The sequence below is a fragment of the Pseudomonas sp. 14P_5.3_Bac1 genome (assembly GCF_025466135.1).
Classification (GTDB): Bacteria; Pseudomonadota; Gammaproteobacteria; order Pseudomonadales; family Pseudomonadaceae; genus Aquipseudomonas.
In genome coordinates, this window is record NZ_JANLOF010000076.1 from 1 (window position 1) to 57307 (window position 57307).

Annotated in this window: 53 protein-coding genes (1 of these 53 cut by a window edge); 25 read left to right on the plus strand and 28 right to left on the minus strand. The window is 61.0% G+C overall.

Annotated elements, in window-relative coordinates; translation table 11 throughout:
* Positions 1-328 precede the first annotated feature (328 nt).
* Entirely contained in the window at positions 329-793 is a 465-nt protein-coding gene (locus NTD89_RS19800; RefSeq protein ID WP_262209239.1) for a CopD family protein, read from the minus strand.
* 99 nt (positions 794-892) lie between these two features.
* Between NTD89_RS19800 and dinG the strand changes: the two genes are divergently transcribed.
* The 6 genes from dinG (at position 893) to NTD89_RS19830 (ending at position 9371) form a co-directional block, all read left to right on the plus strand.
* A complete protein-coding gene (dinG, locus tag NTD89_RS19805; RefSeq protein WP_119738807.1) occupies positions 893-3037 on the plus strand; it encodes an ATP-dependent DNA helicase DinG in 2145 nt (714 codons plus the stop codon).
* Positions 3038-3135: 98 nt separating this feature from the next.
* Complete coding sequence (locus tag NTD89_RS19810) at positions 3136-5433, plus strand: beta-galactosidase (RefSeq protein ID WP_262209242.1); 2298 nt, start codon at positions 3136-3138, stop codon at positions 5431-5433.
* A gap of 82 nt (positions 5434-5515) precedes the next feature.
* On the plus strand, positions 5516-6661 hold the full coding sequence (locus NTD89_RS19815) for a serine hydrolase domain-containing protein (protein WP_145161967.1): 1146 nt from the start codon (positions 5516-5518) through the stop codon (positions 6659-6661).
* Positions 6662-6804: 143 nt separating this feature from the next.
* A complete protein-coding gene (locus NTD89_RS19820; RefSeq protein ID WP_242194247.1) occupies positions 6805-7965 on the plus strand; it encodes an OmpA family protein in 1161 nt (386 codons plus the stop codon).
* 27 nt (positions 7966-7992) lie between these two features.
* Positions 7993-8640: a pyridoxamine 5'-phosphate oxidase gene (pdxH, locus tag NTD89_RS19825; protein WP_106577117.1), complete on the plus strand. Its 648-nt coding sequence runs from the start codon at positions 7993-7995 to the stop codon at positions 8638-8640.
* 266 nt (positions 8641-8906) lie between these two features.
* Positions 8907-9371, plus strand: coding sequence for a glycine zipper 2TM domain-containing protein (locus tag NTD89_RS19830; RefSeq protein ID WP_003189251.1), 465 nt, complete (start codon positions 8907-8909; stop codon positions 9369-9371).
* Positions 9372-9459: 88 nt separating this feature from the next.
* On the opposite strand, the gene NTD89_RS19835 is transcribed toward NTD89_RS19830, so the two are convergent.
* Together NTD89_RS19835 and nhaA are read right to left on the minus strand one after the other, a co-directional pair.
* Positions 9460-11082 carry a methyl-accepting chemotaxis protein gene (locus NTD89_RS19835; protein WP_242194245.1) on the minus strand — a complete coding sequence of 541 codons (1623 nt, stop codon included), beginning with the start codon at positions 11080-11082 and terminating at the stop codon, positions 9460-9462.
* Positions 11083-11279: 197 nt separating this feature from the next.
* The gene (gene nhaA / locus NTD89_RS19840; RefSeq protein ID WP_145161981.1) at positions 11280-12455 is read right to left on the minus strand and encodes a Na+/H+ antiporter NhaA; all 1176 of its coding nucleotides are present in this window, start codon (positions 12453-12455) and stop codon (positions 11280-11282) included.
* Between the two features lie 216 nt (positions 12456-12671).
* Between nhaA and NTD89_RS19845 the strand changes: the two genes are divergently transcribed.
* Entirely contained in the window at positions 12672-13766 is a 1095-nt protein-coding gene (locus tag NTD89_RS19845) for a PLP-dependent cysteine synthase family protein (protein WP_262209246.1), read from the plus strand.
* A 136-nt stretch (positions 13767-13902) separates the two neighbouring features.
* On the opposite strand, the gene NTD89_RS19850 is transcribed toward NTD89_RS19845, so the two are convergent.
* From NTD89_RS19850 to NTD89_RS19860, 3 genes are all read right to left on the minus strand, one after another.
* Positions 13903-15516 carry an NAD(P)/FAD-dependent oxidoreductase gene (locus NTD89_RS19850; protein WP_179606714.1) on the minus strand — a complete coding sequence of 538 codons (1614 nt, stop codon included), beginning with the start codon at positions 15514-15516 and terminating at the stop codon, positions 13903-13905.
* Positions 15517-15622: 106 nt separating this feature from the next.
* Positions 15623-16294, minus strand: a complete 672-nt coding sequence (locus NTD89_RS19855; RefSeq protein ID WP_106577112.1) for a COG3650 family protein — start codon at positions 16292-16294, stop codon at positions 15623-15625.
* A gap of 97 nt (positions 16295-16391) precedes the next feature.
* A complete protein-coding gene (locus NTD89_RS19860; RefSeq protein WP_262209249.1) occupies positions 16392-16991 on the minus strand; it encodes a short chain dehydrogenase in 600 nt (199 codons plus the stop codon).
* Between the two features lie 103 nt (positions 16992-17094).
* Between NTD89_RS19860 and NTD89_RS19865 the strand changes: the two genes are divergently transcribed.
* Positions 17095-18009: a LysR family transcriptional regulator gene (locus NTD89_RS19865; RefSeq protein WP_262209251.1), complete on the plus strand. Its 915-nt coding sequence runs from the start codon at positions 17095-17097 to the stop codon at positions 18007-18009.
* Here the strand turns inward: NTD89_RS19865 and NTD89_RS19870 are convergent.
* From NTD89_RS19870 to NTD89_RS19910, 9 genes are all read right to left on the minus strand, one after another.
* Positions 18000-18485, minus strand: a complete 486-nt coding sequence (locus tag NTD89_RS19870) for a DoxX family protein (protein WP_262209252.1) — start codon at positions 18483-18485, stop codon at positions 18000-18002. The genes NTD89_RS19865 and NTD89_RS19870 overlap by 10 nt on opposite strands.
* Entirely contained in the window at positions 18482-19258 is a 777-nt protein-coding gene (locus tag NTD89_RS19875) for a DNA-binding domain-containing protein (RefSeq protein WP_262209254.1), read from the minus strand. Before NTD89_RS19875 ends, NTD89_RS19870 begins: the two co-directional genes overlap by 4 nt.
* Positions 19255-20133: a DUF692 domain-containing protein gene (locus NTD89_RS19880; protein ID WP_262209255.1), complete on the minus strand. Its 879-nt coding sequence runs from the start codon at positions 20131-20133 to the stop codon at positions 19255-19257. The genes NTD89_RS19875 and NTD89_RS19880 overlap by 4 nt, the downstream gene beginning before the upstream one ends.
* 23 nt (positions 20134-20156) lie before the next feature.
* A complete protein-coding gene (locus tag NTD89_RS19885) occupies positions 20157-20456 on the minus strand; it encodes a DUF2282 domain-containing protein (protein WP_145162006.1) in 300 nt (99 codons plus the stop codon).
* A gap of 260 nt (positions 20457-20716) precedes the next feature.
* Complete coding sequence (locus NTD89_RS19890; protein ID WP_010212366.1) at positions 20717-21418, minus strand: ABC transporter ATP-binding protein; 702 nt, start codon at positions 21416-21418, stop codon at positions 20717-20719.
* A 1-nt stretch (position 21419) separates the two neighbouring features.
* Positions 21420-22187, minus strand: a complete 768-nt coding sequence (gene livG, locus NTD89_RS19895) for a high-affinity branched-chain amino acid ABC transporter ATP-binding protein LivG (RefSeq protein WP_016975067.1) — start codon at positions 22185-22187, stop codon at positions 21420-21422.
* Positions 22184-23437: a high-affinity branched-chain amino acid ABC transporter permease LivM gene (locus tag NTD89_RS19900; RefSeq protein WP_064451210.1), complete on the minus strand. Its 1254-nt coding sequence runs from the start codon at positions 23435-23437 to the stop codon at positions 22184-22186. Before NTD89_RS19900 ends, livG begins: the two co-directional genes overlap by 4 nt.
* Positions 23434-24357: a high-affinity branched-chain amino acid ABC transporter permease LivH gene (gene livH, locus NTD89_RS19905; protein WP_106577104.1), complete on the minus strand. Its 924-nt coding sequence runs from the start codon at positions 24355-24357 to the stop codon at positions 23434-23436. The genes NTD89_RS19900 and livH overlap by 4 nt, the downstream gene beginning before the upstream one ends.
* Before the next feature lie 228 nt (positions 24358-24585).
* Positions 24586-25713, minus strand: coding sequence for a branched-chain amino acid ABC transporter substrate-binding protein (locus tag NTD89_RS19910; protein WP_145162009.1), 1128 nt, complete (start codon positions 25711-25713; stop codon positions 24586-24588).
* Between the two features lie 138 nt (positions 25714-25851).
* Here NTD89_RS19910 and NTD89_RS19915 point away from each other — a divergent pair, with 138 nt between their 5' ends.
* Positions 25852-26058 carry a hypothetical protein gene (locus NTD89_RS19915; RefSeq protein ID WP_262209258.1) on the plus strand — a complete coding sequence of 69 codons (207 nt, stop codon included), beginning with the start codon at positions 25852-25854 and terminating at the stop codon, positions 26056-26058.
* The gene (locus tag NTD89_RS19920; RefSeq protein WP_017530446.1) at positions 26055-26357 is read left to right on the plus strand and encodes a DUF2288 domain-containing protein; all 303 of its coding nucleotides are present in this window, start codon (positions 26055-26057) and stop codon (positions 26355-26357) included. The genes NTD89_RS19915 and NTD89_RS19920 overlap by 4 nt, the downstream gene beginning before the upstream one ends.
* A 435-nt stretch (positions 26358-26792) precedes the next feature.
* Here NTD89_RS19920 and NTD89_RS19925 read toward each other — a convergent pair whose 3' ends face one another.
* On the minus strand, positions 26793-29057 hold the full coding sequence (locus NTD89_RS19925; RefSeq protein ID WP_262209259.1) for a putative bifunctional diguanylate cyclase/phosphodiesterase: 2265 nt from the start codon (positions 29055-29057) through the stop codon (positions 26793-26795).
* 139 nt (positions 29058-29196) lie between these two features.
* Positions 29197-29562, minus strand: a complete 366-nt coding sequence (locus NTD89_RS19930) for a YkgJ family cysteine cluster protein (protein WP_242194219.1) — start codon at positions 29560-29562, stop codon at positions 29197-29199.
* Between the two features lie 251 nt (positions 29563-29813).
* Here NTD89_RS19930 and NTD89_RS19935 point away from each other — a divergent pair, with 251 nt between their 5' ends.
* Positions 29814-31160 (plus strand): spinster family MFS transporter, encoded by a 1347-nt coding sequence (locus NTD89_RS19935; RefSeq protein WP_145162019.1) that lies wholly within the window; start codon positions 29814-29816, stop codon positions 31158-31160.
* A 157-nt stretch (positions 31161-31317) separates the two neighbouring features.
* Here the strand turns inward: NTD89_RS19935 and rapA are convergent, their stop codons facing one another.
* Positions 31318-34164 carry an RNA polymerase-associated protein RapA gene (rapA, locus tag NTD89_RS19940; protein WP_145162022.1) on the minus strand — a complete coding sequence of 949 codons (2847 nt, stop codon included), beginning with the start codon at positions 34162-34164 and terminating at the stop codon, positions 31318-31320.
* Between the two features lie 219 nt (positions 34165-34383).
* Here rapA and NTD89_RS19945 point away from each other — a divergent pair, with 219 nt between their 5' ends.
* Positions 34384-34725 carry an aspartate-semialdehyde dehydrogenase gene (locus NTD89_RS19945; RefSeq protein WP_145162025.1) on the plus strand — a complete coding sequence of 114 codons (342 nt, stop codon included), beginning with the start codon at positions 34384-34386 and terminating at the stop codon, positions 34723-34725.
* On the opposite strand, the gene NTD89_RS19950 is transcribed toward NTD89_RS19945, so the two are convergent.
* The 3 genes from NTD89_RS19950 to NTD89_RS19960 form a co-directional block, all read right to left on the minus strand.
* On the minus strand, positions 34722-35903 hold the full coding sequence (locus NTD89_RS19950) for an aminotransferase class V-fold PLP-dependent enzyme (protein WP_262209261.1): 1182 nt from the start codon (positions 35901-35903) through the stop codon (positions 34722-34724). The two genes, NTD89_RS19945 and NTD89_RS19950, sit on opposite strands and share 4 nt — an antisense overlap.
* Positions 35900-36370, minus strand: coding sequence for a RidA family protein (locus tag NTD89_RS19955; RefSeq protein ID WP_145162032.1), 471 nt, complete (start codon positions 36368-36370; stop codon positions 35900-35902). The genes NTD89_RS19950 and NTD89_RS19955 overlap by 4 nt, the downstream gene beginning before the upstream one ends.
* 91 nt (positions 36371-36461) lie before the next feature.
* Complete coding sequence (locus NTD89_RS19960; protein ID WP_262209262.1) at positions 36462-37334, minus strand: LysR substrate-binding domain-containing protein; 873 nt, start codon at positions 37332-37334, stop codon at positions 36462-36464.
* Between the two features lie 100 nt (positions 37335-37434).
* Here NTD89_RS19960 and NTD89_RS19965 point away from each other — a divergent pair, with 100 nt between their 5' ends.
* Both NTD89_RS19965 and ccoM read left to right on the plus strand, forming a co-directional pair.
* Positions 37435-37629 (plus strand): hypothetical protein, encoded by a 195-nt coding sequence (locus NTD89_RS19965; RefSeq protein WP_262209294.1) that lies wholly within the window; start codon positions 37435-37437, stop codon positions 37627-37629.
* A 143-nt stretch (positions 37630-37772) separates the two neighbouring features.
* The gene (ccoM, locus tag NTD89_RS29405) at positions 37773-37889 is read left to right on the plus strand and encodes a cytochrome c oxidase subunit CcoM (protein WP_311197153.1); all 117 of its coding nucleotides are present in this window, start codon (positions 37773-37775) and stop codon (positions 37887-37889) included.
* 722 nt (positions 37890-38611) lie between these two features.
* Here the strand turns inward: ccoM and NTD89_RS19970 are convergent.
* The 3 genes from NTD89_RS19970 to NTD89_RS19980 all read right to left on the minus strand — a co-directional run bounded on the left by NTD89_RS19970 (position 38612) and on the right by NTD89_RS19980 (position 41190).
* Positions 38612-40087, minus strand: coding sequence for an inorganic phosphate transporter (locus NTD89_RS19970; RefSeq protein ID WP_200623568.1), 1476 nt, complete (start codon positions 40085-40087; stop codon positions 38612-38614).
* A gap of 322 nt (positions 40088-40409) precedes the next feature.
* Positions 40410-40610 (minus strand): hypothetical protein, encoded by a 201-nt coding sequence (locus tag NTD89_RS19975; protein ID WP_057701255.1) that lies wholly within the window; start codon positions 40608-40610, stop codon positions 40410-40412.
* Positions 40611-40902: 292 nt separating this feature from the next.
* Positions 40903-41190 (minus strand): hypothetical protein, encoded by a 288-nt coding sequence (locus NTD89_RS19980; RefSeq protein WP_262209263.1) that lies wholly within the window; start codon positions 41188-41190, stop codon positions 40903-40905.
* Here NTD89_RS19980 and pcaR point away from each other — a divergent pair.
* The 11 genes from pcaR to pcaC all read left to right on the plus strand — a co-directional run bounded on the left by pcaR (position 41179) and on the right by pcaC (position 52061).
* Positions 41179-42021, plus strand: coding sequence for a pca regulon transcriptional regulator PcaR (pcaR, locus tag NTD89_RS19985; protein ID WP_145162733.1), 843 nt, complete (start codon positions 41179-41181; stop codon positions 42019-42021). The two genes, NTD89_RS19980 and pcaR, sit on opposite strands and share 12 nt — an antisense overlap.
* Positions 42022-42166: 145 nt before the next feature.
* Positions 42167-43507: an MFS transporter gene (locus tag NTD89_RS19990; RefSeq protein ID WP_145162736.1), complete on the plus strand. Its 1341-nt coding sequence runs from the start codon at positions 42167-42169 to the stop codon at positions 43505-43507.
* A 300-nt stretch (positions 43508-43807) separates the two neighbouring features.
* Positions 43808-44665 (plus strand): CoA transferase subunit A, encoded by an 858-nt coding sequence (locus tag NTD89_RS19995; RefSeq protein ID WP_145162739.1) that lies wholly within the window; start codon positions 43808-43810, stop codon positions 44663-44665.
* Positions 44662-45444 carry a CoA-transferase subunit beta gene (locus tag NTD89_RS20000; RefSeq protein ID WP_242194199.1) on the plus strand — a complete coding sequence of 261 codons (783 nt, stop codon included), beginning with the start codon at positions 44662-44664 and terminating at the stop codon, positions 45442-45444. Before NTD89_RS19995 ends, NTD89_RS20000 begins: the two co-directional genes overlap by 4 nt.
* Entirely contained in the window at positions 45441-46643 is a 1203-nt protein-coding gene (pcaF, locus tag NTD89_RS20005) for a 3-oxoadipyl-CoA thiolase (RefSeq protein WP_262209292.1), read from the plus strand. Before NTD89_RS20000 ends, pcaF begins: the two co-directional genes overlap by 4 nt.
* Positions 46644-46660: 17 nt before the next feature.
* Complete coding sequence (pcaH, locus tag NTD89_RS20010; protein ID WP_145162748.1) at positions 46661-47365, plus strand: protocatechuate 3,4-dioxygenase subunit beta; 705 nt, start codon at positions 46661-46663, stop codon at positions 47363-47365.
* A 1-nt stretch (position 47366) separates the two neighbouring features.
* Positions 47367-47933 (plus strand): protocatechuate 3,4-dioxygenase subunit alpha, encoded by a 567-nt coding sequence (gene pcaG, locus NTD89_RS20015; RefSeq protein ID WP_145162751.1) that lies wholly within the window; start codon positions 47367-47369, stop codon positions 47931-47933.
* 185 nt (positions 47934-48118) lie between these two features.
* Entirely contained in the window at positions 48119-49414 is a 1296-nt protein-coding gene (locus NTD89_RS20020; RefSeq protein WP_262209265.1) for an MFS family transporter, read from the plus strand.
* Between the two features lie 9 nt (positions 49415-49423).
* Positions 49424-50788, plus strand: a complete 1365-nt coding sequence (locus tag NTD89_RS20025; protein WP_262209267.1) for a 3-carboxy-cis,cis-muconate cycloisomerase — start codon at positions 49424-49426, stop codon at positions 50786-50788.
* A gap of 10 nt (positions 50789-50798) precedes the next feature.
* Complete coding sequence (gene pcaD, locus NTD89_RS20030) at positions 50799-51590, plus strand: 3-oxoadipate enol-lactonase (protein WP_262209268.1); 792 nt, start codon at positions 50799-50801, stop codon at positions 51588-51590.
* Between the two features lie 72 nt (positions 51591-51662).
* Complete coding sequence (pcaC, locus tag NTD89_RS20035) at positions 51663-52061, plus strand: 4-carboxymuconolactone decarboxylase (RefSeq protein ID WP_262209270.1); 399 nt, start codon at positions 51663-51665, stop codon at positions 52059-52061.
* A gap of 112 nt (positions 52062-52173) precedes the next feature.
* Here pcaC and NTD89_RS20040 read toward each other — a convergent pair whose 3' ends face one another.
* The 4 genes from NTD89_RS20040 to NTD89_RS20055 form a co-directional block, all read right to left on the minus strand.
* On the minus strand, positions 52174-53058 hold the full coding sequence (locus NTD89_RS20040; RefSeq protein ID WP_262209272.1) for a polysaccharide deacetylase family protein: 885 nt from the start codon (positions 53056-53058) through the stop codon (positions 52174-52176).
* A 333-nt stretch (positions 53059-53391) separates the two neighbouring features.
* Complete coding sequence (locus tag NTD89_RS20045; protein ID WP_242194192.1) at positions 53392-54642, minus strand: OprD family porin; 1251 nt, start codon at positions 54640-54642, stop codon at positions 53392-53394.
* Positions 54643-54794: 152 nt separating this feature from the next.
* Positions 54795-56414 (minus strand): J domain-containing protein, encoded by a 1620-nt coding sequence (locus tag NTD89_RS20050; protein WP_262209275.1) that lies wholly within the window; start codon positions 56412-56414, stop codon positions 54795-54797.
* An 11-nt stretch (positions 56415-56425) separates the two neighbouring features.
* Positions 56426-57307 carry the 3' portion of a molecular chaperone HscC gene (locus NTD89_RS20055; RefSeq protein ID WP_242194187.1) on the minus strand. Its footprint extends 816 nt past the window's final position, so the window shows 882 of its 1698 coding nt (coding positions 817-1698); its start codon lies beyond the right edge, outside the window — the gene reads right to left on this strand; the stop codon is at positions 56426-56428.

Consider the following 57307-nt stretch of genomic DNA (forward strand, 5'->3'; position numbering starts at 1 on the left):
CAGGGCTGCTTCGCAGCCCAACGCGGGGCAAGCCCGCTCGCCACTGTCGTCGGCAGCTTCAGAACACCGGCCGAGCCGAAGCAATCGCTACCACCACCAGCCCGATAATCAAGTTAATCCCCACCAGCTTGCGATGGTGACCAGAAGGGCATGGGACTATCCAAAGGCTCTAACGCCTCACTGTGGCGAGCGGGCTTGCCCCGCGTTGGGCTGCAAAGCAGCCCCAATAAGGCCACCGCGTTTTTACAGATGTTATGCGCCGTCTGGTTTCAGGGCTGCTTCGCAGCCCAACGCGGGGCAAGCCCGCTCGCCACAGTAATCGGCAGTTTCAGAACATCGGCCGAGCTGAAGCAATCGCCACCACCACCAGGCCGATAATCAGGTTAATCCCCACCAGCTTGCGAATCTGCCCCAGCGCAGCCGCACCCGCCGGCCAGTCCTCGGCCGCTACCGCTGTGCGCAGTTCCGGGAATTTCAACGCCTGGATACGGATAAACAGCGCAGTCATCGCCAGATACAAGCCCATCATCACCTGCACATAGCGCGGTGCGGTCTCAAAACCACTGAAGCGCAGTTGCAGCAGGCCGATGCCGCTGATCGGCAAAACCAGCACCGCCACCCAGACCCACACGAAAAAACGTTGAAACACATTCGCCCACAGCTTGAGCCGGGCAGGGCCCTCAAGTGCCGCCATGGCGGCGGGGCGCAGGATCATCCAGGCGAAAAACATACCGCCGACCCACACCAGGGCGGCCAATACATGCAGGGTGTAAGCGAGGCTAAACGCGGTCATTGTGGTACTCCGTTCTGCGCGGGATTAATTAGCGGGGTATGATAGCGGCCGATCCGAACCACTGAAAATTTATCCAGCGTTTTTTGCGCCCGACTATCCATGATCAGCACTGAACTCAAAACCACGATCCAGGGCGCCTATTCGCGTTTTCTCGAAGCCAAGAGCTTGAAACCGCGCTACGGCCAACGCCTGATGATCGCCGAAGTGGCCAAAGTCCTCGGGGATATCGACACCGACGACGAAGGTCGGCGCAGTGGCGACCCCGCGGTCGTGGCCGTCGAGGCCGGCACCGGTACCGGCAAGACCGTGGCCTACAGCCTGGCCGCGATTCCTACCGCCAAGGCCGCTGGCAAGCGCCTGGTGATCGCCACCGCCACCGTCGCCCTGCAGGAGCAGATCGTCTACAAAGACCTGCCCGACCTGATGCGCAACAGCGGCCTGAACTTCACCTTCGCCCTGGCCAAGGGCCGTGGGCGCTACATGTGCCTGTCCAAGCTCGACGTATTGCTGCAGGAAGGTCACGCCCAGACCGCCACGGCATCGCTGTTCGAAGAGGAAGGCTTCAAGATCGAGGTTGATGAAGTCAGCCAGAAGCTGTTTACCAGCATGATCGAGAAACTTGCCGGCAACAAATGGGATGGCGACCGCGACAGCTGGCCCACCGCCCTGGAAGACGCCGACTGGGCGCGCCTGACCACCGACCACAGCCAGTGCACCAACCGGCATTGCCCCAACTTCGGCCAGTGCGCCTTCTACAAGGCCCGCGAGGGCATGGGCAAGGTCGACGTGATTGTCACCAACCACGACATGGTCCTGGCTGACCTGGCCCTGGGCGGCGGCGCTGTATTGCCGGACCCGCGCGACACCCTTTACGTATTCGACGAAGGGCACCACTTGCCCGATAAGGCCATCGGCCATTTCGCCCACTACACCCGTTTGCGTTCCACCGCCGACTGGCTCGAAACCACCGCCAAGAACCTGACCAAATTGCTCGCCCAGCACCCGTTGCCCGGCGATCTGGGCAAGCTGATCGAGCAGGTGCCGGAGCTGGCGCGCGAGATCAAGACCCAGCAGCAATTCATGTTCAGCGCCTGCGAGCAGGTCGCCGACTTCAAACCCGGCGAAGACGTTGAAGGCCGCGAACGGCCGCGTCATCGCTTCGTCGGCGGCTTGATCCCCGAGCACATGCGTGAAATGGGTATCGAGCTGAAGAAAGGCTTCTCACGGCTGACCGACCTGTTCACCCGCCTGACCGACCTGCTCAAGGAAGGCATGGACGGCGAGGTCAACATCGGTATCGCCAGCAACCAGGCCGAGGAATGGTACCCCCTGTTCGGCAGTCTGCTGTCGCGCGCCCAGGGTAATTGGGAGCTGTGGACCGCCTTTACCGTCGAAGACCCGGAAGACAACCCGCCCATGGCGCGCTGGCTGACCTTGTCCGAAAGCGGTGCGCTGTTTGATATCGAGGTCAACGCCAGCCCGATCCTCGCCGCCGAAATGCTGCGCCGCAACCTGTGGAACGTGGCCTACGGCTGCCTGGTGACCTCGGCCACGCTGACCGCGCTGGGCACTTTCGACCGCTTCCGCATGCGTGCCGGCCTGCCGAAAAAGGCCGTCACCGCCGTGGTGCCGAGCCCGTTTCACCATGCCGATGCCGGTGTGCTGCGAGTGCCGGACCTCAAGGCCGACCCTCGCGACGCGGCCGCGCACACCGCCGCGATCATCCGCGACTTGCCGGACCTGGTGGAAGGTTCACGCGGCACCCTGGTGCTGTTCTCCTCGCGTAAACAGATGCAGGACGTGTTCGACGGCCTTGACCGCGACTGGCGCAAGCAGGTGTTCATCCAGGGCAACCTGTCCAAGCAGGAAACCTTGAACAAGCACAAAGCGCGTGTTGATGGCGGTGATTCCAGCGTGTTGTTCGGCCTGGCCAGTTTCGCCGAAGGCGTGGACTTGCCCGGCGCCTACTGTGAACACGTGGTGATCGCCAAGATCCCGTTCTCGGTACCGGATGACCCGGTCGAGGCGGCCTTGGCCGAATGGATCGAAGCCCGTGGCGGTAACCCGTTCATGGAAATCTCGGTGCCGGATGCTTCCTTGAAGCTGGTCCAGGCCTGCGGGCGCTTGCTGCGTACCGAGGAAGACCGGGGCACCATCACCTTGCTCGACCGCCGTTTGGTCACGCAACGCTATGGCAAGGCTATCCTCAATGCTTTGCCGCCTTTCAGGCGCGAAATTTCTTAAGCCACTGTGGGCGAATTCGCCCACTTCGTGGTCTATCTCACTGCCAACGCTTTACGTCATCAGGCCATTCACCGGCCGTTTGGGAGAACCTTGTTCGTATGATTCGCACGCTGCCCGCTCTGTTTGCCTTGTTGTTCGCCGCGCCCTTGATGGCCGCGCCTGCCGGGCAACAAACGCTGTTCAATTTCGTCCGGCCTGCCGATGTGGTCAAGGTCGCGACCCAGGACGCGAGCCTGCCGCAATACAACGCCGAACAAACCGCTGAGGGCGAGGTGCTGCGCCGCATCACCTTCAACCCGGCGGCCGAACCGAGCCTGGTGCTCAGCCCGCAGGCCGGCGTGTGGGACTGGTCGCAGTCCGGCGCCATGAGCCTGCGTATCCAAAGCGCCATGGACTGGGCGCTGACCCTCTACGTCAAGGTGCAGAGCACCGACGGCCAGACGCTAGTCAGCCGCATCGACCTGCCGGCCGGCCCCGCCCAAACCCTGCTGATTCCGCTGCAGGCCAACTCGCCGCTGAGCCAGGGCATGAAGGCCGGGCCGCCGATGCCGATTACCTTGGAGGGCCAGCGTGTGCTGTTGACCAGCAGCGCCGGGGCAATCGATCGTAGCCAGGTGGCGTCGGTCACCCTGTCGATGATCAAGCCCAACGCAGCCCAAAGCATCCTGCTGGAACGCTTTGGCGTGCAGGACAGCGAGCCGGTGCTGAAGGCTGCCTACAGCGCGCTGGTGGATGCGTATGGTCAGTCCACGCGCGCGCGTTGGCCGGAAAAAGTCAGCAGCGACGAACAACTCAAAGCCGCAGCGGCCAAGGAGCAGCAACAGCTCAAGGGCTGGCTGGCTGAGCGCGACAAGTCTGCCCTGGACCAATATGGCGGCTGGAACAAAGGCCCGGCGTTCGAAGCAAGCGGCTTTTTCCGCACCGAGAAGCGCGACGGGCGCTGGTACCTGGTGACGCCGGAAGGCCATCCGTTCTACTCCCTGGGCGTCAATACGGTTGCTCCGGACGATAACCAAACCTACGTGGCCGGCCGCGAATGGATGTTTGCCGCGCTGCCCAAGTCCGGTGAGCCGTTCGACAAGTATTACGGCAGTGCGGATAACCGTGGCGGCAACGGCGCCGACCAGGGCCGGGGCTTTAATGTGGGGCGTTGGTACGACTTCTATGGCGCCAACCTGCAGCGCACCTATGACACGCAGGGTTTTGACCACAAGCGCTGGGTCACCCACACGCTGGACCGCCTGCAAGCCTGGGGTTTCAACACCGTGGGCAACTGGAGCGACGAGGATTTGGCCAGCGCCGACCGCGTGCCCTACACCTTGCCGCTGTCGATTGTCGGTGACTACGCCAGCATCAGCACCGGCACTGACTGGTGGGGCGGCATGCCCGACCCGTTCGACCCGCGTTTCGCCATGGCCACCGAGCGCGCGGTGGCGATCGCGGCCCGCGATCATCGCGACGACCCGTGGCTGATCGGCTTTTTTGCCGACAACGAGCTGGCCTGGGCCGGCCCTGGCGACGATCCAAAATCGCGTTACGCCCTGGCCTACGGGACCTTGCGCATGACCACCGACGTGCCGGCCAAACGTGCGTTCCTCAAACAACTGCGTGACAAATACCGCAATGAAGAAGGCCTCTCCAAAGCCTGGGGCATTCACCTGTCGGGCTGGGAGCTGATGGAAGACCCCGGCTTCGAGCCACCGATGCCGAGCCCTGAGCACCCGGAAATCGAAGCGGACTTCAAGTACTTCCAGAAGACCTTCGCCGATGCCTATTTCAAGACCATCTCCGATTCGTTGAAGTGGCACGCGCCCAACCAGCTCCTGCTGGGTGGCCGCTACGCCGTCAGCACCCCGGAAGCCGTGGCGTCCTGCGCCCAGTATTGCGATGTGCTGAGCTTCAACATGTACACCCTCAAGCCTCAGGACGGTTACGACTTCGCCGCCCTGCGTGCGTTGGATAAGCCGGTACTGATCACCGAATTCAACTTCGGCTCGGCGGATCGCGGTCCGTTCTGGGGCGGCGTGACTCAGTTGGCCAAGGAAGAAGACCGTGGCGTGGCGTACAGCAACTTCCTCAAGCAAGCCATGGCTGAGCCGTCGATCGTCGGCGTGCATTGGTTCCAATACCTGGATCAACCGGTGACGGGGCGTCTGCTGGACGGTGAAAACGGCCACTTTGGCCTTGTAGGCATCACGGATGTGCCGTTCCAGGGCTTTGTCGACAGCGTGCGCAAGAGCAACCTGGCGGCCGTCGACCAACTGGGCAAGGAGGCCGAAAAAGCCAAGGCCGCCAGCGGGGTGCGCGAGAGCGAAGCCGGCAAGTCGGGGCACGACGGCAGAGGCGCGGGGCAGGGCGCCGGGCATGCTGGCGGTCACTCTGGAAATGGCCATTGATTCATATTTGACGGGTTCACAAAACCGCCAATGACTGGAACAATGTCGGCCACTTATTACGGTGTTTTCCGAGGCGGCTTAGGTGCAGATTCAGGGTCATTACGAGCTCCAGTTCGAAGCGGTACGTGAGGCATTCGCCGCGTTGTTCGATGACCCGCAGGAGCGTGGTGCCGGGCTGTGTATCCAGATCGGCGGCGAAACCGTCGTCGACCTGTGGGCCGGCACCGCCGACAAGGACGGTGCCGAGGCCTGGCACAGCGACACCATCGTCAATCTGTTTTCTTGCACCAAGACCTTCACCGCCGTGACGGCCCTGCAATTGGTGGCCGAGGGCAAGTTGCAACTCGACGCCCCTGTCGCCAACTACTGGCCCGAGTTTGCCGCAGCCGGTAAAGAAGCCATCACCCTGCGCCAGCTGCTCTGCCACCAGGCCGGGTTGCCGGCGATTCGCGACATGCTCCCCGCCGAAGCCCTCTATGACTGGCAACTGATGGTCGACACCCTGGCGGCCGAAGCCCCATGGTGGACGCCCGGCCAAGGCCACGGCTACGAGGCCATCACGTATGGGTGGCTGGTCGGTGAATTGTTGCGTCGCGCCGACGGGCGTGGGCCCGGTGAATCAATTGTTGCGCGGGTTGCGCGGCCATTGGGGCTGGACTTTCATGTTGGCCTGGCGGACGAAGAGTTTTATCGCGTTGCGCATATAGCGCGCAGCAAAGGCAATATGGGCGATGAAGCCGCTCAACGATTATTGCAAGTTATGATGCGCGAACCTGCGGCCATGACAACGCGTGCATTTGCCAACCCACCGTCTATTCTGACAAGCACTAATAAGCCCGAATGGCGGCGCATGCAGCAGCCGGCGGCAAATGGTCACGGTAATGCGCGTAGCCTGGCGGGGTTTTATAGCGGATTGTTGGACGGTAGTTTGCTCGAAGCGGACATGCTCGAACAATTGACCCGCGAACACAGTATCGGGCCGGATAAAACTTTATTGACACAAACCCGTTTCGGCTTGGGCTGCATGTTGGATCAACCGCACTTGCCCAATGCGACGTTCGGCCTTGGCCCACGTGCGTTTGGGCATCCGGGGGCGGGTGGTTCGGTCGGTTTTGCCGATCCGGAACATGATGTAGCATTTGGTTTCGTGACTAATACACTGGGGCCTTATGTACTTATGGACCCGCGTGCACAGAAGTTGGTCGGAATATTGGCCGGTTGTCTGTAAAGAGCTTGCTGTTTCACGTTTTTTTGTTACAAAGGCAACTATAAGAAGGCGCTGAACGAAATTTTGTAACTTTAATGTTCTGTAAGCGTCTGTTTAACGGGTCAACCAGACCCTCCGGTTTTTTCTCATTTTGTGGATATCTCATGTTATCGAACAAGTCCTTGGCACTGGCGCTGTGCCTCACAATTACGGGTTGCGCACAAACTCCACAAAATGATGCCGAAGGTGGGCATTGGTGGTCATTTGGATCAGACAAGGCTGCTACCAAGGACGCAGTAACCAAAACCGACGCCATGCCGGATGCAAAACCAGCCGCTGGCGCCAAGCCTGCAGCCCCGGTTGCCGCCGCCGCTGCTCCAGCGCCTGCCGCTGCTGCCGCCCCTGCGCCCGTAGCCAAGGCCGAGACCGGCTCCAGCTGGTGGCCGTTCGCCTCTAAAAGCGCCGATGAAAAAGCGGCTGATGCCAAAGCCGATCTGAAAGCCGACCTCAAGGCTGCAGACCCGACGACCCCGGCAGTCGCCAAGACCGACACCGACACCAAGTGGTGGTGGCCTTTCGAAAGCAAGCCAAAACCATTGGCCAAGGTCGACGTGACCAACGTGCCGATGCCTGACCCGAAAATCACTCAAGCCTGGCTGGACGACTATGAGCCGCGCCTGCGTGCGGCCATCAAGGACAGCAACCTGCAATTGGAGCGTCGCGAGAACGTATTGGTCGTGATCGCCCCGGTTGATGGCTCTTACAACCCGAAACGCCCGGCAATGCTGCTGCCGGTTACGTTGGGCCCGTTCACTCGCGTGGCCAAGGCGGTTGAAGGCGATCCGAAAACCGCTGTGTTGGTCTTAGGCCACGTCGACACCAATGGTGCCGAGCCCGCGAGCCAGGCGTTGACCCGCGAGCGCGCGCAGTCCATCGCTTCGATTTTCAGCCTCAGCGGCTTGAAGCAGGATCGCCTGATGATGCGTGGCATGGGCGACCTTATGCCGCGGGCTGCCAACGATAGCAATCAGGGGCGTGCGCTGAACCGTCGCATGGAAATCATGTTCACTCAGCGTACAACGATGTTGGCGTTGTTGAGCAAGTACAACTCGGGCAAGCCACCGGTTGCGGAAATGGTTGCCGTGCAGACCGCACCCGCTCCCGTACCGGCGCCTGCTGCGAAAAAAGCCGCCCCGGCGAAAAAGGCTCCGGTCAAGAAAGCCGCTGCCAAGCCCGTTGCGAAAAAAGCGGCCGCCAAGCCGGCCGCGAAAAAAGCCGCACCCAAGGCCGACGCTCCAGCGACAAACGACCAGGCGAAAAACTGATCTGCTGAACCAGAAGGATAAAGCCGCATGACCCAGGCACTGGCCGATATGCGCCGTGACTACACACGGGACGGTTTGAGCGAGGCCCAGGCCCCGGGCGAGCCGTTTGCATTGTTCCACCAGTGGTTTGCCGATGCGGTGAAAACCGAGCAGCCACCGGTGGAAGCCAATGCCATGACTCTGGCCACGGTCGACCAGGACGGTCGTCCGCACTGTCGTATCCTGTTGCTCAAGGGCCTGGATACACAGGGTTTTACCTTCTTCACCAATTATCAGAGTGCCAAAGGCGAACAGCTTGCGGCACAGCCGTTTGCAGCCATGACCTTCTTCTGGCCCACCCTGGAGCGCCAAGTGCGCATCGAAGGGCGGGTGGTCAAGGTCACGCCCGAAGAGTCGGATGCTTATTTTCAGGTCCGCCCGTTGGGCAGCCGTCTTGGGGCTTGGGCGTCGCCGCAGAGCCGGGTCATCCGTGATCGCGAAGAGCTGCAAGACTTGCTCAAGGCTACCGAGCAGCGTTTCAGCGACATCCAACCCGATTGCCCTGAGCATTGGGGCGGGTATCGCCTGCTGCCCGAGCGCATCGAGTTCTGGCAGGGTCGCGCCAGTCGCCTGCATGATCGCCTCAACTACCGCCTGCAAGCCGGCGAGTGGACTCGTGAGCGCCTCGCGCCCTGAGTTTCACCTTTCGTCACCTCGTTCGAATGTTGCCCGCCACGGCGAAGTCTTTATCCATAAGTCTTCGGCGTGTGCTGCTGCGCGACTACAATAATGATGAACGCGTCCATGACATTCTTCGGAACAGTTGAGTGCAACCGTTCGTCTATTTTTCTGGTGCTGGCAGTCTGTACTAAGGCTGAATGAAAGCAATTTTCTGCGGTGCTCGCCGTGACAGGCGCCAAGCCGCAGCGTCTAATGAATACCTGTCCTTTGGAGTTGATGCTATGCGTAAGTCCGTTTTACTAGTTGCCTGCTTTACCACCCTGTCGTTGCTGTTGGGTGGCTGCGCCTCGAGTCTGACCGGCGACTCGTACTCCCGTGACGAGGCGCGTCGTGTACAGACCGTTCGCATGGGCACCATTGAATCCCTGCGTCCAGTGAAAATCGAAGGCACCAAGACCCCAATTGGCGGCGCTGCTGGCGCAGTCATCGGCGGCGTTGGCGGCAGCGCCATCGGCGGCGGCCGTGGCAGCATTGTTACCGCTGTGATCGGCGCCGTAGCCGGCGGCCTGCTGGGCTCGGCCACCGAAGAAGGCCTGACCCGCACCCAAGGCGTGGAAATCACCGTTCGCGAAGACGACGGCAGCATGCGTGCCTACGTCCAAGCCGTGCAGGAAAATGAAATCTTCCGCATCGGCGACCGTGTACGCATCATGACCGTTGACGGTACCAGCCGCGTTACTCGCTAAACGCCGGCCCTGAAATACAAAACCCCAACCGAGTGATCGGTTGGGGTTTTTTATTGCAAGCGCGGTGTGCCGCGCACGCTGCGTGACGTCAAACCTGGAAGTGCTTGACCATCGTGTTCAACTCATGCGCCAGGCTGGCGAGGGATTGCGAGGCTGCAGTCGTTTGAGTCGAGCCCTCTGCCGACTGAATCGACAGCTGCTGAATGTTCAGCAAGTTGCGATCGACTGCTCGAGCAACGTCGGCTTGTTCCGCCGCCGCCGTGGTAATCACCAGATTGCGGTCATTGATCTCATCGTTGGCAGCCAGAATGTCAGCCAGCGCTTGTTGCGCCAGCTCCGCCAGCCCCAAGGTTTGCTGAGTCATGGCGCTGCTGTCGAGCATGGTGTTGACGGTGCTGGCCGTGTTGGCCTGAATGCTGCCGATCATCTGCTCGATTTCCTGGGTCGATTGGGCGGTGCGATGGGCCAGTGCACGAACCTCGTCGGCGACCACGGCGAAACCACGTCCGGCCTCACCGGCACGCGCAGCTTCGATGGCGGCGTTAAGCGCCAGCAGGTTGGTTTGCTCGGCAATGGTGCGGATCACATCGAGTACTTTGCCGATGCCTTTAGCCTGTTCGGCGAGGCCGCCAACTTGCCCTGAGCTGACCTCGACCCCACGGGTCAGCGCCTGGATCGAATTCAATGCCTCGCCCATGCGCTGTTGGCCCTTCAACGCAATGCTGCGCGATTCCTGGGACAGGTCGGAGGTCGATGCCGCGTTTCGCGCAACCTCCTCAATCGCGGTGGTCATCTGAGTGACAGCCGTGGCTGCCTGCTCGATTTCGCCATGTTGCTGTTGCAGGTCGCGGCTACCCTCGGCGGTGACGGCATTCAACTCTTCGGCCGCAGCGGCTAGCTGGCTGGATGAGCCGGTGATTTGCCGCAAGGTCTGCACCAGGTTGTTTCGCATGGTTTCTTGCGCCCGCAGCAGGCGGGTGGCTTCGTCATTGCCCGTAGGGTTTATGGGATGGGTGAGGTCGCCCTTGGCGATGGTTTCGGCCACCTGCACCGCTTCAATGATGGGGCCGGTAATGCTGCGGGTCAGTAACCAGGCCACCAGCACTGTGCCGGCACTGACCAGCAAAATGACGATGGTGATGCCGCTCACCGCATGTTGGTAAGCGCCTACGGAGGTTTGGCCGGCCTGTTCGGCGCCTTTGTTGGCGAGGTCGATCAACTGGTCGAAGTTCTTGGTCATCTGCTCGTAGCTTTCTCGAATGCTGTTGAGAAAGTCGCGGGCGCCGGCTTTGTCGCCCGAGCGCGAGCGCTTGAGCATTTCGGTATGGTTCTTCGCGTAGGCATCCAGGCTTTGGTTAAACACATCCAGTCGCGATTTTTCCTCGGATGTGCGTAGCAGCGCGGCATATTGGGTCAGCTGTTCCTTGACGCTTTTCAGGCGGCCAGCGGATTTGTCTTCATAGGTCTGCATCTCCGCATCGCTTGCCGACAGGATGTGCGCCATTTCGCCCAAGCGAAAACGGTCGAGCGACGCGTTGGCCAGGGCCAGAATCCTGACACGCTGCATCCAGTTGTTCTGAATGTCGGCAGCCTGGGACTGGACTTCGCCAATCTGCTTGAGGGCGAACAGACCGAGAAACACACTCAGCGACGCAATAGCTGCGAAGCCAATGAAGGCTCTGGCAGCGATTCTTATATTTCTCAGGAACATGGGATTTTCGCTCGGGCTGGATACGCGTTGGAGAGCTGTGTCGGGCGGGTGTCCCTGGCAGGAACAGTGCTAGCGACACAATCACTAATCGGCGGCGCGCGCAAAGTCTTTAGGCGTTTGAGGCAAGTGTCCTCTTCAGAAAGAGAAAAACCCCAATCGGGCTCACCGATTGGGGCTTTTGGTTGCCTTCAGAACCCTCAGGCTTTCTTGCGACTCGCCATCGCGGTCACGGCATAACCCATACACGCGGCCAGGATCGACCCGGTCAGAATGCCCATTCGATCCTCCCCGGCGAATTCGCTGGCACCCGGCACGAACGCCAGTGAGCCGACAAACAGGCTCATGGTAAAGCCGATACCGCACAGGATCGCCACCCCGAACACCTGGCCCCAGTTCGCGCCGCTGGGCAGCGCGGCAAGGCCGGTCTTGATGGCGAGCCAAGTGAGGCCGAATACGCCGATGGTCTTGCCGATCAACAGGCCGGCGGCGATGCCCATGGGCACATGGTGAGTGAAGCTTTCCAGGCTCACGCCGGCCAGGGAAACGCCCGCGTTGGCGAAGGCAAACAGCGGCAGGATGGCGTAGGCCACCCAGGGGTGCAGGGCGTGTTCCAGTGTCTTCAGGGGCGAGGGCTCGGCATTTTTGGTGCGCAGCGGGATGCAGAAGGCCAGGGTCACGCCGGCCAGCGTGGCGTGCACGCCACTTTTGAGCACACACACCCACAGGATCAGACCGATGATCAGGTAGGGCCCGAGTTTGATCACGCCCAGGCGGTTCATCGCGATCAAGGCAATCAGGCATGCGCCCGCACCCGCCAGAGCAGCACCGGACAGGTCCGCGGAGTAGAACACGGCGATGACGATGATTGCGCCGAGGTCATCAATGATGGCCAGGGTCATCAGGAACAGTTTCAGCGACACCGGCACGCGCTTGCCCAGCAGGGCCAGCACGCCCAGTGCAAAAGCGATGTCGGTGGCCATGGGGATCGCCCAGCCGGAGAGTGCGGCGGGGTAGTCCTTGTTGATCGCCCAGTAGATCAGCGCCGGCACCACCATGCCGCCAATGGCTGCGGCGCCCGGCAGTACCACTTGCGAGGGTTTGGACAGGTGGCCATCGAGCAGCTCGCGCTTTACCTCCAGGCCGATCAGCAGGAAGAACAGGGCCATCAGGCCGTCGTTGATCCACAGCAGGGCAGGCTTGGCGATTTTCAGCGCGCCAATCTGTGCCACCACTGGTACGTCGAGAAAGGCGTTGTAGAGGTGCGACAACGGTGAATTGTTGATGATCAGCGCCAAGGCCGCAGCGGCGATCAACAACAGACCGCTGGCGGCTTCCAGCTGGAAGAAACGGGTGAAAGTGCTACGCAGAGGCAAGGGATGCTCTCCAATCCAGGTTCAATAGGTGGGTACCCTAACCCGTACCGTTAGTTGTTAAAACAAAAGTTATATTCTTATTTGTTATAAGGGGCGGGCAGAGTCGGCGTTGCGCCAGAGCCTAGCAATTGTGTGTCTATTTGAGTCGCCACTGTATCTGTGTGCAGTGTAGGAAACTCCCTAAAATTGGCGCTGAAATCTTTAGAGACGCACCTTATGAGCGACCACCGTACCTGGGCCCGCGAAGCCATTCGCATCATTGAAGCGGACTTCCAGCGCAGCGCCGACACGCACCTGATCCCTTTGCCGTTGCCGGGGTTGCCGGGTATCGAGTTGTACTTCAAGGACGAATCCAGCCACCCCACCGGCAGCTTGAAGCATCGGCTGGCCCGTTCACTGTTTCTGTACGCGCTGTGTAATGGCTGGCTCAAGCCGGGCGCGCCGGTGATTGAGGCCTCCAGTGGGTCGACGGCCATTTCGGAAGCGTATTTCGCGCGCCTGCTTGGCCTGCCGTTCATTGCGGTGATGCCGGCCACCACGTCTCAGGAGAAGATCGCCCAGATCGCTTTCTACGGCGGCAAGAGCCATCTGGTGAAGGATCCGACGCAGATCTACGCCGAGTCCGAGCGGTTGGCGCAGGAAAGTGGCGGTCACTTCATGGACCAATTCACCTATGCCGAGCGCGCGACGGACTGGCGGGCGAACAACAATATCGCCGAGTCGATCTTTCAACAGATGCGCTTTGAGCATTACCCCGAGCCGAGCTGGTTGATTTCCAGCCCTGGCACCGGCGGCACCACCGCGACCCTGGGGCGTTACGTGCGCTATCGCCAGCATTGCACCCGCGTGCTGTGCGCCGACGCCGAACGCTCGGTGTTCTTTGACTATTACCAGACGGGCGACGCCAGCTTGCGCCTGGATTGCGGTTCGCGGATCGAAGGGATCGGTCGCCCACGCGTCGAGGCGTCGTTTTTGCCCAAGGTGATTGATGCGATGGTCAAGGTGCCGGATGCGTTGTCACTGGCGGCCATGCATTACCTGGCCGAGCGTCTGGGGCGGCGGGTCGGTGGTTCCAGCGGGACTAACCTGATCGGTGCCTTGGTGGCGGCCCAGCAGATGCAAGCGGCGGGGGAGTCTGGGTCGATCGTGGCGATTTTGTGTGACGGGGGAGAGCGGTACGCCACTACTTACTACGATCAGGCGTGGCTCGCCGGGCAAGGGTATGCGTTGGGCGGGCTGATTGCGGCTGTTGCGGCCAGTGTTGAACGCGGTGAGCCGTTGCCGGAGACAATCCTGCGCGCAAACATCTGAACACCGGCAAAAACCAATGTGGGAGCTGGCTTGCCTGCGATGGCAGAGTCTCAGTCGCCGAACTTATCGACTGAACCACCGCCATCGCAGGCAAGCCAGCTCCCACCTTTGATCGGGGTTGGCTGTAACAGAGTGCTTAGGCCTCGATGCCCAACATATCCCGCGCCAGCGCCTCGGCAATCCGAATCCCGTCAACGCCCGCCGACAGAATCCCACCGGCATAACCCGCACCTTCACCGGCCGGGAACAAACCTTTCACGTTCAAGCTCTGCATCGACTCGTTACGGGTAATCCGCAGCGGCGAGGACGTGCGCGTCTCGATCCCGGTCAGCACCGCATCGTGCAACGAGTAGCCTTTGATCTGCTTCTCGAATGCCGGCAACGCTTCACGAATTGCTTCGATGGCAAAGTCCGGCAAGGCCAGGGCCAAGTCACCCAGCGACACACCGGGCTTGTAGGACGGTTCCACGCTGCCGATGGCCGTGGACGGCTTGCCCGCGATGAAATCCCCCACCAGTTGCGCCGGGGCCTCGTAGTTGCTGCCGCCGAGGATGTAGGCGTGGGACTCCAGGCGCTCCTGCAACTCGATACCCGCCAGCGGGCCACCCGGGTAATCCACCTCCGGCGTGATGCCGACGACGATGCCGGAGTTGGCATTACGTTCGTTACGCGAGTACTGGCTCATGCCGTTGGTTACCACGCGGTTCGGCTCGGACGTGGCCGCCACCACCGTGCCGCCCGGGCACATGCAGAAGCTGTAGACCGAGCGGCCGTTCTTGGCGTGGTGCACCAGCTTGTAGTCGGCCGCGCCGAGTTTCGGATGCCCGGCGTATTTGCCCAGGCGCGCCGCGTCGATCAGCGATTGCGGGTGTTCGATCCTGAAACCCACCGAGAACGGCTTGGCCTCCATGTACACGCCACGCCCGTGCAGCATGCGGAAGGTGTCGCGGGCGCTGTGGCCCAGGGCCAGGATCACGTGCTTGGAGAGCAGTTGTTCGCCACCGTCGATAACCACGCCGTTCAGCTGGCCGTCTTCGATCAGCACATCGGTAACGCGCTGTTCGAAACGCACTTCACCGCCCAGGGCGATGATCTGCTGGCGCATGTTTTCCACCACGCCGGTCAGGCGGAACGTGCCGATGTGCGGCTTGCTGACGTAGAGGATCTCTTCCGGCGCACCGGCCTTGACGAACTCGTGCAGGACCTTGCGACCGTGGAATTTCGGGTCCTTGATCTGGCTGTAGAGTTTGCCGTCGGAGAAGGTCCCGGCGCCGCCTTCACCAAACTGCACGTTGGACTCGGGGTTGAGCACGTTTTTGCGCCACAGGCCCCAGGTGTCTTTGGTGCGCTGGCGCACTTCCTTGCCGCGCTCGAGGATGATCGGCTTGAAGCCCATCTGCGCGAGCAGCAGCCCGGCGAAAATCCCGCACGGACCAAACCCCACCACGATTGGCCGTTCGACCAGGCCTTCCGGCGCCTGACCCACCACCTTGTAGCTGACATCCGGCGCCGGGTTGACGTTGCGGTCATCGGCGAACTTGAGCAACAGGGCGGCTTCGCCTTTCACGTTCAGGTCGATGGTGTAGATGAAGCACAGCTCCGACGACTTTTTGCGGGCGTCATAGCTGCGTTTGAACAGGGTGAAATCGAGCAGGTCATCACTGGCGATGCCCAGGCGCTGCACGATGGCAGGCCGCAGGTCTTCTTCGGGATGGTCGATGGGCAGCTTGAGTTCGGTGATTCGTAACATGACGGGATCCGGTAGGCGGCAGACAAAAAGGCCGGCTGTTTTGCAAACCGGCGATTATAAGCCCCAAAGGCGGTTTTCCGACACGTTAAAACAGCGTTGGGCCGAATCAGTCGTCGCGAGAACCGCCGAATGCCGCGCAACCACGCTGCACTTGGCCGTTGACGCGCAATTCGGCGGTCATGTGTTGCAGGCTGCCGCTGACGCTGTCGATGCAACGCTGCGGCGCGACCCAGAGTTCGATGTGCTGGTTATTGGCTTCGGTCATCAGGTTGAAACGGCCGTCGCCCAGTTGCTCTTCCACAAAAGGCACCGCCAAGGGTGGCTGACCTTCGCGCTCCAGCACCATGCCCTTGGCGGTCACATTCATCGCCCAGGCGGGTTTATGGCCATTGGCGCGCAGCACCATGCGCTTGAAGTCCGGGTCGTTGCACGCCGAGGTCGAACGCTCCATGCGATAAAGCTGTTGCAGCTCTACCGATCCCTGGGTGCCAGTGGCAACCCCGGAGAACTTGCCGCGCAAGTCGGCAAACAATGCGCCCTGTTGGCCAGCCAGGGAGGCGGCTTCCTGCAGGATGCTGGTGCCGCCGGCGTCGTTGACCACGTAGTTGCGTTTGTCACCGCAAGGCTGGAACAACAGCTTGCCGTCAACGGCCGTCAATTCACCCTGCATGCGGGTCAACCCGGCGGTAGACGGCTTTGCCGGCTCGCTCTCGAACATCTGGCAAGCGGTGAACAGAGGCAGCAGGGCAAACAGAACTAGGGTACGGGCGGCGCGCATTTATCGGGTCTCCAAACAAGTGCCGCCACGTTACGCAGGCTGACGCCGCACCACAACCCCAGCGCCCTGCTTCAGGCAAATCTGACAGACGCCGGATTCAGCCGACGATAAACGTCTGACCGGTCTGCAAGCCTTCTACGCTTTTGGCGTAGGCCAGTGCCACGTCGGCACCCGGAGCCGGTTTGTAACCGCGGAAATACGGGGCATAGCTGCCCATGGCTTCCAGCAGGACCGTCGGGCTCACGGCGTTGACGCGCAGGCCGCGTGGCAATTCGATCGCCGCGGCTTTGACGAAGGCGTCAATCGCGCCGTTGACCAGTGCGGCCGAGGCGCCGGTACGGATCGGGTCACGGTTGAGGATGCCGCTGGTGAAGGTGAACGAGGCGCCATCGTTGGCATATTCGCGGCCGATCAGCAGCAGGTTGACCTGGCCCATCAGCTTGTCGCGCAAGCCCAGTTCAAAATCGCTTTCGCTCATTTCACCCAGCGCCACGAAATTCACGCTACCGGCCGCGCAGATCAGGGCATCGAACTTGCCGGTCTGTTCAAACAGCTTGCGGATCGACGCGCTGTCACTGATATCCACCTGGAAATCGCCGCGTGTGCGACCGATGCTGATCACGTCGTGACGCTGAGCCAGTTCTGCCTTGACTGCCGAGCCGACCGTGCCGCTGGCGCCAATCAATAGAATTTTCATCGTGCTGTTCCTCCACGGGTAAGTGAAGGTTCAGTCTAGTGTGGCTTTTCAGGTGGATAAACGTGCTAATAGGCAACCTTTGGTTTTCAAACGGAAACAATCCATGAGCGATATGGATGACCTGGCGGCCTTTGCCGTTCTGATCGAAGCCGGTAGTTTTACCCTGGCGGCCGAGCAGCTGGGGTGCAGCAAGGGCCAGTTGTCCAAGCGTATCAGCCAGTTGGAGGCGCAGTTTTGCGTGGTGTTGCTGCACCGCACCACCCGCAAGCTCAGCCTGACCGCAGCCGGTGCAGCGCTGTTGCCCCAGGCTCAGGCGTTGGTAGTCCAAGTGGAACGCGCCCGTCAGGCATTGGCGCGGCTCAAGGACGATTTGGCCGGGCCTGTGCGTATGACGGTTCCGGTGTCGTTGGGAGAAACCTTCTTCGATGGCTTGCTGCTGGAGTTCTCCAAACAGTACCCCCAGGTGCAGATCGAACTGGAATTGAACAACCGGTATCGAGACCTGGCGCGGGATGGGTTTGACTTGGGCGTGCGTTCCGGCGCTATCGAAAACGAGCGCCTGGTGGCCAAACCGCTGCTGGCCTGGCATGAAATGACCTGCGCCAGCCCGGCCTACCTGGAGCAACACGGCGAGCCGCTGACCCCGGCAGACCTGGCAACGCACACCTGCCTGCTCAACAGCCACTACAGCGGGCGTGAAGAATGGCTGTACCACCAGCAGCACGAACTGCTGCGAGTACGGGTCAGTGGCACCTTTGCCTCCAACCATTACAACCTGTTGAAAAAGGCCGCACTGGTGGGCGCCGGGATCGCCCGCCTGCCGTCCTACGTGTTACCCGCGGAACTGGCTGACGGGAGATTGCGCTGGCTCCTGCGCGATTATCAGACGCGGAGCATGCCGATGTACCTGGTTCACCCGTATCAGGGTGGTTTGCCGCGTCGCACCCAGGTGCTGGCCGATTACCTGGTGGATTGGTTCAAGCGCGGCGGCGAGGCCCTGGACCGTCTTCAGCGGTAGCGGCGTGCGATCAGATGGTCGATGGACAGGCAGCCCGGGCCCTTGGCGACCAACAGCAGCAGCACGGTGATCCAGGTGCCGTGGGTCGGGTAGGCGTCCGGGTAAACGAAGAGTTGAATGGTCAACGTCATGCCGATCAGGGCCAGGGCTGAAAACCGCGTGGCAAAGCCCACCAGGATCAGCACCGGGAAGAAATGCTCGGCAAACGCCGCCATGTGCGCGGCGACTTCCGGTGACAGCAAGGGCACGTGGTATTCACTGCGAAACAGCGGCAGTGTGGACGCCGCAAGACGCGGCTCGCCGAATTGGAGCGTGCCGCCGATCAAGTCGATGGCAAAGCCCTCGACCTTGGTCTGCCCGGATTTCCAGAACACCGCCGCAATGGAAAATCGTGCGAGAAAGGCGATCAGGCTGTAGGGGATTTTCTCGAACAGTGCGATGACCCGATTGACCAGACTCGAAGGGAATGTGTTCATGGCAATACCTTTTGTTCGAGGTGCAAATGAGTGATGGCGTCGTGGCTGATCAACAGGGCCAGGCATTGGTTCAGGTCGAACTGCGCCGACGCTTCAAGCGCGTGCTGCACCGCCGTCTCCAGTGCCGCGCCGTGATTCAGGCTGTCGATGAACGCCACCGAGCCGCTGTCGATGGCGAATACCTTGACCGCCAAGCCTTGGCGTAACACCAGCGCGCTTTGGGCGTGCCAGGGATTCAGGGTGGCCAGGCCACCTTCGGTCTGGTGCGCAGCCCATACCGCCACTACCGCGTAGGCGCTATTCAAGGTGGCCAGGGATGGATGCAGATGCAGGCGCAGGTTGCCCAGGTCTGTCTGGCCTTGCAGCGTTTGGAGAATGGCTTGCTGGTCCAGCGGCTGGGTGTCTGCCGCGTGATAGGCGCAAACCCGCAAGCGCTCGAGCCTTGCGACGTCAGCCAGGTAGGGCACGCTGGCCGCCGGCTCAAAGGCCTGAATAAACCCTGCGAACGCGCTGCCGTATTCGCTCATCAGCGGGCTGGTGGGCGGGCATGCCTGTACAAACACGCCGGCCATGGCGCGAAAAAACTCATCGCCGACCAACTGCAAGGTCACCGGGTAAGCGGTCGCCAATGCGTTGATCAATGCGCTGTGGACATTGTTGCGATACACCGCAAAACGGCTGGCCGGGTCGGCGCCATTGCGGCTGAACAGGCCGTCGGGGCACGCCAGGTCGGGATCGATCAAGGCGTCGGCAAACGCAGCGTGATGGCTCATACGTTCACCTGCGACAGATGCCAGTCGGCGTGTTGAGCTTCGGCATGCAGCACACTGAACGCAGGCACCTGGTTATCCCGCTCGATCAGCGTGGCCATTGGGCCCGTGCGCGTGAGTACCTGTTCGTATAACTGCCACACCGCGTTATCGATGGGCGCGCCATGGTCGTCGATCAGCAGGCAATCGCCCAAACTGTCAGTGTCTTCGGCAAAACCCGCCAGATGTATCTCCCCGACGGCATGTAATGGCAGTGCGTCGATGTAGGAAAGCGGCTCGCGCTGGTGATTGATGCACGACACATAAACGTTGTTGACGTCCAGCAGCAGGCCGCAGCCCGTGCGGCGGATGACCTCGCTGATGAAGTCCGTTTCGTCCAGGGTGGAGCGCTCGAATTGCAGATAGGTCGACGGATTTTCCAGCAGCATCGGCCGCTTGAGCGTGCTTTGCACCTGATCGATGTGCTCGCACACCCGGTTTAGCGTGGCGGCGTCGTAGGCCAGGGGCAGCAAGTCATTGAGAAACACCGGGCCGTGGCTCGACCAGGCCAGGTGTTCGGAAAACGAGTGGGGTTGATAGCGTTCGATCAGCAAGGCCAACCGCGCCAGGTGCTCACGGTTCAGTGGGCCTTCACCGCCGATGGACAGGCCCACGCCGTGCAGTGACAGCGGGTACTGCTCGCGGATCAACCCCAGGTAGTGATGGAACGGCCCGCCGGCCACCATGTAGTTTTCGGCGTGCACTTCAAAAAAACCGATATCGGGCGAGGTCTCGAGCACTTCAATAAAGTGCTCGGTCTTCAGCCCCAGCCCGGCCCGATAGGGGAGGCCGGGCACCTGAGCCGGTGAGACCGTGTGTTGGGGTAAAAGCGTCATCATCAGTACTCAGGCTGCGGGCTGTTTCAGGACTTGGCGGTGAAGGCGGCTGCCTGGCCGAAACCGGTCGGCGAGGTGGAGCTTGGGGTTTTGGCGCAGGTGCCGGCCGGGACCAGTTTCCAGGCATTGGCCTGGTCTTTGACTTTCGAGGTGCCGGCGCAGGAAGTGCCGGCGCCCGCAGCGCAATCGTTCTTGCCGGCTTCAGCGACGCCGAAGCATTTGTCCATCTTGGCGTCGTCGGCGTGGGCCATGTTGGACATTGCGGACAGGCTCAGAGCAGAGCCGAGGGCCAGGATCAGGGTAGCGGCGGACAGTTTAGTGGTCATGGTGTAACTCCTGCGGTGGGTTGAGGTAGCGAGCTTGATTGCCTGCTTACTCCACTAGAGGCGGCAGGGCGAATTTCGTTACAAGTCCGACGACAATAATTTCAAGAAACGCAAAATTTAAGCGTCACACAAAGCAAATGTGGGAGCGGGCTTGCTCGCGAATGCAGTGTGTCAGTCGATAGAAACTTGACTGAGACACTGCATTCGCGAGCAAGCCCGCTCCCACATTTAGATCCAGTTCATACAGCAACCGGATGGTATTAGCCCCCGAGGTAAGCCTCCCGTACCTTCGGATCCGTCAGCAACTGCTCACCCGTGCCTTGCATCACCACCCGGCCGTTTTCCAGCACGTAGGCGCGGTCGGCGATTTTCAGCGCCTGGTTGGCGTTTTGTTCGACCAGGAACACCGTTACACCGTCCTTGCGCAGCTGTTCGATGATGTCGAAGATCTGCTGGATGATGATCGGTGCCAGGCCCAGGGACGGTTCGTCCAACAGCAACAGCTTGGGCTTGCTCATCAGCGCACGGCCGATGGCGAGCATTTGCTGCTCGCCGCCGGACATGGTGCCGCCGCGCTGGCTGAAGCGTTCCTTGAGCCTGGGGAACAGGTGCAACACCTTGTCCATCTGCTCCTGGTAGTCGCCCTTGTCGGTGAAGAACCCGCCCATGGCCAGGTTCTCCTCGACGGTCAGGCGCGAGAACACGCGGCGGCCTTCGGGCACCACCGCAATGCTCTTGCGCATGATCTGCGAGGACTGTTGCCCCACCAGCTCTTCACCCATGTAGCGGATGCTGCCGCTGTGGGCCTGCGGCGAACCGCACAAAGTCATCAGTAAGGTGGATTTGCCGGCGCCGTTGGCACCGATCAGCGTGACGATTTCACCTTGGCGCACTTCCACGTTGACGCTGTGCAGGGCCTGGATCTTGCCGTAGAAAGTGGAAACGTTTTCGAATTGCAGCATTTTACGCTTCCCCCAAATAGGCTTTGATCACTTCAGGATTGTCGCGGATCTGTTCCGGTGTCCCGTCGGCCAGCGGCGTGCCCTGGTTGATCACCACGATGTGGTCGGAAATGCTCATGACCAGTTTCATGTCGTGTTCGATCAACAGCACCGTGGCGTTGTTTTCCTCACGCAACACGCTGATCAGCGCCTTGAGGTCCTCGGTTTCCTTGGGGTTCAGGCCGGCAGCCGGTTCGTCGAGCATGAGGATCCGCGGGCGGGTCATCATGCAGCGGGCGATTTCCAGGCGACGTTGCTGACCGTAGGCCAGGGTGCCGGCAGGGCGGTTGGCGAACTCGGTGAGGTTGACCTTGTCCAGCCAGTACTCGGCGTATTCCATGGCCTCGCGCTCGCTCTTGCGAAACGCCGGGGTCTTGAACAGGCCAGCAAAGAAGTTGGTGTTCAGGTGACGGTGCTGGGCAATCAACAGGTTCTCGACCGCCGTCATGTCCTTGAACAGCCGCACGTTCTGGAAGGTGCGCACCACGCCCTTGCGGGCGATCTCATGACCGGCCAGGCCCTGGATCGGCTGGCCGTCCAGCAGGATGCTGCCACCGCTCGGTTTGTAAAAGCCGGTGAGGCAGTTGAACACCGTGGTTTTGCCGGCGCCGTTGGGGCCGATCAGCGCCACCACCTGTTTCTCTTTCACGGTCAGGGCCACGCCGTTGACCGCCAGCAAACCGCCGAAGCGCATGCTCAAGTTTTCGACTTTCAGGATCTCGCGGCTCATTTGCGCAGCTCCATGTGTGGGCGTTGCATCGGCAGCAGACCTTGGGGACGCCAAATCATCATCAGCACCATCATGGCGCCGAACATCAACATGCGGTATTCGCTGAACTCTCGCATCATCTCCGGCAGCAGGATCATTACGATGGCCGCCAGGATCACGCCCAGCTGCGAGCCCATGCCACCCAGTACGACGATGGCGAGGATGATCGCCGACTCGATAAAGGTGAACGACTCCGGGGTCACCAGGCCTTGGCGCGCCGCGAAGAAGCTGCCGGCGAAACCGGCGAATGTTGCCCCGAGGGTGAAGGCCGAAAGTTTGATGACGGTCGGGTTCATGCCCAACGCTCGGCAGGCGATCTCATCTTCGCGCAACGCTTCCCACGCCCGCCCGATCGGCATGCGCAGCAGACGGTTGATCACGAACAGTGCCGCCAGTGCCAGCAACAGGGCCACCAGGTACAGGAACACCACTTTGCTCACCGGGTTGTAGTCGATCCCGAAGTACTCGTGGAAAGTCTGCATGCCCTCGGCGGCGGTGCGGTCGAACGACAGCCCGAAGAACGTCGGCTTGGGGATGCTGCTGATGCCGTTGGGGCCGCCGGTGATATCGGTGAGGTTACGCAGGAACAGTCGGATGATTTCACCGAAGCCCAGGGTCACGATTGCCAGGTAGTCACCACGCAGGCGCAGCACCGGGAAGCCCAGCAGGAAGCCGAACGTGGCCGCCGCCATACCTGCCAGCGGCAGGCAGATCCAGAAGCCCCAGCCCAGGTAATGCGAGAGCAACGCGTAGGTGTAGGCACCCACGGCGTAGAAGCCCACATACCCCAGGTCGAGAAGGCCGGCCAGGCCCACCACGATGTTCAGGCCCAGGCCCAGCAACACGTAGATCAGGATCAGCGTCGCGATATCCACCGCGCCGCGTGAGCCGAAGAACGGCCAGATCAGCGCGGCCACGATCAGGCCGATGATGATGTAGCGCTGGGTGCGCGGCAGGGTCAGGAACTGGCTGACCTTGGGTGATACCAATGGCCCACGGTTGCCCTTGAACAACGCACCGACCTGCTGGGTGAACAGCACGCGCAGGAACATCAGCACCGAGCACAGGGCGATGATGGTCAGGGTGACGGGACCGGTGCCATGCACTTCCAGGTTGATGCCGACAATGCTCAGCTTGAGGCCGAGTACCGGAAAGGCCACGGCCCATACCAGCAAGGCGCTGAAAAACGCCGATTTAAGATATCTGCTCATACTTTCTCAACCTCCGGACGGCCCAGAATGCCGGTCGGACGGAACAACAGCACCAGAACCAACAGGCCGAACGCCACCACATCCTTGTATTGGTCGCCGAAAATATCGGCACCAAAGGCTTCAGCCACGCCCAGCACCAGACCGCCGAGCATGGCGCCCGGAATACTGCCGATGCCGCCCAATACCGCCGCGGTAAAGGCCTTGAGGCCTACCAGGAAACCGGCGTTGGGGTTGATCACGCCGTACTGCATGCTCAGCAGCACCGCCGCGACGGCCGCCAGCGCAGCACCGATGACGAAGGTCAAGGCAATGATGTTGTTGGTGTTGATGCCCAGCAGGTTGGCCATCTTGATGTCTTCGGCGCAGGCCCGGCAGGCGCGCCCCAGACGGGAGCGGGAAATGAACAGCGTCAGGCCCAGCATCGCCACCAGCGTGACGACGAACACCAGGATCTGCATGTAGGAAATCAGCACTTCTTGTGCGCCACCTGGGCCGAAGGAGATGCTCCCCGGAATCAGGTTGGGAATGGACTTGTCCTTGGAGTCCTGGGACAGCAATACAGTGTTCTGCAGGAATATCGACATGCCGATGGCGGAAATCAGCGGGATCAAACGGTTGCTGCCACGCAAGGGACGATAGGCAACCCGCTCGATGCTGTAGCCGTAGGCACTGGTTACAACAATCGACGCGATAAACGCGGCGGTCATCAACAGCGGCAGGGAGTGGATACCCATCATGGCCAGCCCGGCAAGGGCGATGAAGGCCACGTAGGAACCAATCATGTACACCTCGCCATGGGCGAAGTTGATCATTCCAATGATGCCGTAAACCATTGTGTAGCCAATGGCTATCAAGGCATAGGTGCTGCCAATGGTCAGGCCATTAACCAGCTGTTGGAAAAAATGATAGATCTCAGGCATTACAGCGCTCCTAAAAACCCGATACGCATTTCACTGGTGGAGTCATGTTCCGGCCCTGCGCTGTGTTCTATGAGCACATTTGCACAAAGCGTTTGCCAGCGAACCGCTGGTGACGGTTTTAAGATTTTCAGGTGAGCCAGCGCCCGGATCGCGGGTGACAGGCCCATAAACCTCGTAAAACAAAGCCCACTGCTCTCACAGTGGGCTTGTTGACCAGTAACGCCTGGCTTACTGAGGGGAAACTTCGGTTTTTGGTTTACCGAAGTGCCATTGGTAGACCACGAACTTGAAGTCCTTCAGGTCGCCCTTGGCGTCAAAGCTCAGATCGCCAGTAGGGGTCTTGAAAGTGCCTGCGTGGATGGCAGCTGCCACCTTGGCGGTGTCTTCGCTCTTCGCGGCAGCGATACCGCCGGCGATGACTTCAACCGCAGAGTAAGCCGGGAACACGAACGGACCGGTTGGGTCCTGTTTGTTCTTGGCGAACTCTTCAACAATGGCTTTGTTGGCAGGGTCGGTGTCGAAGGATTTAGGCAGGGTTACCAGCAGGCCTTCGGAAGCGTCCTGGGCAATTTGCGAGATGGAGTCGTTGCCGACGCCTTCCGGGCCCATGAACTTGGCGTTCAGGCCTTTTTCCTTGGCTTGGCGCAGGATCAGGCCCAGCTCTGGGTGGTAGCCGCCGTAGTAGACGAAGTCGACGTTGGCTTGCTTGAGCTTCTGGATGATCGAGGAGAAGTCTTTATCGCCGGCGTTCAGGCCTTCGAAGACAGCGACTTTCACGCCTTTCTTCTCAAGGGTCTGTTTAACGGCAGTCGCGATGCCTTCACCGTATTGCTGTTTGTCGTGCAGTACGGCAACCACCTTAGGCTTCACGAAGTCGGCGATGTAGTTGCCGGCTGCCGGGCCCTGGGCGCTGTCCAGGCCGATGGTACGGAATACCAGTTTATAACCACGGGCGGTGATTTCCGGGCTGGTAGCCGCCGGAGTGATCATGATCACGCCTTCGTCTTCGTAGATGTCGGTTGCTGGCTGAGTGGAGCTGGAGCAAAGGTGACCGACTACGAACTTGACGCCGTCGTTGACCACTTTGTTGGCTACGGCAACGGCTTGTTTTGGATCGCAAGCGTCGTCGTATTCTTTGGCTTCAAGCATTTTGCCGTCGACGCCGCCCTTGGCGTTGATGTCGGCGATTGCCTGCTTGGCACCCATGAATTGCATGTCGCCGTATTGCGTCACAGGGCCGGTTTTTGGACCTGCGATGCCGATCTTGATGGTGTCGGCTGCGAACGAATGGCCGGCAACCCCAGCCAGGACCATAGCGGCAAACAGTTTGGAAATCTGCTTAGTAGCCTTATTCATAGTGCTCCACTCTTACTGTTGTATTTTTTATAGTTCTAGCGGCCTTGTGAGCTGCAGAACCGGATCAGATATCTCGGATATCCCCCCGGCATTGCCCTGGCAACTGTACCGGTACAGTGTAGAGCGCCGGTTGATCGCTTGAAAAGCTGGCTGCTGGGGGCAAACGCCGGGGGTGTCGCTTTAATGAAAGAAAAAGACAGAATTGCGGCGGGGTGCTGCCAGAGTTTCGGGCAATCCTTGGCTTTCCTGACACTTTCGTTCGGTGCCTCATTTGCAACTGGGTTTTTCTGCCTGACGCCTGACGCTATGATTGCGCCGATTTTTTATTCAGGTGAATTCCCATGACGCAAGAACCTAGCACCCTCTATGCCAAGCTGCTCGGTGAAACCGCCGAAATTTCCTGGAAGGAGCTCGAGCCGTTCTTTGCCAAGGGTGCCCTATTGTGGGTCGACGCCGGCCTGGATTTGATCGAAGCCGCCGAGGGGATGGCCGAGGATAACCGTGACAAAGTCGCTGCGTGGCTGGCTGCAGGGAGCCTTGGCGAGGTGTCTGCGACGCGGGCATTGGACCTGGTCGAGAGGGATCCAAGCCTGTGGGCGGTGGTGGTTTCGCCGTGGATTCTGATCCAGGAAAGGGCGGCGTAAGAAACGTGCGCACTAAAAAGGTGCGCTGCTCGGGCCCTTGTAAGTGTGTAGCGGAGTAACCGCCGGCGCCGTGATGGCATCTTGCCGTAGAGAAAGGTCACAGGTGAGGGTGACGTGCGCGTCACGGGAACAGTTGTGCGCGGGGCCGAAGGCTCAAGGAATTGTTTCTGGGTGTGGCAGGGATCAGGATTTTGCTTGTCTGGCAGACCGCTATCGCAGGCAAGCCAGCTCCCACATTTGACATGCATTCCAAGTGGGGGACTTGGCTTGCCTGCGATGGCCGCGACTCGGTCTAAGCCGTCTTGCCAGTATGGTGATTCAACGAAATAACCTTGGTCTTCCCCATCCGATGAGCAACGCCACGTGGACGCTGATGAATCGCCCGTTCGTCGGCCTTCTTTAGGCAAATGATGGCTAAATGCCAAATATTCGGCGTTAACGAATTGGCCTGACGATGGAAGGTGGGCCGATACGGCCTGTGACAAGGTCTTTTGGCGGCGTGGTGTCTTTGCTGCCTTCCACGCTGAAAGGGTAGAGCGGGTTACGCATCTGGATGCCCTGGATCACGCCAACCACATCGCTCAAAGGCACCGCTGGGCTCAGCAGGTAGCCCTGAATGAAGTCACAGCCATGGTTGAGCAGCAGTTCGAATTGCGCCTGGGTTTCCACGCCTTCGGTGACAACGTGCAGGTGCAGCGTGTGAGCCATGCCGATAATCGCCTGGACGATTTCGATATCGGCAGTCGATTTGGGAATGTCCTGGATAAAGGAACGGTCGATCTTCAGCGTGTTGAGCGGTAGGCGCTTGAGATAAGCCAGTGACGAGTAGCCAGTGCCGAAGTCATCAATCGCCAGCGACACGCCCAGTGCCCGGATTTGCCGCAACAGCGCGAGCGTGCTGCTGATGTTGCCCATCAGGGCGTTTTCGGTGACTTCCAACTCCAGGCGTCCGGCGGCGATGCCGGCGAAGCGCAGGGCGTCTTCGATTTCATCCGCCAGTTCGTCACGCGCCAGGTTGAGGGCCGAGCAGTTCACGGCCATGGTCAGCTCGGTATAGCCGCGGTCAGACAGCAGGCTCAAATCGTGGCACGCCTGGCGTAATACCCAGTGGTCCAGTTCGGCAATCAGCCCGTTGCTTTCGGCAATGGCGATAAACCGGTCCGGCGCCAGCAGCCCGTGTTGCGGGTGTTGCCAGCGCACCAGGGCTTCCAGGCGGGTAACCTTGCCGAGTTTCATGTCGAAGATCGGCTGATAAAACAGGACCAACTGGTTGCGCGTGCGCAGGGCGGCGCGCAGCTCTTCTTCCAGTTGCAGTTCCAGAAACGCGCGGGTTTTGAGGTTGGAACTGAAAAAGTTCAGGCTGTTGCGCCCGGTGTCTTTGGACTGGTAAAGCGCCAGGTCGGCGGTTTTCAGCAGCTCCTCACAGGTCAGGCCGTCATCGGGAAACAGGCTGATGCCAATGCTGGTGGTCATCACCATGCGCCGGCCGGCCAGTTCGATCGGCTCTTTCATCTTCTGCATGATGCGCTGCGCCATATGCCGCGCTTCGTCGCGATGGTGAATGCTGATAAGAATGCAGAACTCATCGCCGCCAAAGCGCGCAACCACATCGTCATGGCTGCGTACCGACCCTTTGATATGCCCGGCCAACACGGTGAGTAACTGGTCGCCGGCATCATGCCCAAGGCTGTCGTTGATGCGCTTGAAGTGGTCGATATCGAGGAAGATCACCGCCATCATGCCGTGGCTTGCAGTTTTTTCGGCGACTTTCTCCGCGAAAATCTGATTGAAGCCGCGACGGTTGAGCAGGGTGGTCAGCGCATCAAAATGCGCGACCTGTTGCAGCGAGGCGCGGGCCTGGTCCAGTTCGCTGAGCAGCGCGTTGACCCGGCGCAGGTCGCGTTCCTTGTGCTGCAGTTTTTTGTCGGCCAGTGCTGCACTGACGCTGCTGCCAATCACCAACAGGGTGATCACGGCCACGGACAAGCCAAGCTGAATGGGGTTGTTGTCCAGCGGCAATGCGAGGTCCGCGCCGCTGGGCACCAGCATTTTCATGGCAGCCATGCCGGTGAAGTGCATGCTCAGGATGCCGGCGCCCAGCACCAGGCTGGCGGCGTATTTGAGCAATTGGTGGAACACCCCGGTGCCGTTGCGCAGGTAGCACGACAGCAGCAACGCGGCCAGGCTGGCGCCAATGGCGATGCCCACCGACGCCAAAAACAGCCCCGAGTCGAAGTACACCTGGGCCTGGGAGCGCATGGCCGACATGCCGACGTAGTGCATCAAGGCAATGCCCAGCCCCATCCATACCGATGCCAGCAGATATTGATGAAAGCGCAAATGAGCGTGACTGAGGGTTTGCATGGCAAACAACGAGGCAATCAGGGCGATCACCAGCGAGGCGAACGTCATGAGCAGTTCGTAATGAATGGCAATAGGTGCCTGAAAGGCCAGCATGCTGATGAAGTGAGTCGACCAGATGCCGCCTGCCAGGCATCCCGCCCCCAGCCAGCGCCAGTGGCGGCGGGCAGTAGGGTCTTCCACGTGGCCGACGCGCTCGGCCATGTCCAATGTTCCGAACCCTGCTGCACAAGCGACCAGGTACGCCAGCAGCACCAGAAAGGGGTTATGACTGCAATTGAGTAATAAATGCCCGTTATCTGGAAGCTCGGTAAAAAAATACATACCTCGCCATTCCATAGCATGTCCCGTCAAAGTCAGTACGTCATTGCCTACAGCAATGGCTTATGACCTCGAGTATAGAAGCCTTGCGGGATTTGCCAGGAATAATGGCACTTTGCTCTGAATGATTTTGGCATGCTCGCCATAGCGTTTGCTGCTAAGCGCTGATCGGCAGGTCGAACTCGAAAGGCGCCTCAAGCGGCGGCAAGCCAAAGGCGGCGCGTGCCGTGTCGCAATCGACGTTCTGTTCGCCCTGGCTCCACGACGCGTCGAACTCGCGACACGGGCTCGATCGCTGCTCATAGATCGTGCAACGGGTGCCTTTGCCGACCTCACCCTCAAGGCTGCAGCAACGCGCGGGTTTCTGGTCGGTGCCGATCATCGCCACGCGCGTGGGATTGATCTGCACCACCAGGTCATCGGGCACGGTGCCCCCCGATGAGGCGCACTCACCCCAGAAGAAAGACACACGAAAGTGTGAACAGCAGGCACCGCAACTCAGACACGGACTGGCTTCGGACATGGGCGTCATCGATAAGAAAAGTAGGATGTGGGTGTTACGGAAGGCTCGCCATTCTATCCTTGGCGTTGCCGTTGGGAAGGGGGGCGTGAACTTATATTTTTGTAGGCGAAGTCCCGTGATACCGGGCGAAATCATGCCCTATCAGCTTTACGAATCATTACAGACAACCGGCACCTGCCTGACTATGTTGCAGGTACCGGGCAGGATGCATCGGGCATCGCAGCTCTCATAACAATAAAAGAGACGGACCCATGCAGAACTCGACCCAAGCGGCGAATGCCTGGCGCATTCTGTTCCTGCTGTTCCTGGCCAACCTGTTCAATTTCTTCGACCGCACCATCCCCGCGATCATCATCGAACCCATTCGTATGGAATGGCACCTGAGCGACTTTCAGCTCGGCATCATCGGCACCGCCTTCACCATCGTCTACGCCATTGCCGGTTTGCCGCTGGGGCGCATGGCCGACACCGGTTCGCGCAGCAAACTGATGGGCTGGGGCTTGTTTGCCTGGAGCGGGCTGACCGCACTCAACGGCCTGGTCGGCAGTTTCTGGACCTTCCTGCTGGTGCGCATGGGCATTGGCATCGGCGAAGCCAGCTATGCGCCGGCGGCCAACTCGCTGATCGGCGACCTGTTTCCCGCTCACCGTCGCGCCCGCGCCATGGGTATTTTCATGCTCGGCCTGCCGTTGGGCCTGCTGCTGGCGTTCTTCACCATCGGCGCGATGGTCAAGGCGTTCGACAGCTGGCGCGCGCCGTTCTTTATCGCCGCCGTGCCGGGGCTGATCCTCGCGGTGTTCATGTTCTATATCAAGGAACCCAAGCGCGGCGCGGCCGAAACCGTGCAGGTCTCGCAGGAACGCGTCGATCGCCCGATCCGCCGCGTGCTGGCGGTGCCGACCTTCCTGTGGCTGGTACTCGCCGGGCTGTGCTTTAACTTCGCCACCTATGCGTGCAACTCGTTTCTGGTGCCGATGTTGCAGCGCTATTTCCTGATGCCGTTGCAGGAGGCGGCGGTTGCCACTGGCGTAATCGTGGGCATCACCGGCCTGGTGGGCCTGACGTTGGGCGGCTGGATTGCAGACAAGATCCATCAACGAATCGCCAATGGCCGACTGTTGTTCGCCGCCTGCAGCTTGATCATCTCCACCGTCACCACCGCGTGGGCGTTGCACGCCGGACGCATCGAGATTGGTGTGTTTGTGGCGCTGTTCAGTGTGGGCTGGTTGTTCGCCTATAACTTTTATACCTGCGTGTACACGGCGATCCAGGACGTGGTTGAGCCGCGCCTGCGGGCCACGGCGATGGCGCTGTTCTTCGCCGGGTTGTACCTGTTGGGCGGCGGCATGGGGCCGATTGTGGTGGGCGGGCTGTCTGATCACTTTGCCCATTCGGCGATGTATGCCGATGGAGCGGCGCAGATGACTGAAGCCTATAAAGCGGTGGGGCTGCATGACGCCATGTACCTGATTCCGGTGGCGCTGTTTTTGACCCTGCTGTTTCTGTTTCAGGCGTCGCGCAGTTTTGTGCGCGATGCCAAGCGCATGAAGGATGGGTTGGGGGCGGTGGAGGTGCCGGCTGCGGCGGCTACCGCTTGATACCGAGTTGACCCTATCGCAGGCAAGCCAGCTCCCACATTTGAAGGTATTCACACATCAAAATGTGGGAGCGGGCTTGCCCGCGATGAGGCCCTCAAGTCAAACAAAAAAAGGCCCGCATTGCGCGGGCCTTCTTCTTAACAGGGCAGGGCGGTAATCAACCCGCCACCAGCACCCGAATCGCTTCCAGTCGCAGCGCCGCTTTGTCGAGCATGGCCAAACCTTGCTCGCGTTGCTGACGCAGGGCCACCAGCTCGCTGTCACGCACGGTCGGGTTGACCGCTTGCAACGCGGTCAGGCGCGCCAGCTCTTCGTCGGTGTCCGCCGCCAGGCGGCGCTTGGCCTCGGCCACTCGCTCGGCGTGGCGCGGGGTGATCTTCTCTTCACCGGCATTGATGCGCGGCGTGAGTTGGTCACGCTGAGCCTGCACGAACTTGTTGGCGCTGGCGCGTGGCACGCTTTCGAGCTGGTCGTTCAGGGTTTCAAACGACACGCGGCCGGACAGGTCATTGCCATTGGCGTCCAGCAGGCAGCGCAAGGCCGCCGGTGGCAAGTAGCGGCCCAGTTGCAAGGAGCGCGGCGCAACCACTTCACTCACGTACAGCAATTCGAGCAACACGGTGCCCGGCTTGAGCGCCTTGTTCTTGATCAGCGCCACGGCGGTGTTGCCCATCGAGCCGGACAGCACCAGGTCCATGCCGCCCTGCACCATGGGGTGTTCCCAGGTGATGAACTGCATGTCTTCGCGCGACAGCGCCTGGTTACGGTCGTAGGTGATGGTCACACCTTCGTCGTCGCCCAGCGGGAAGCTGGCGTCGAGCATTTTTTCGCTGGGCTTGAGGATCAGCGCGTTTTCCGAATGGTCTTCGCTGTCGATGCCAAAGGCGTCGAACAGGGTTTCCATGTAGATCGGCAGGGCGAACTGGTCGTCTTGCTCCAGGATGTCCTCGACCAGCGCATCGCCTTCACCCGCGCCACCGGAGTTGAGCTCCAGCAAGCGGTCGCGACCGGTGTGCAGCTCTTGTTCCAGACGCTCGCGCTCGGCACGGGCCTCGTCGATCAGGGCTTGCCATTCGCCATCGTCGGCGTTTTCCAGCAACGGCAGCAGACGCGGGCCGAACTGATGTTGCAGGGCGTTGCCGGTCGGGCAGGTGTTGAGGAACGCGTTCAGCGCCTCGTGGTACCACTGGAACAGGCGCTCCTGCGGGCTGGTTTCCAGGTACGGCACGTGCAATTCGATCACGTGCTTCTGACCGATCCGGTCCAGACGCCCGATCCGCTGTTCCAGCAGGTCAGGGTGGGACGGCAGGTCGAACAGCACCAAGTGGTGGGAGAACTGGAAGTTGCGGCCTTCACTGCCGATTTCCGAGCAGATCAGCACCTGCGCGCCGAACTCTTCGTCGGCGAAGTAAGCGGCGGCGCGGTCACGCTCGAGGATGTTCATGCCCTCGTGGAACACCGTGGCCGGAATGCCGGAACGCACGCGCAGGGCGTCTTCCAGGTCCATGGCGGTTTCGGCGTGGGCGCAGATCACCAGCACTTTGGTGCGCTTAAGCATTTTCAGCTGGTCGATCAGCCACTCCACGCGTGGGTCGAAGCGCCACCAGCGGTTTTCTTCGTCCACGTCCGGCTGCGACTGGAAGCTGACTTCCGGGTACAGCTCGGCGTGTTCGCCCAGCGGCAACTCGAGGTATTCGTCCGGGTTCGGCAGCGGGTAGGCGTGCAGTTTGCGCTCCGGGAAACCTTGCACGGCAGCCCGTGTGTTACGGAACAGCACGCGGCCGGTGCCGTGGCGGTCAAGCAGCTCACGCACCAGGCGCGCACTGGCTTCGGTGTCGCCATCGTTGACGGCGGTGAGCAGCGCTTCACCTTCGTCGCCGAGGAAACCCTGGATGGTCTTGTGTGCGGTCGGCGACAGGCGGCCTTTGTCCAGCAGCTCCTGCACGGCTTCGGCCACCGGGCGATAGTTTTCGCTTTCGGCGCGGAAGGCATGCAGGTCGTGGAAGCGGTTCGGGTCCAGCAGGCGCAGGCGCGCAAAGTGGCTGTCCTGGCCCAGTTGTTCCGGGGTGGCGGTCAGCAGCAGCACGCCAGGAATCACCTCGGCAAGTTGCTCGACCAGCGAATACTCCGGGCTGGCCTTGTCTTCATGCCAGACCAGGTGGTGGGCTTCGTCGACCACCAGCAAGTCCCAGCCGGCCGCGAACAGTGCGTCCTGGGCCTTCTCGTCGTCCACCAGCCATTCCAGGGCCACGAGGGCCAACTGGGTGTCTTCGAACGGGTTGGTGGCATCGCTTTCGATGAAGCGTTCTTCGTCGAACAGCGCAACCTGCAGGTTGAAGCGGCGGCGCATTTCCACCAGCCACTGGTGCTGCAGGTTTTCCGGTACCAGGATCAGCACCCGGCTGGCGCGGCCGGAAAGCAGCTGGCGATGGATCACCAGGCCAGCTTCGATGGTCTTGCCCAGGCCCACTTCGTCAGCCAGCAATACCCGCGGCGCGATACGGTCAGCGACTTCACGGGCGATGTGCAGTTGGTGAGCAATAGGTTGCGCACGCACGCCACCCAAGCCCCACAGCGACGACTGCAGTTGGCGGCTGGTGTGTTCCAGGGTGTGGTAACGCAGCGAGAACCAGGCCAGCGGATCGATCTGGCCGGCGAACAGACGGTCGCTGGCCAGGCGGAACTGGATGAAGTTGGACAGTTGGGTTTCCGGCAGGGTGACCTGCTCGTTCTGCCCATTGAGGCCGTGGTAAACCAGCAGGCCATCGACGTCGTCGACTTCCTGTACGGTCATTTTCCAGCCTTCGAAATGGGTGATGGAATCACCCGGCGAAAACCTCACGCGAGTGAGGGGCGCATTCCGTAGCGCATACTGACGAGTGTCGCCAGTGGCCGGATAGAGCACGGTCAACAAGCGGCCGTCCTGTGCCAGAACGGTGCCTAACCCCAGCTCTGCTTCGCTGTCACTAATCCAGCGTTGCCCCGGTTGATACTGCTGCGCCATGCTGCCTGACTCCCGCCGTGAAAAAGCCGACTATCTTAACGGAACAAGGCCCTCAGCCAAAGGACTCTGACAAAAACTACTCCGTTAACGCGCGGGTTCGAAAGCTGGATCGACGGGTGGCGGGCACTTGCGAGTGTCGACTGGGTCACAGCTTGGCGAGCTTGGCCTCAAGTCGCCCTGCAACCCGCCGACAGCCTGTTGATCAGGAGAATAATTATTATGCTGCCACCCATGCTGCCCGTCAGCGTTGTGCCGGTCACGTCACAACTTGACCCGGTGCGTCAGAAGCCGGATATCCCGCCCGTGGTGCCAGTGCAAGCGGGCTCCAACGAAAGCACGATCGACCTGAAAAAGGGCGATGCCGAGCAGTCAACCTTGCTGCTGCGCGAGGAACAACGCCGCCAGCAGGAACAGCAGAAGCGCCGGCGTGAAGCCGACGAAGACCCCGAAGCGCACCTGGCGATCCCCGGCGATGTGCTCAACGCCGACAACACCGTGCCAGTGGTGCCGCTGATCGAAGATGCGCCGCGCCAGGGTCTGTGGGTGGACGTCGAGGTTTAGTCACGCAATTCGCGTAGCGCGGTGATCAGCCGTTCAATGTCATGTTCGGTGTTGAGCGGGCTGACCGACACCCGCGCAACGCTCGTCAGCCCTCGCGCCTGCATGTCCAGCGGCGTGTAGGCCACACCATTTGCGCCGATGTTGATTCGTTTCAACCCCAGGCGGCGTTTGAGCTCGAAGGCGTCCCAGCCTGCGAGGTTGAAGGCGATCAGTCCTGAGTGCGCCGCGCCCAGGTCGTGCAGGGAAACCCCCGGCAACTGACGCAATGCTTCACGGATTCGCTCACTGAGTTGTAAGACCCTTTCCCACGTGTGCTTCACGCCCAGTCGATTCACCTCCTGCAACGCATTGCCCAAGCCAGCCAACAAGGCAAAAGACACCTCGCTGGTTTCAAAGCGCCGGGCGTCATCGCGCAGGTCGAAGCCTTCGGCGGTCCAGGGTGCGGAAAACACATCACGCTGAGCGGGATTGAGCTGCGAGAGAAAATCCGGTCGCACATACAGTAACGCCGTGCCGCGGGGCCCACGCAGGTGTTTGCGGCCGGCCGACTTGAGCACATCGCAGTGCAGCGCCTGCACATCCACCGGCAGTTGGCCGACCGCTTGGCCGGCGTCGATGAAATAGGGAATGGCGTGGCGCCTGGCCACTGCGCCGATCGCCTGGGCAGGGTTGATCAGGCCGCCGTTGGCCGGCAACCAGGTCAAGTCGATCAGTTTGACCCTGGCATCAATCATCGACTCCAGCGCCACCGGGCAGACTGCGCCGGTTTCATCGCAGGGAATGACTTCTATCCGTGCGCCGGCTTGCACCGCCTGTTGCATGCTCGCCAGGTTGCCGCCCCATTCGTGGCGACCGACCAGAATGCGCTCGCCAGGTTGCCATGGGCCCAAGGCCTGGAAGGCCATGCTCCAGGCACTTGAGCCGCTGCTGGCAAACGCGATCGACGAGGTCGGCGCATTGAGCAATTGCGCGGCTGCGCGCCGGGCTTTTTCTACCAGCACTTCACCCTGCTCGCCGGCCTCCATCGGGCCGTCGCGGGCTTCGCGTTGCAATTGGTCGATGATTGCGTCCAGCGTGGCCTGGCTGGGCAGCGAGGCACCCGCGTGGTTAAAGTGCACGATGCCCGACTGGCAGCCGGGTGTTGCGTCGCGCAGCTGCTGAACTTCGAGCGGGCTCACGGCTGCAACTCGAAAATCGCATCAACCTCCACCGCCACGCCGGCCGGCAGGCTGGACACCCCGACGGCAGTCCGCACATGCCGGCCTTTGTCACCCAGGGCGTTGACCACCAGGTTCGATGCGCCGTTGGCGACCACGCTTTGGCGCTGGAAGTCGCCGCTGCTGGCAATGAACACACCCAGGCGCAGAATGCGCACCACGCGCGACAGGTCATCACCGACGGCATCGCTCAATTGCCCCAACAGGCCCAGCGCCGCCAACTCTGCCGCCTGGGCGCCTTCTTCATCGCTGAGGGTTTCGCCTAACCGGCCGATGTAGGCGGGTTTGCCATCGATCATGGGAATTTGCCCAGAGATAAACAGCTGGTTCTGGCTGATCACATGGCTGATGTAGTTGGCCGCCGGCTGGCTGGGCGTTGGCAGCGTCAGGCCAAGGGCTTGCACGCGTTGGCGAAGGGAGTCGCGCATGTTGAATCCTCTAGGGGCAAGAAGGTTTCAGCATGTTGGCTGAGCAGTCGGGCGACAAACGGATAGATCTCACCTGACGTATCGAAAAAACTCACGCGTCGCGGCAGGCGTCCTTCAACCACTGGCTGAAGCATTCGGCCGCGTCGCTGGCGGGGCCTTGGGGCGCGATCAGCCAGTAGCCGATTTCGCTGTGATAGGGCGGCCAGTCGAAGGCTTCCACCAGGCTGCCGTCCTGCAGCTTGCGCTCGATCAAACGGTGCCGGCCCATGGCGATGCCCTGGCCGGCCACAGCCGCTTCGACCACGATGTTGTAGTCGTGCAGCATCACGCGGGGGTGGTGCTCGAGGTCGACGTGATAATGCGCGGACCAATCCGTCCATTCGAAGGGCCGGTGCGAGGTGGCCATCAATAACGCGCCGTTGTGCAGTGGGCCGGCCTTGAAGGCCGGGCTGCACACCGGCGAAATCACTTCGGGCATCAGGCGGGTGGCTTGTACATCCGGCCAATCGCCTTTGCCATAGCGGATGGCCAGATCCACCTCGGCCGCGGCGACGTTGGCCAATTGAATCGCCGGCAGCAACTCGACCTGGATATGCGGGTAACGGTTGAGAAAGCCGGCCAGGCGTGGGGCCAGCCACAGGGTGGCGAAGGATGCCAGCAGGCCGACGCGTAGCACCGTGGCAGTGGGCGCTGTTTTTTGCGCGCGCGTGGCGGCGGCGATGGCGTCGAGGGCGGGGCGGATTTCGGCGTAGTAACGTTGGCCGTCGGCGGTCAGGTCAATCGCGCGGGTGCGTCGGATAAACAGCGGTTTGCCCAAATGCTGTTCGAGTTTGTGCACCTGGTGGCTCAAGGCACTTTGGGTGACCGACAGCTCGTTCGCCGCCTTGATGAAACTCAAATTCCGCGCGACGGCTTCGAAGGCGCGCAGGGCCAGCAGCGGCGGAAGGTCCTTGTGCAGTGCCACCTGAGTGCGCCTCCGGGGTCGAGTGGAAAGGGCCGATTTTGAGCGATGCCCTGCATTTTGTCGCCCGCTGATTTGCCGTTGGGCGGGGGAGGCCGCATTATTGAGCCATTCCCGCCACTACGTAAGCCAAGCCATGAGTGATGACGACAAGCTGATTGACCTGAATGCCGAACGCGCCAAACGCGTGCATGACCTTAATGACAAGCGCCTGAATGAAGTGCGCCAGGCGTTTGAGCAAGCGATGCCACTTGGCAAAGTTAAGAAAAAGTCGAAGAACAAGCCGAAAAAACGTTGAAACAACCTGCATCTGTTGATGCAGGTCAGTTATTACCCTTCTTTACGCCCCGTTGCGGGCGACATTGATCTCCGTCAATTTTCCCATCCGCCTTCTCCATTAACTTAGCCCTATCGCAACAGGGCACGTGCAGGAGGCCGGTCATGTTTTTCGATAATGTGGTGTTTGCCGGAGTGTTGACTGTCAGCCTCATGGTGTTGTTTTTTATAGGGTTTGGAATTTTTATCTGGAAGGACGCTAATAAGCGTAAAGAACCGTAAGTTCTTCTGGGTTATATGAGCACGCAAGGCATTTTGGGCGACTTCGGTCGCCCTTTTTTTTGGCCGCGGTTTTAGGGTGTATATCCGTTGCTGCGGTCAACCTTGCGTTCTGCCGGCGTGGTTAACGGGGCCTGTCAGATCAAGATCAAAAGCAGAGCGCGGCGGCCTAGTAGCCGACCTGAGTGGTATAGGCAAAAGCGGATCAAAAGCATAGCAACACATTTCTGTCTGAAGCACAGAGAGCCAAATGTGGGAGCGGGCTTGCTCGCGAATGCGGTGTGTCAGTCAGCTCATATGTCACTGGCACACCGCATTCGCGAGCAAGCCCGCTCCCACAAGTTGACCGAGTTCAGCTGCCAGCATCGCACTGCTTTTGCTTTTCTGTGGGAGCTGGCTTGCCTGCGATGCAGGCACCTCGGTCTATCAGTGACACCCAGTTGATGCCATCGCAGGCAAGCCAGCTCCCACATTTGATTGAGTTCAGGTTCCAGAATCAGGTCGGCTGTCAGGCACACCGAAGCGTGAGCGAGGTGCCGAGTGGTGGGGCAAGAGCCTTTTGGTTACTTTTGGGCTCTTTTCAAAAGTGACCCGCCGTAAGGGCGGAACCCATTGCAGCCCTCACCGCAGCAACGGATATACACACTAAACCCCAGACCCAAAAAAAGGCGCGACCCCCATCAGAGATCGCGCCTTCTTTATATCAGCCGCAGCCTAGCAGCCTATCAACTACCCAACGCCTTGGACGCCAACCAGAACAACCCGGCCGACAAGCCCACCGTCGCCGGCAAGGTCAATACCCAAGCCATCAGAATGGTCTTCACCGTACCACCCTGCAGGCCGCTTTTATTGGCGACCATGGTCCCGGCAACACCGGACGACAACACGTGAGTAGTCGAAACCGGCAGGCTAAAGATGTTGGCCAGGCCAATCATGCTCGCCGTGGTGATCTGCGCCGACATGCCCTGGGCATACGTCATGCCCTGCTTGCCGATCTTCTCACCGATGGTCAGCACCACACGCTTCCAACCCACCATAGTGCCCAGGCCCAAGGCCAGTGCCACTGCCAGGATCACCCAGAACGGCGCGTACTCGGTCGTGGCCGTCAGGTCTTTACGCAGCTTGTCCAGGTCGGACTTCTCACGCGCATCCAGGCCCGGCAGCTTGCCGACTTTCTTCGCGGTGTCGTCCAGGCACAGCAGGTAGCGGCGCACTTCGATACGGTGCTCGGAGGTCAGCGAGTGGTAGTCCGAGACACCCTTCAAGGTGTCCATCAGCGCGCTGATGGTGGGCTCGGTCTGCTGCGGGTTGCACTGGAACTTGCCCGGCAGGTCATCCTTCACGCTTTTGCCCAGCGCCAGAAACTCGCCGAGGGTGGCGTTGTTACGCTGGTAGAACTGGCTCAAGTGCACGGTGGCGTCACGGGTGCGCTCGATCTGGTAAGTGGTGCTGCCCAAGTCGAGTACGAACTGCGCCGGCACGATACCGATCAGCACCAGCATGATCAGGCCGATACCTTTCTGACCATCGTTGGAGCCGTGCACAAAGCTCACGGCCATCGCGGAAATCACCAGCACCAGGCGGTTCCAGAACGGCGGGTGTTTCTTGTCGTCAAGCTTGCGGCGCTGGTCCGGGGTCTTGTGCATCTTCGACAGCGGGCGCCACCATTTCAGGCCGAGCAGCACCAGGGCTGCGACCAGGAAACCGGCCATCGGCGAGAACACCAGAGACGCGCCGATATCGATCGCTTTCTGCCAGTTCACACCATCAGCCAACGGGATATCGTTGATCAGGGCATTGGCCAGGCCGACACCCAGGATCGAGCCGATCAGGGTGTGGGAACTGGAGGCCGGGATACCGAAGTACCAGGTGCCCAGGTTCCAGGTGATCGCCGCTGCCAGCAAGGAGAAGACCATAGCCAGACCATGGCCGGTGTTCACATTGATCAGCAACTCCACCGGCAGCAAGTGCACGATGGCGTACGCGACACCGACACCACCGAGCAACACGCCGAGGAAGTTGAACACCCCGGAGAAGAACACGGCCAGGTGCGGCGGCATGGCTTTGGTATAGATGACTGTGGCCACCGCGTTAGCAGTGTCATGAAAGCCATTGATGAACTCGAAGGCGAGGACAAAGGCCAGGGCGAGCAACAGGCTCACTAGAACCCACGCATCCAGTCCGCTGAATAAATCGATCATGAAGGTTTTCTGACCCGGTCGTAAGGGGGCGCGATTATGCCAGAAAACCTCAGTAATCGATGCACTAGCTGCTCATCGGTAACAATCTTCATTGAAAAAAAACCGGGCAGAGGTGCGCATCCCAGGGTTTTCGGGGCTTTGGCAAGTCTTTGATTTATAAAGCTGGAGGTCGAAAACGAAGGTTTTTTTGACCGAATTGTCACATTTGAAACATTTGTACGAAATTTCGTTCAAGGCTGTAGGAGCCTGATTAAATCAGGTTGCCCGCCGCTGGCGATGCGCCAGCGGCGGTGGCAAAACCTTGAAGCTCAAATCCAAGTGCTTATGGCTCTTCGGTTTTGAGTTCCTGTTCAATCTTTTGGATTTCCTGGGCAAATGCCTGATCGAGCAAACTGGCTCGTTTGCGCCAGGGCTTGCGCTCGGGCTCAGGCTGAGCGGCGTAAGTGGTGATTTCCCCGCCGTAAACGTCCTTGTAACGTTGCTCCTGGCGCTCAAGTTCCGCGCGCAGTTCGTCTTTCGTCACAGTGTTACCTAAATGAGTTGAGTGTATTGAATGTGCAGCGCCACGCTTGAAAGTCGTCCTCGGGCTGTTTCAAGTTGAACAGGCGAACTGTTCAAGTTTGAAAGAAGCACAAGGGGCAAACGTTTAAGCGGATACGTGTGACCGGCGATGCTCGAACGCTGCAAAGCCTGGCGAGCTCCAATCCCGATTATTGTTACCGGGCCGACCTCTGCACAGGTTGCATTATAGCGACGTATTTGAATAACACTATCGTTGTGAAGTTAAAAAGCGTCAACGTTGCGTGAGGGTTTTGTTACATACAGGTGTCAGTCTTTTCGAAAAAACCGTGTCGACGTTCTGCACTTTTATAAATGGCGGATGATTGCTCAAACTTAAGCGATCCCTTCGGCAAATCCGTGAAGTGTGCTGCTTCGCTGAGCGCCATTGCGCGGTCGGCAAATTGCGATAATCGCATGATCGTCCGATAATCGCCCAAAGTTACTGACCCCGCCTTGTGCATTCTGGCCAGCGCGGCTTGTAATAGCGGCCAACCCTCCCAGCGGTTGAAAATAAGAGAAAGGACCCTGAAATGAACGATCAATTGCGCAACTCCTTCGCGTCAGTGGCGCCGCCGATCGTGGCGTCCCCGGCCAAGCGCATCCAGGCGTTTACCGGTGATCCGGACTTCATGACTTCCCTGGCCCGTGGCCTGGCCGTGGTGCAAGCCTTCCAGGAGCGCAAGCGCCACCTGACCATCGCCCAGATCAGCCACCGCACCGAAATCCCCCGCGCCGCCGTGCGCCGTTGCCTGCACACGTTGATCAAGCTCGGCTACGCCACCACCGACGGGCGTACCTATTCACTGTTGCCCAAAGTCCTGACCCTGGGGCACGCCTATTTATCCTCTACGCCGCTGGCGGTGTCGGCTCAGCCTTATCTCGATCGCATGAGCGAGCAACTGCATGAAGCCTGCAACATGGCGACGCTGGAGGGCGATGACATCCTTTATATCGCCCGTTCCGCCACCACCCAGCGCCTGATCTCCGTGGACTTATCGGTGGGCGGGCGCTTGCCGGCGTACTGCACGTCCATGGGCCGCATCCTGCTCGCGGCACTCGACGATGCCTCGCTGCAGGACTACCTCGACCATGCCGACCTGCAAACCAAGACCAGCCGCACCTTGACCACGCCCGACGCCTTGTTCGAATGTCTGCAGCAAGTACGCCAGCAGGGCTGGTGCATTGTCGACCAGGAGTTGGAGCAGGGCCTGCGTTCCATCGCCGTGCCGGTGTACGACGCGTCCGGCCAGGTGCTGGCCGCGCTCAACGTGAGTACTCACGCCGGTCGGGTCAGCCGCAGCGAGCTGGAGCAGCGTTTCCTGCCCAGCATGCTCAGCGCCAGCCGTGAGCTGAGTGCGCAACTGTTTGCCTAAGTGTTCGATGACCGCACAGATCCCGGCTTGATCAATTGACGGTGTTTCCCCTGGCTTATTAATGTGCGGCAGCGCTGTCAGCGCCGCCCAATAATAATGACGACCTCAGGTCGTTCGCCCGCCCATCGGTGTGGAAATAACAATAATGAATCAGCCCTCTGTCGGTACTAACCTGGACGTGCAGTCCTTTATCAATGCCCAGCCGTTGTCACGCTATCAATGGCGCGTGGTGATCCTGTGTTTCCTGATTGTCTTCCTCGACGGGCTCGATACCGCCGCCATGGGCTTTATCGCGCCCGCACTCTCGCAGGACTGGGGCATCGACCGCGCCAGCCTCGGCCCGGTAATGAGCGCCGCTTTGATCGGCATGGTGTTCGGCGCGCTGGGCTCCGGCCCGTTGGCCGACCGCTTCGGGCGCAAAGTGGTGTTGGTGAGTGCGGTGCTGGTGTTTGGCGCGTTCAGCCTGGCCTCGGCCTACAGCACTAACGTTGACCAGTTGCTGGTGTTGCGTTTCCTCACCGGGCTGGGCCTGGGCGCGGGGATGCCGAATGCCACCACGCTGCTCTCCGAGTACACGCCCGAGCGTCACAAGTCGCTGCTGGTCACCAGCATGTTCTGTGGGTTCAACCTGGGCATGGCCGGTGGCGGATTTATTTCGGCCAAGCTGATTCCAGCGTTCGGCTGGCACAGCTTGCTGATGATTGGCGGCATCCTGCCGTTGATCCTGGCGGTGGTGCTGTTGGTGTGGCTGCCGGAGTCGGCGCGCTACCTCGTGGTGCGCAATCGCGGCACCGACAAGGTGCGCAAGACCTTGTCACCCATCGAGCCCAACCTCGTCGCCCACGCCACCAGCTTCAGCGTGCCCGAGCAAAAAACCGTCAAGGCGCGCAACGTGTTCGCGGTGATCTTCTCTGGCACTTACAGCGCCGGCACCTTGTTGCTGTGGCTCACCTACTTCATGGGCCTGGTGATCGTGTACCTGCTGACCAGTTGGCTGCCGACCCTGATGCGCGATAGCGGCGCCAGCATGGAACAGGCGGCGTTTATCGGCGCGCTCTTCCAGTTTGGTGGCGTGTTGAGTGCGGTCGGCGTGGGCTGGGCGATGGACCGGTTCAATCCGCACAAGGTCATCGGCACTTTCTACCTGCTCGCCGGGGTGTTCGCCTACGCGGTGGGGCAGAGCCTGGGCAATATCACGTTGCTGGCCACCTTGGTGCTGGTTGCCGGGATGTGCGTCAACGGTGCGCAATCGGCGATGCCGTCACTGGCCGCACGCTTCTACCCGACCCAAGGCCGCGCTACCGGCGTGTCGTGGATGCTCGGCATCGGCCGCTTTGGCGCGATCCTCGGTGCGTGGATGGGCGCAACCTTGCTGGGGTTGGGCTGGAACTTCGAGCAGGTGCTGACGGCGCTGGTGATTCCGGCGGCATTGGCCACGGCGGCCGTGCTGATCAAGGGCATGGTCAGCCATGCGGACGCGACCTGAGGTCTGACACGATTTTGTAGCAGCCACGAGGCGATGTGGGAGCTGGCTTGCCTGCGATGCAGACGACTCGGTCCAGCAGGCAAATCGAGTTGATGCAATCGCAGGCAAGCCAGCTCCCACATTGACAGTTGGGCAGCTGAACTGGCTGCTTTACACGAAGATTAGCTAGACAACAATCCGTTCGATAATCGAACGCTGAGTCGATTATCGGATTGTTCGACCCCTTTGCCCGGCTTAATCTTCAGGCACTTGGGCGCCACCTCAGCGCCTTTTTCGATCAACACCGGGAGCCCGAACCCCATGGCTGAAATCCTTGCGCTGCGCGACGCGGTGAAGCAATTCGTGAATGACGGCGATACCGTCGCACTGGAAGGCTTCACCCACCTGATCCCTACGGCAGCAGGTCATGAAATCATTCGTCAGGGCAAGAAAGACCTGACGCTGGTGCGTATGACGCCTGACTTGATCTACGACCAGTTGATCGGTGCTGGCTGCGTCCGCAAGTTGATTTTCTCCTGGGGCGGCAACCCCGGCGTAGGCTCCCTGCATCGCCTGCGCGACGCGGTCGAGAAGCAATGGCCGCAACCGCTGGAGATCGAAGAACACAGCCACGCCGACCTGGCCAATGCCTACGTCGCCGGTGCATCCGGCCTGCCGTTTGCGGTGCTGCGCGCCTACGCCGGTTCTGACTTGCCCAAGGTCAACCCGCTGATCAAAACCGTGACCTGCCCGTTCACCGGCGAAGTGCTGGCGGCGGTGCCGTCGGTTCGCCCGGACGTCACCGTGATCCATGCACAGAAGGCTGACCGCAAGGGCAACGTGTTGCTCTGGGGCATTCTCGGTGTGCAGAAAGAAGCGGCCCTGGCGGCTAAGCGCTGCATCGTCACCGTCGAAGAGATCGTGGACGACCTGAATGCACCGATGAACAGCTGCGTGCTGCCGACCTGGGCGCTGACAGCGGTGTGTCACGTACCGGGTGGCGCGCATCCGTCCTACGCCCACGGCTACAACGAGCGTGATAACCGCTTCTATCAGGCGTGGGACCCGATCGCTCGCGATCGTGGGACCTTTACCGCCTGGATCGACGAATACATCCACGGCACTGCCGACTTCCGTGAATTCCAGGCCAAGCTGGCCGCCGCGCAGGAGGCCAAGTGATGGCTTACTCGACCAACGAAATGATGACCGTCGCCGCCGCGCGTCGCCTCAAGAACGGCTCGGTGTGCTTCGTCGGCATCGGCTTGCCTTCCAAGGCTGCCAACCTGGCGCGCCTGACCTCGTCGCCCGACGTGGTGCTGATCTACGAATCGGGCCCGATTGGCGCCAAGCCCAGCGTTTTGCCGCTGTCCATCGGCGACGGCGAACTGGCAGAAACCGCTGACACCGTGGTGCCGACCGGCGAGATTTTCCGCTACTGGCTGCAAGGCGGGCGCATCGACGTCGGTTTTCTCGGCGCGGCCCAGGTCGACCGATTCGGCAATATCAACACCACCGTGGTCGGCGATTACCACCAGCCCAAAGTGCGCCTGCCGGGTGCCGGTGGCGCGCCGGAGATTGCCGGCTCGGCCAAGAGCGTGCTGATCATCCTCAAGCAGTCGGCGCGGTCGTTTGTCGACAAGCTGGACTTCATCACCTCCGTCGGCCACGGCGAAGGCGGCGACTCACGTAAACGCCTGGGTCTGCCAGGCGCCGGCCCTGTAGGGATTATTACCGACCTGTGCATCATGGAGCCGGAAGAGGGCAGCCATGAATTTGTGGTCACCGCGCTGCACCCCGGCGTCACCCGCGAGCAAGTGGTCGCGGCCACCGGTTGGGCGATTCGGTTTGCCGATCAGGTGAGCACCACCGACGCACCGACTGACATCGAACTGAAGGCCCTGCGTGATCTCGAAGCCCGCACTGCCGCCGCCCATGGCCAAGCGCCAGGAGAAGCCTGATGCGTGACGTGTTTATCTGTGATGCCATTCGCACGCCCATTGGCCGCTTTGGCGGTGGTTTGTCCACGGTGCGTGCCGATGACTTGGCGGCCTTGCCGATCAAGGCCCTGATCGAGCGCAACCCTCAGGTTGAGTGGGCGGCGGTGGATGAAGTGTTCCTCGGTTGTGCCAACCAGGCCGGCGAGGACAATCGCAACGTCGCGCGCATGGCCCTGCTGTTGGCGGGCCTGCCGCAGAGCATTCCCGGCGTGACCCTCAACCGTTTGTGCGCCTCGGGCATGGACGCGATTGGCACGGCATTCCGTGCCATCGCCAGCGGCGAAATGGAGCTGGCGATTGCCGGCGGCGTTGAGTCGATGTCCCGTGCACCCTTCGTGATGGGCAAGGCTGATGCGGCGTTTTCACGCAACATGAAGCTTGAAGACACCACCATCGGCTGGCGTTTTATCAACCCGTTGATGAAGGCCCAGTACGGTGTGGACGCGATGCCGCAGACCGCCGATAACGTCGCCGATGACTACAACGTGTCCCGCGCCGATCAGGACGCTTTTGCCCTGCGCAGCCAGCAACGTACCGCCGCCGCGCAAGCTGCCGGGTTTTTTGCTGAAGAAATCGTGCCGGTGCGCGTCGCGCATAAAAAGGGCGAGACCGTGGTCGAGCAGGATGAGCATCCACGGGACACAACCCTGGAAGCCCTGGCCAAACTCAAGCCAGTCAATGGCCCGGACAAGACCGTCACCGCCGGCAACGCCTCGGGCGTGAATGACGGCGCAGCGGCGCTGATTCTGGCCTCGGCCGAGGCCGTGAAAAAACATGGCCTCACCGCCCGCGCCCGTGTGTTGGGCATGGCCAGTGCCGGTGTCGCACCGCGTGTGATGGGCATCGGCCCAGTGCCGGCGGTGCGCAAACTGGTGGAGCGCCTGGGCCTTGCGGTCACCGACTTTGATGTCATCGAGCTCAACGAAGCCTTCGCCAGCCAAGGCCTGGCGGTGTTGCGTGAGTTGGGCATCGCCGACGACGCCCCGCAGGTGAACCCGAACGGCGGCGCCATCGCCCTCGGCCACCCGCTGGGCATGAGCGGCGCGCGGTTGGTGTTGACGGCGTTGCACCAGTTGGAAAAAACCGGCGGCCGCAAAGGCCTGGCCACTATGTGTGTGGGCGTCGGCCAAGGTTTGGCCCTGGCGATTGAACGCGTTTAATAAGAGAGGATGGCTCCATGAGTGACAAGCCCGGATACCGGCGCCCGCAAGCGGGCACTCAACCCGATTACCTGCACCCGGCCTACCAGTCGACGAACTTGCGTTCGCCGTCTCAGCCGTTGGTGTTTCTGCCGCATTCCTTGTCAGAGATCACAGGCCCCAGCATCGGTGCCGAACGCGTCAATGAGAAGGACAACGACCTGACTGCCCAGCACGAGGGCGAACCTCAGGGCGAGCGCATCATCATTCATGGCCGCGTGCTGGATGAAAATGGCCTGCCGGTGCCGGGCATTCTGGTGGAGATCTGGCAAGCCAACGCCGCCGGTCGCTACAACCACAAGCGCGACCTGCATGACGCGCCACTGGACCCTAACTTCACCGGCACCGGCCGCACCGTCACCGACGCGGATGGCTGGTACCAGTTCCAGACCATCAAGCCCGGCGCCTACCCGTGGGGCAACCACCACAACGCGTGGCGCCCGGCGCATATCCACTTTTCGCTGTTTGGCCCCAGCGTGCTGACGCGGCTGGTCACGCAGATGTACTTCCCCGGCGACCCATTGCTGGAGTACGACCCGATCTACAACTGCGTGCCGGACACCTCGGCCAAGCAGCGCCTGATCGCCAGCTTCGACCTGGAAAAAACCATTCCTTCCTATGCCCTCGGCTACCGCTGGGACATCGTCCTGCGCGGCCGCGACGCCACGCCGATGGAGAAATGAGATGAGCCTTTACGCAACCACGTCCCACACCGTCGGGCCGTATTACCACATTGGCCTGACCTGGCTGAACCGCGAAGACCTGACCGTGCCGGCCACCCTTGGCGAACGCGTGGCGATCAGCGGGCAAGTGGTGGACGGCAACGGTGATGTCGTCAACGACGCCATGCTTGAAGTCTGGCAAGCCAATGCTGCGGGCAAATACGATCACCCGGAAGATGACCAGGCCAAAGCCGTCGATCCCAACTTCGAAGGCTTTGGCCGAGTGCCGGTAGATGCCGAAGGGCGCTTTCGCTTTACCACGATCAAGCCGGGCAGCGTGCCAGGGCTTGCGGGTACGACCCAGGCGCCGCACCTGGTGGTGCTGGTGTTTGCGCGTGGGCTGGTGAAGCACTTGCTGACAAGGATTTATTTTGACGGTGAAGCGTTGAATGGCGATGACCCGTTGCTGGCGTGTGTGCCGGCTGAGCGTCGCGGCACCTTGATTGCCAAAGCGGATGCGGGCGGTGTGCATCAGTGGAATGTGATTTTGCAGGGTACAGATAAGGAAACGGTGTTCTTCGATTACTGAGGTGGCTTAAAACCTGTCGCAGGCAAGCCTGCTCCCACATTTAAAGGTGTCCCAATCAAAATGTGCGAGCGGGCTTGCCCGCGATGAGACCCTTCGAGGCGACAAGTATCCAAAAGTCTGCTTGCGGAACATGGTTGTTGCAAAGTATGTCTAGGCTATAACCGTTCCCACTGAGTGAAAAACACATGACAACAAAAACGATTCACTACACCGGAGAAGAACGCAGCAAGCGGATTTTTGCAATTGTCGGGGCCTCGTCCGGCAACCTTGTCGAATGGTTCGACTTCTACGTTTATGCCTTCTGCGCCATCTATTTTGCCCCGGCATTTTTTCCGTCGGAGAGCCCCACCGTACAACTGCTCAGCACCGCCGGCGTGTTCGCCGCCGGCTTCTTGATGCGCCCTATTGGCAGCTGGGTGTTCGGCAGTCTGGCCGACAAGCACGGCCGCAAGAATTCGATGATGATCGCGGTGCTGATGATGTGCGCCGGCTCGCTGGTTATTGCGTTTTTGCCGACCTACAAAGACATCGGCATCTGGGCGCCGATCCTGTTGTTGGTGGCGCGCCTGTTTCAAGGCTTATCGGTGGGCGGCGAGTACGGCACCACCGCCACCTACATGAGTGAGGTCGCCCTCAAGGGCCAGCGCGGGTTCTTTGCCTCGTTCCAGTACGTGACCTTGATCGGCGGGCAATTGCTCGCGGTACTGGTGGTGGTGATCCTGCAGCAATTTCTCAGCGAAGATGAACTGCGCGCCTGGGGCTGGCGGATTCCATTTGTGGTCGGTGCCGTCGCGGCGGTCATCTCCTTACTGCTGCGCCGTACCTTGAAAGAGACCACCACCAAGGAAATGCGCGAACACAAGGACGCCGGCAGCATCACCGCGCTGCTGCGCAATCACACCGCGGCCTTTATCACGGTGCTGGGTTACACCGCCGGCGGCTCGCTGATTTTCTACACGTTCACCACGTACATGCAGAAGTACCTGGTGAACACGGCCGGGATGCATGCCAAGACCGCCAGTTACATCATGACCGGCGCGCTGTTCCTCTACATGTGCATGCAGCCGTTGTTCGGGATGCTGGCGGACAAGATCGGCCGCCGCAATTCCATGCTGTGGTTCGGCGCCCTGGGCTCGCTGTGCACCGTGCCGATCCTGCTGACCCTGAAAACCGTCAGCAGTCCGTTCCTGGCCTTTGTGCTGATCACCCTGGCCCTGGCGATTGTCAGCTTCTATACCTCCATCAGCGGCCTGGTCAAAGCCGAAATGTTCCCGCCCCAGGTACGTGCATTGGGCGTGGGCCTGGCGTATGCGGTGGCCAACGCGATTTTCGGCGGCTCGGCTGAAGTGGTTGCGCTGGGTCTGAAATCCATGGGCATGGAGAACGGCTTCTATTGGTACGTCACCGTGATGATGGCGATTGCTTTCCTGTTCAGCCTGCGCCTGCCCAAGCAGGCGGCGTATCTGCACCACGATCTGTAAGGAAGAGTTATGACACTGCGCACGAGCAATCAACTGTTCGACGCCTACTTCAGCGCTGACAGCATGGCCGATGTGTTCTGCGACCAGGGGCGTTTGCAGGGCATGCTGGACTTTGAAGCCGCGCTGGCCCGCGCCGAGGCCCAGGTCGGCTTGATTCCCCAGGCCGCCGTCGCGCCGATTGCCCAGGCGTGCCTGGCGTCTTTGTACGACGTGGATGCGCTCGGCGTGGCGATTGCCACGGCGGGCAATTCGGCGATTCCGTTGGTGAAAGCGCTGGGCAAGTTGATCGCCAGTGAAGACGCCGGCGCCGAACGTTATGTGCATCTGGGCGCGACCAGCCAGGATGTGATGGACACCGGCCTGGTCCTGCAACTGCGGCGCGCGCTGGCGTTGATCGACGCTGACCTGGCGCAACTGGGTGAGACGCTTGCCGTGCAGGCCCAGCGTTATGCGCGCGTGCCATTGGCTGGGCGCACCTGGTTGCAGCATGCGACACCGGTGACCCTGGGCATGAAAATCGCCGGGTGGCTGGGGGCGGTGACGCGCAGTCGTCAGCGTCTTGCCGAGCTCAAACCGCGCCTGCTGGTGCTGCAGTTTGGCGGCGCGTCCGGAACGCTGGCGGCGCTGGGTGAGCAGGCAATGCCGGTGGCCGAAGCCCTGGCTGCGCAGTTGCAATTGAATTTACCCGAGCAACCCTGGCACACCCACCGTGACCGGCTGGTGGAGTTCGCCAGTGTGCTCGGCCTGATCGCCGGCAGCCTGGGCAAAATGGGGCGTGATATCAGCCTGTTGATGCAGACCGAAGCGGCGGAAGTGTTCGAGCCCTCGGCGCCCGGCAAAGGTGGTTCATCGACCATGCCGCACAAGCGCAACCCGGTGGGCGCCGCCGTATTGATCAGCACGGCGACCCGCGTGCCGGGCCTGGTGGCGACGATGTTGAGCGCCATGCCTCAGGAACATGAGCGCAGCCTTGGCCTGTGGCATGCCGAATGGGAAACCCTGCCGGACATTTGCCGGTTGGTGTCCGGCGCATTGCAGCAGGCGCTGCTGGTGGCCGACGGGCTGGAGGTCGACCCTGAGCGCATGGCGCGCAACCTTGAGCTGACCCAGGGCCTGGTGCTGGCCGAAGCCGTCAGCAGCGTGCTTGCCCAGCGCCTGGGCCGGGAAACCGCGCACCATCTGTTGGAGCAATGCTGCAAACGCGCCGTTGCCGACGGGCGCCATCTGCGTGCAGTGCTGGCCGACGAACCGCAGGTCACCGCCGAGTTGTCAGCCGCTGAACTGGACCGCCTGCTCGACCCGGCCCACTACCTCGGCCAGGCGCACACGTGGGTCACCCGCGCGGTGGCCGATCATTTTGCCTTGACCGCGTAAGGAGACCGCTGTGCCATTTGTACAACTCGCCGAGGGCGAACTGCATTACCAACTGGACGGCCCGCTCGACGCGCCGGTGCTGGTGCTGTCCAACTCCCTGGGCACCGACCTGCATATGTGGGACATCCAGATCCCGGCCTTCACCGAGCATTTTCGCGTGGTGCGTTTCGACACCCGTGGCCACGGCAAGTCCTTGGTCACCGAGGGGCCGTACAGCATTGAGCAACTGGGCCACGACGTGATCGCGCTGTTGGATGCGCTGCAGATCCAGCGTGCGCATTTTTGCGGGCTGTCCATGGGCGGCCTGATCGGTCAGTGGCTGGGCATTCATGCCGGTGACCGTTTGCAGCGGCTGGTGGTGTGTAACACCGCGGCCAGGATCGGCACGCCGGAGGTGTGGAACCCGCGTATCGAGATGGTCCTGCGCGATGGCCCGGCCGCCATGGTGGCGCTGCGTGATGCGTCTATCGCCCGCTGGTTCACCGCCGATTTCGCCGCCGCCAACCCGCACCAGGCCAGGCAGATTACCGACATGCTCGCTGCCACGTCGCCCGAGGGTTACGCCGCCAATTGCGCCGCCGTGCGCGATGCGGATTTTCGCGAGCAGCTGGCATCGATCAAGGTGCCGACCCTGGTGATTGCCGGGACCGAGGACGCAGTGACACCGCCGGCCGGCAGCCACTTTATCCAGAACCACGTGAAGGGCGCCGAGTACGCCGAGTTCTATGCGGCCCATCTGTCCAACGTCCAGGCCGGGGCTGATTTCAGTCACCGGGTGCTGAGGTTCTTGCTGGCTGAATAAACCGTGTGACGAGCGCGCTTGCCACCACCACCGGTGATCGAGCCGAGACCCAATTGAACCAGGAGCTTTTTTGTGGACGAGAAACACCGTTACGCCGCCGGCCTGCAAGTGCGCCGCGAAGTGCTGGGCGACGCACATGTCGACCGCAGCCTGAATGCCCTGACCGAATTCAACAGCGAGTTCCAGGAAATGATCACCCGCCACGCCTGGGGTGATATCTGGACCCGCCCCGGCCTGCCGCGGCACACCCGCAGCCTGATCACCATCGCCATGCTGATCGGCATGAACCGCAGTGAAGAACTGAAACTGCACCTGCGCGCCGCTGCCAGCAACGGCGTGACCCGCGCCGAGATCAAGGAAGTGCTGATGCAAAGCGCGATCTATTGTGGGATTCCGGCGGCGAATGCGACCTTCCACCTCGCCGAGTCGGTATGGGATGAGCTCGGCGTGGAGTCGCGCCAACAGAATTGATTTGAAAGGCACTCAAGTGTGGGAGCGGGCTTGCCCGCGAATGCGGTGGATCAGTTAAAGATAAATTGACTGACCCACCGCATTCGCGAGCAAGCCCGCTCCCACATTGGTTTCAGTGGGAATCCGCATCCCATACCCAGTTCCACACCCCCGGCAGGTGCACCACTTCATTCACATCCTTGACCGTGCGCGCCAGCGCCGCGCGTTCCAGCACGGCGCGGTCGGTATAGAACGGCTCGGCCGCAGTCTTCATGCCGTTGATCCGAGCGCTGTCCATCAGGATCTGCAAGTACTCCTGCAGGTGCCGCGCGGTGTAGCGGTTGATGTCATGGAAGGTCACCACCACCGGTATCACGCCGTCCACTGTCGGTAACTCGCCCAGCGCGATGCGCTCGCGCACCACCGACAGCTGCCGATACAAATTCGCCCGGCGCCGTGGGCTGCCGTTGAAGCCCCAGATCTTGCCGTCATTGGCACTCAGGTCGGTCAGCAACACATGCATGCCGTGGCGCTGGTAGGCAGCGAAAGTGCGCTTGTCGTAGTTCCAGAAGGGCGGGCGTACCAGCGCGGGTGAGGCGCCGGTGATGGCGGCGATATCGGCCGCGCCCTGGCTGAGGGTGCTTTCAAGCTCGGCGTCGCTCAACCAGCGGTGGTTGGTGTGAAACCCGGTGGCGGTGTGGAAGGCCAGCACGTGACCCGCCGCGTATTCACGCACCATGGTCTTTCGGCCCCGCGGGCTGCCGCCTGAGCGGGAGGCTTCGGTCTGCAGGAAGAACACCGCCTTGATACCCGGCAACACCGGGTTATTCGCCAGGTCAGCCACCACCGAGCGGCTCGGGTTGTTGTAGCCCGAGGCGCTGGGGCCGTCATCAAAGGTCAGCAGGAAACGGATCGGCGCCTGGGCTTGCAGGCGTTGTTCGGTCTGCGGCGTCAGCGCGATAGGCGCGCCGATGCAGCCGGTGAGCAGAATCGACAGAATGACAATCAGGTATTTCATGGCGGCCTGGGTTCAGAGCTGGTCATCCGTGTCGTTGAGTCCCTGTGCCGGGTGATGGGCGCGTGCACGATACAGCATGAGCGCGGCTGTCATCAGCGGTAAATCGTGCCGCCTGTCTTGAAGGGGCGGGCTGGCTTCACGCGTAAGGGGTTCGAGTCGTCGTCGCCATTGCCTTGTGCATGACCCACGCGGCTGCCAATACGGCATGGTCATTGCCGCGCGCGCGTGAGTTTTGAGGTATTGGCGGGGAACGTTCCCGCTCCCATTGAGGCAACTTGCTAAAAAACAGCCGCGACCAATCAAGTCGCGGCTGCCATTCGCACTGATGGACGCCTACAGCAGGCTGATCGGGTAACTGACGATCAGGCGGTTCTCGTCGAACTCATTGTTGCTGTAGTCGCGGCGCATGCTGGAGTTGCGCCAACGCACGTTCAAATCCTTGAGGGCGCCGCTTTGCACGGTGTAGCCCAGTTCGCTCTCACGGCCCCACTCCTTACCGTCGGTGATGGCCCCGGTGTGCACGTTGCTGCCGCTGATATAGCGGTTCATCAGGGTCAAGCCCGGGAGGCCGAGGACGACAAAGTTGAAATCGTGGCGCACCTGCCAGGATTTTTCCTGGGCGTTGTCGTAGCTGGCGTTGTAGCTGTCGTTGGCCAGGGTGCCGCCGCTGGTACCGTTGACGCGCATCCACGCGCTGTTGCCGGTGAGTTTTTGCAGGCCGACGTAGAAGGTATTGCCACCGTAACGCGCAGAAAACAGGCCGGACCAGGTCTTGTTGTCCAGCTCACCCGCACGGGCGCTGCCGTCATCCTTGCCGTAGAAGAACCCGAGGTTGGCGCCCAGGGTCCAGTCACCCACGGGCTGGCTGTGGATCAGGTTGACGTACTGCTGGCGGTAGATGTCCTTGAGCTGGGCATTCCATATGCCGATCTGGGTGCGTTTGTCGTTGAACGCATATTCGCCGCCCTGGAAGTTGAAACGGTCGGAGGTGAAGGCGGTTTTACCGGACATCGACATGTCCGTCATGCTGCTGTCATCGCGCGGGCTGTTGGCGCGGAACTGACCGCCGTAGAGCGTGAGGCCGTCGATTTCCTTGGAGGTGATCTGCCCGCCGCGCAGGGTTTGCGGCAGGGAGCGGCCGTCGTCGGCGCGCAGGATCGGCAGCACCGGCATCCACTCGCCGACCTTCAGTTCGGTCTTGGAAAGCCGCGCCTTGAACGCCACTCCTAGGCGCCCGAAGTTATCGGCCGGGCGGCCGTCGTGGTCCAGCGGCAGCAGCTGGGTGCCACCGGTGCCGCGCCCGCCATCAAGCTTTTGTGAGTACAACCCCAGCACATCCATACCCAAACCCAGCGTGCCCTGGGTGAAGCCGGACCGGGCGTCGAGAATGAAACTTTGCGTCCATTCCTGCGCGCCGCCCTGGGCTTTGGTCGGGTTGGTGTAATTGCGGTTGAAGAAGAAATTGCGCAGGTTGAGGTTGGCGCTGGCGTCTTCGAGAAAGCCGTGTTCTTCGGCGACGACAGGGAGTGCAAGACTGGCGACAGCGGTCGCCAGCCACAGCTGGCGCGGTTGGAAAATGCTCATGGTGTTGGACCTGTTGTTATTGGGGTTATGCAGGTGCCGGCCATGGTGCTTGGCGGTGTGGACGTGATGAAAGTGGGGCAGGGCGGGTTGTGGGCGCTGATCGAACGCAAGTTGATGGGCATGCCTGCATCGGCTGCCCGCCCTTGGGAAAGTTACAGTCGAGATTCAACCAGGCGGGTCAACGGAAAGGCAGGCAGGTACAGCTGGAACGCGAGCGTCAGTACCACCATGACCACCAGAAACACCAGTTGCCAGGGGCTCCAGTAACTCCAATGCAGGCCGCTGATCCACGGCCATTTGGCATTGAAGGATTCGTCGACCGTGCCCATGCGCCGGTGGCTGAACAAGTGGATCAGGATCATGCCCAGATACGTCACTATGCCCATCACGCCGAGCAAAAAGCCGAACATCACCAGCATCCCCACTTGCGGAATACCGTGGCGCAGGACCAACCAGTATTGGCGTGGGTTGAAGCGTTGGGGCAACAGCCTCTCGCTCAGCCATAGGTCGGCAACGAGGAATCGCGAGGTGATGGCGGCCCAGCCCTGAGTGAGGCGTATAGCGACGACGGTCGGCAGGAAGGTCATCAACATGAAGATGAAGAGTTCGAGCGGCACCGGGCCTTTTTTCAGGTGAATGGAGGCCACGCACGTGGCAATGGCCAGCCCGCCCCACACCCTGCCCCAGGTTTGTCCGGAGACCGGGCGCGGCAAAAATTTTCGCCAAAAAAATACATCGGGTTGCGGCAGGCGCTCCAGTAACGACGGATAGCGCCAGGCAAACTTTTGCGACAGTTGCTGGCACGCGTTCCACTGATCATCACCAAACTGGGACACCAAACGGAGCTGTTCGGCAGTCGGCATCCGCGTCAGCAGCAAGCGTGCGGGCAAGGTGTCGGGTGCGTTGCGCGGGCCGTTGTGGGCTTTTTCCAACAGGGTGTCGTAGAAACTCTCCTGTTCGCAGCGTTCAACCAGGCCCCGCCACATCCACTCGGGCTCGGGGTGCAGGCCTTTCTGGTCATCCCAGCCAAAGACCTGGCAGACGCGCTCAAACAACGGCACGCTCCACGTGGTGTCGTGGAGCAATTGCAGGACGATGCGCTGCCATTGTTGTTGCAGGTCGAACACGCGCAGCCAGGGTTGCTGGTTGTAGGCTTTAAGCAGGTTGACGAACTCGCGCTCGGCCTTTTGCTCCAGCTGTTCCTGCAGCGCCTGGCGATACGCCTGCAGCAGCTCGCCGCTTAGCGCCTCATGTTGCCAGGGGCTCATCGCCACACGTTGCCAAGGCGTCAGCCATTCCAAGTGCTGCACCGCCCAGGCGGCAATTGCCGCACGCTCACCGGGGGCATCGAAACAGTGGCGCAGCAGAGCTGCCTGGAACGCATCGGCGCAGAGTTGATGCTGGGCCTGTTCCCAGCGCTCGTCGAGGGTGTGAGCGCCCAGCCCGTTGATCAGCGCTTGCGCGCGCGTTTGCTCGGGCGGCAGGTCGAACAGGGCAGGGCTGACGAGGCGAGTATCGTCAAACTGCGCGTATTCATGCGGGTTGCCGTCGGCCAGTTCGGCCACTGGCGCGTCGATGACTTCGACCTCTTCGTCCTCATGCTCGGCCCGCCAGCGCGCGATATGCAGCGCTTGTTCGTAAGCCTCACGCAGGCGCTGGAAACCCTCGGCGTCGTCGTCCGGGCGGCAGCTTTTCAGCAGCCGCGCGTAAGCACGCTTGATGGTGCGCTCGTCGGCATCGTCCGCCAGTTGCAACACTGTCCAACAGTCCATGTCGTTCTCTCTCAGCGCCAGAACCCGTTGTCGAGTTGCTCAAGTTGGCGGGTAAGTTCGCTGCGGGCCTCACGGATGCGGCGTTCGTCCTGGGTGTCGAGCACTTGCTGGAACTGCGCGGCCCAGTGCCCGAGTTGTTCGCGCAACTCGCCGAGGTTTTCCTGGTAGAGCCGTTCGAGGCGGGCGGTCAGTACGGTGTTGACCTGCTGGTCGCGCGGGTGAATCTTCAACAGCGCCAGGGCCTGCAGGCGTTGCTGGATCTCCTGCGGGCTAAGCACGCCGGGGTTGTTCTCGATCACCAGTGAATGCTGCTCGCCGGTCAGCGGAATGTTCACCTGGGCCTCGAGCAAGCCGTTGTTGTCGTAGGTGAAGCGCACGTCCAGCGAGACCTCGCCGGCCTTGCGCTTGGGCACGGGAATTTCCAGCTGGCCCAGTTCGATGTTGTCTTTCACCAGACGGCTTTCGCCTTGGTAGATTTTCAACAGCACGCGGGTCTGGTCGTCGTGGAGGGTGACCACACTCTTGACCCGGCTGACCGGCACGCTGCTGTTGCGCTCGATCAGCGGCAGGTAATGCCCGCTTTCGATATGGCCGCCATATTGGTTCGAGGTTTCGATGCCCAAGGTGTAGGGGCAGACGTCGGTCAGCACGATCTCTTCCAGCGCTGCCGAACGGGCCTTGAGCGCTGCCTGAATTGCCGCGCCGTGAGCGACCACCTGGTCCGGATCGAGGCTGATGGACGGGAAGCGCCCGAACAAGCCAGCGGCCAGTTTGCGCACCAGCGGCATGCGCGTGGTGCCGCCGACCAGCAAGATTTCATCCAGATCGCCGACCCGAATCCGCGCATCGCGCAGGGCGCGCTCAATCGGCGCGCGCAGGCGCTCCAGCAAGGG

Coding starts and splice junctions, on each gene's coding strand:
- ccoM (WP_311197153.1), top strand. CDS start 37,773: ATGTTTTTCGATAATGTGGTGTTTGCCGGAGTGTTGACTGTCAGCCTC.
- NTD89_RS19955 (WP_145162032.1), bottom strand. CDS start 36,370: ATGCGCGACTCCCTTCGCCAACGCGTGCAAGCCCTTGGCCTGACGCTG.
- rapA (WP_145162022.1), bottom strand. CDS start 34,164: ATGGCGCAGCAGTATCAACCGGGGCAACGCTGGATTAGTGACAGCGAA.
- livH (WP_106577104.1), bottom strand. CDS start 24,357: ATGCCTGAGATCTATCATTTTTTCCAACAGCTGGTTAATGGCCTGACC.
- NTD89_RS19860 (WP_262209249.1), bottom strand. CDS start 16,991: ATGAAAATTCTATTGATTGGCGCCAGCGGCACGGTCGGCTCGGCAGTC.
- NTD89_RS19800 (WP_262209239.1), bottom strand. CDS start 793: ATGACCGCGTTTAGCCTCGCTTACACCCTGCATGTATTGGCCGCCCTG.
- pcaG (WP_145162751.1), top strand. CDS start 47,367: ATGAGCCTTTACGCAACCACGTCCCACACCGTCGGGCCGTATTACCAC.
- NTD89_RS19920 (WP_017530446.1), top strand. CDS start 26,055: ATGACGCAAGAACCTAGCACCCTCTATGCCAAGCTGCTCGGTGAAACC.
- NTD89_RS19925 (WP_262209259.1), bottom strand. CDS start 29,057: ATGGAATGGCGAGGTATGTATTTTTTTACCGAGCTTCCAGATAACGGG.
- NTD89_RS20050 (WP_262209275.1), bottom strand. CDS start 56,414: ATGGACTGTTGGACAGTGTTGCAACTGGCGGACGATGCCGACGAGCGC.
- NTD89_RS19890 (WP_010212366.1), bottom strand. CDS start 21,418: ATGCTGCAATTCGAAAACGTTTCCACTTTCTACGGCAAGATCCAGGCC.
- NTD89_RS20025 (WP_262209267.1), top strand. CDS start 49,424: ATGACACTGCGCACGAGCAATCAACTGTTCGACGCCTACTTCAGCGCT.
- NTD89_RS19885 (WP_145162006.1), bottom strand. CDS start 20,456: ATGACCACTAAACTGTCCGCCGCTACCCTGATCCTGGCCCTCGGCTCT.
- NTD89_RS19865 (WP_262209251.1), top strand. CDS start 17,095: ATGAGCGATATGGATGACCTGGCGGCCTTTGCCGTTCTGATCGAAGCC.
- NTD89_RS19820 (WP_242194247.1), top strand. CDS start 6,805: ATGTTATCGAACAAGTCCTTGGCACTGGCGCTGTGCCTCACAATTACG.
- NTD89_RS19880 (WP_262209255.1), bottom strand. CDS start 20,133: ATGATGACGCTTTTACCCCAACACACGGTCTCACCGGCTCAGGTGCCC.
- livG (WP_016975067.1), bottom strand. CDS start 22,187: ATGAGCCGCGAGATCCTGAAAGTCGAAAACTTGAGCATGCGCTTCGGC.
- NTD89_RS19935 (WP_145162019.1), top strand. CDS start 29,814: ATGCAGAACTCGACCCAAGCGGCGAATGCCTGGCGCATTCTGTTCCTG.
- pcaH (WP_145162748.1), top strand. CDS start 46,661: ATGAGTGACAAGCCCGGATACCGGCGCCCGCAAGCGGGCACTCAACCC.
- NTD89_RS19810 (WP_262209242.1), top strand. CDS start 3,136: ATGATTCGCACGCTGCCCGCTCTGTTTGCCTTGTTGTTCGCCGCGCCC.
- NTD89_RS19850 (WP_179606714.1), bottom strand. CDS start 15,516: ATGTTACGAATCACCGAACTCAAGCTGCCCATCGACCATCCCGAAGAA.
- NTD89_RS19900 (WP_064451210.1), bottom strand. CDS start 23,437: ATGAGCAGATATCTTAAATCGGCGTTTTTCAGCGCCTTGCTGGTATGG.
- NTD89_RS19995 (WP_145162739.1), top strand. CDS start 43,808: ATGGCTGAAATCCTTGCGCTGCGCGACGCGGTGAAGCAATTCGTGAAT.
- pdxH (WP_106577117.1), top strand. CDS start 7,993: ATGACCCAGGCACTGGCCGATATGCGCCGTGACTACACACGGGACGGT.
- NTD89_RS20045 (WP_242194192.1), bottom strand. CDS start 54,642: ATGAGCATTTTCCAACCGCGCCAGCTGTGGCTGGCGACCGCTGTCGCC.
- NTD89_RS19945 (WP_145162025.1), top strand. CDS start 34,384: ATGCTGCCACCCATGCTGCCCGTCAGCGTTGTGCCGGTCACGTCACAA.
- NTD89_RS19830 (WP_003189251.1), top strand. CDS start 8,907: ATGCGTAAGTCCGTTTTACTAGTTGCCTGCTTTACCACCCTGTCGTTG.
- NTD89_RS19970 (WP_200623568.1), bottom strand. CDS start 40,087: ATGATCGATTTATTCAGCGGACTGGATGCGTGGGTTCTAGTGAGCCTG.
- NTD89_RS19910 (WP_145162009.1), bottom strand. CDS start 25,713: ATGAATAAGGCTACTAAGCAGATTTCCAAACTGTTTGCCGCTATGGTC.
- NTD89_RS19875 (WP_262209254.1), bottom strand. CDS start 19,258: ATGAGCCATCACGCTGCGTTTGCCGACGCCTTGATCGATCCCGACCTG.
- NTD89_RS19990 (WP_145162736.1), top strand. CDS start 42,167: ATGAATCAGCCCTCTGTCGGTACTAACCTGGACGTGCAGTCCTTTATC.
- NTD89_RS19870 (WP_262209252.1), bottom strand. CDS start 18,485: ATGAACACATTCCCTTCGAGTCTGGTCAATCGGGTCATCGCACTGTTC.
- NTD89_RS19855 (WP_106577112.1), bottom strand. CDS start 16,294: ATGCGCGCCGCCCGTACCCTAGTTCTGTTTGCCCTGCTGCCTCTGTTC.
- pcaR (WP_145162733.1), top strand. CDS start 41,179: ATGAACGATCAATTGCGCAACTCCTTCGCGTCAGTGGCGCCGCCGATC.
- NTD89_RS19835 (WP_242194245.1), bottom strand. CDS start 11,082: ATGTTCCTGAGAAATATAAGAATCGCTGCCAGAGCCTTCATTGGCTTC.
- NTD89_RS19845 (WP_262209246.1), top strand. CDS start 12,672: ATGAGCGACCACCGTACCTGGGCCCGCGAAGCCATTCGCATCATTGAA.
- dinG (WP_119738807.1), top strand. CDS start 893: ATGATCAGCACTGAACTCAAAACCACGATCCAGGGCGCCTATTCGCGT.
- NTD89_RS20040 (WP_262209272.1), bottom strand. CDS start 53,058: ATGAAATACCTGATTGTCATTCTGTCGATTCTGCTCACCGGCTGCATC.
- NTD89_RS20020 (WP_262209265.1), top strand. CDS start 48,119: ATGACAACAAAAACGATTCACTACACCGGAGAAGAACGCAGCAAGCGG.
- NTD89_RS19930 (WP_242194219.1), bottom strand. CDS start 29,562: ATGTCCGAAGCCAGTCCGTGTCTGAGTTGCGGTGCCTGCTGTTCACAC.